At 45.1% G+C, this 57,671-nt stretch carries 51 protein-coding genes and 1 pseudogene (2 of these 52 running past the window's edge); 19 read left to right on the forward strand and 33 right to left on the reverse strand.

All coding sequences use genetic code 11. From position 1 onward, the window contains the following. From ACVFI8_RS12930 to soxR, 8 genes are all read right to left on the reverse strand, one after another. Positions 1-1,391, reverse strand: partial view of a hypothetical protein gene (locus ACVFI8_RS12930; protein ID WP_457871541.1) — the 5' portion only. It extends 181 nt beyond the left edge of the window; 1,391 of the gene's 1,572 nt are visible here — the first part of the coding sequence; its start codon is at positions 1,389-1,391; its stop codon lies off the left edge, out of view. Between the two features lie 61 nt (positions 1,392-1,452). Further along, complete coding sequence (locus tag ACVFI8_RS12935) at positions 1,453-2,682, reverse strand: methyltransferase (RefSeq protein WP_457871542.1); 1,230 nt, start codon at positions 2,680-2,682, stop codon at positions 1,453-1,455. Between the two features lie 3 nt (positions 2,683-2,685). Continuing rightward, positions 2,686-3,282 carry a YitT family protein gene (locus ACVFI8_RS12940; RefSeq protein WP_457871543.1) on the reverse strand — a complete coding sequence of 199 codons (597 nt, stop codon included), beginning with the start codon at positions 3,280-3,282 and terminating at the stop codon, positions 2,686-2,688. 155 nt (positions 3,283-3,437) lie between these two features. Further along, positions 3,438-4,727, reverse strand: coding sequence for a phosphoribosylamine--glycine ligase (gene purD, locus ACVFI8_RS12945; RefSeq protein WP_457871544.1), 1,290 nt, complete (start codon positions 4,725-4,727; stop codon positions 3,438-3,440). A gap of 84 nt (positions 4,728-4,811) precedes the next feature. Continuing rightward, on the reverse strand, positions 4,812-6,404 hold the full coding sequence (gene purH / locus ACVFI8_RS12950) for a bifunctional phosphoribosylaminoimidazolecarboxamide formyltransferase/IMP cyclohydrolase (protein ID WP_457871545.1): 1,593 nt from the start codon (positions 6,402-6,404) through the stop codon (positions 4,812-4,814). A 271-nt stretch (positions 6,405-6,675) separates the two neighbouring features. After that, positions 6,676-8,442, reverse strand: a complete 1,767-nt coding sequence (locus ACVFI8_RS12955) for a sensor domain-containing diguanylate cyclase (protein ID WP_457871546.1) — start codon at positions 8,440-8,442, stop codon at positions 6,676-6,678. A 132-nt stretch (positions 8,443-8,574) separates the two neighbouring features. Beyond that, complete coding sequence (locus ACVFI8_RS12960; protein ID WP_248713073.1) at positions 8,575-8,751, reverse strand: DUF6435 family protein; 177 nt, start codon at positions 8,749-8,751, stop codon at positions 8,575-8,577. Positions 8,752-8,854: 103 nt separating this feature from the next. Beyond that, the gene (gene soxR / locus ACVFI8_RS12965) at positions 8,855-9,307 is read right to left on the reverse strand and encodes a redox-sensitive transcriptional activator SoxR (RefSeq protein ID WP_248713072.1); all 453 of its coding nucleotides are present in this window, start codon (positions 9,305-9,307) and stop codon (positions 8,855-8,857) included. 130 nt (positions 9,308-9,437) lie between these two features. On the opposite strand from soxR, the gene ACVFI8_RS12970 reads away from it, so the two are divergent. The 3 genes from ACVFI8_RS12970 to ACVFI8_RS12980 all read left to right on the forward strand — a co-directional run bounded on the left by ACVFI8_RS12970 (position 9,438) and on the right by ACVFI8_RS12980 (position 11,419). Next, positions 9,438-9,854, forward strand: a complete 417-nt coding sequence (locus ACVFI8_RS12970) for a VOC family protein (RefSeq protein ID WP_457871547.1) — start codon at positions 9,438-9,440, stop codon at positions 9,852-9,854. Between the two features lie 124 nt (positions 9,855-9,978). Beyond that, positions 9,979-10,386 (forward strand): Zn(2+)-responsive transcriptional regulator, encoded by a 408-nt coding sequence (zntR, locus tag ACVFI8_RS12975; protein ID WP_457871548.1) that lies wholly within the window; start codon positions 9,979-9,981, stop codon positions 10,384-10,386. Then, positions 10,370-11,419 carry an SO_0444 family Cu/Zn efflux transporter gene (locus tag ACVFI8_RS12980; RefSeq protein WP_457871549.1) on the forward strand — a complete coding sequence of 350 codons (1,050 nt, stop codon included), beginning with the start codon at positions 10,370-10,372 and terminating at the stop codon, positions 11,417-11,419. Before zntR ends, ACVFI8_RS12980 begins: the two co-directional genes overlap by 17 nt. A gap of 11 nt (positions 11,420-11,430) precedes the next feature. On the opposite strand, the gene ACVFI8_RS12985 is transcribed toward ACVFI8_RS12980, so the two are convergent. After that, positions 11,431-11,838, reverse strand: a complete 408-nt coding sequence (locus ACVFI8_RS12985) for an META domain-containing protein (RefSeq protein ID WP_248713069.1) — start codon at positions 11,836-11,838, stop codon at positions 11,431-11,433. Positions 11,839-12,114: 276 nt separating this feature from the next. Between ACVFI8_RS12985 and udp the strand changes: the two genes are divergently transcribed. Beyond that, a complete protein-coding gene (gene udp / locus ACVFI8_RS12990) occupies positions 12,115-12,882 on the forward strand; it encodes a uridine phosphorylase (protein ID WP_457871550.1) in 768 nt (255 codons plus the stop codon). A gap of 146 nt (positions 12,883-13,028) precedes the next feature. Here udp and ACVFI8_RS12995 read toward each other — a convergent pair whose 3' ends face one another. Then, a complete protein-coding gene (locus ACVFI8_RS12995) occupies positions 13,029-14,192 on the reverse strand; it encodes a GGDEF domain-containing protein (RefSeq protein ID WP_457871551.1) in 1,164 nt (387 codons plus the stop codon). Positions 14,193-14,914: 722 nt separating this feature from the next. Between ACVFI8_RS12995 and ACVFI8_RS13000 the strand changes: the two genes are divergently transcribed. Next, positions 14,915-15,520, forward strand: coding sequence for a hypothetical protein (locus ACVFI8_RS13000; protein WP_457871552.1), 606 nt, complete (start codon positions 14,915-14,917; stop codon positions 15,518-15,520). Between the two features lie 670 nt (positions 15,521-16,190). On the opposite strand, the gene fis is transcribed toward ACVFI8_RS13000, so the two are convergent. From fis to ACVFI8_RS13045, 9 genes are all read right to left on the reverse strand, one after another. Further along, positions 16,191-16,490 carry a DNA-binding transcriptional regulator Fis gene (fis, locus tag ACVFI8_RS13005; protein ID WP_248713065.1) on the reverse strand — a complete coding sequence of 100 codons (300 nt, stop codon included), beginning with the start codon at positions 16,488-16,490 and terminating at the stop codon, positions 16,191-16,193. A gap of 36 nt (positions 16,491-16,526) precedes the next feature. Continuing rightward, the gene (dusB, locus tag ACVFI8_RS13010) at positions 16,527-17,483 is read right to left on the reverse strand and encodes a tRNA dihydrouridine synthase DusB (protein WP_248713064.1); all 957 of its coding nucleotides are present in this window, start codon (positions 17,481-17,483) and stop codon (positions 16,527-16,529) included. A 163-nt stretch (positions 17,484-17,646) separates the two neighbouring features. Then, positions 17,647-18,525, reverse strand: a complete 879-nt coding sequence (gene prmA / locus ACVFI8_RS13015; protein WP_457871553.1) for a 50S ribosomal protein L11 methyltransferase — start codon at positions 18,523-18,525, stop codon at positions 17,647-17,649. Positions 18,526-18,614: 89 nt separating this feature from the next. Continuing rightward, positions 18,615-18,995 carry a hypothetical protein gene (locus tag ACVFI8_RS13020; protein ID WP_248713062.1) on the reverse strand — a complete coding sequence of 127 codons (381 nt, stop codon included), beginning with the start codon at positions 18,993-18,995 and terminating at the stop codon, positions 18,615-18,617. An 85-nt stretch (positions 18,996-19,080) separates the two neighbouring features. Further along, positions 19,081-19,539, reverse strand: coding sequence for a hypothetical protein (locus ACVFI8_RS13025; RefSeq protein WP_457871554.1), 459 nt, complete (start codon positions 19,537-19,539; stop codon positions 19,081-19,083). Positions 19,540-19,814: 275 nt separating this feature from the next. Continuing rightward, entirely contained in the window at positions 19,815-21,155 is a 1,341-nt protein-coding gene (gene accC / locus ACVFI8_RS13030; RefSeq protein WP_248713060.1) for an acetyl-CoA carboxylase biotin carboxylase subunit, read from the reverse strand. 12 nt (positions 21,156-21,167) lie between these two features. Continuing rightward, positions 21,168-21,611, reverse strand: coding sequence for an acetyl-CoA carboxylase biotin carboxyl carrier protein (gene accB / locus ACVFI8_RS13035; RefSeq protein ID WP_248713059.1), 444 nt, complete (start codon positions 21,609-21,611; stop codon positions 21,168-21,170). Between the two features lie 36 nt (positions 21,612-21,647). Then, entirely contained in the window at positions 21,648-22,094 is a 447-nt protein-coding gene (gene aroQ / locus ACVFI8_RS13040; protein ID WP_248713058.1) for a type II 3-dehydroquinate dehydratase, read from the reverse strand. Between the two features lie 143 nt (positions 22,095-22,237). Continuing rightward, positions 22,238-23,623: an MATE family efflux transporter gene (locus ACVFI8_RS13045; protein WP_248713057.1), complete on the reverse strand. Its 1,386-nt coding sequence runs from the start codon at positions 23,621-23,623 to the stop codon at positions 22,238-22,240. Positions 23,624-23,768: 145 nt separating this feature from the next. Between ACVFI8_RS13045 and ACVFI8_RS13050 the strand changes: the two genes are divergently transcribed. Further along, complete coding sequence (locus tag ACVFI8_RS13050; RefSeq protein WP_457871555.1) at positions 23,769-24,626, forward strand: helix-turn-helix domain-containing protein; 858 nt, start codon at positions 23,769-23,771, stop codon at positions 24,624-24,626. Here ACVFI8_RS13050 and ACVFI8_RS13055 read toward each other — a convergent pair. Beyond that, positions 24,623-25,249, reverse strand: a complete 627-nt coding sequence (locus ACVFI8_RS13055) for a TetR/AcrR family transcriptional regulator (protein ID WP_457871556.1) — start codon at positions 25,247-25,249, stop codon at positions 24,623-24,625. The genes ACVFI8_RS13050 and ACVFI8_RS13055 overlap by 4 nt on opposite strands. Positions 25,250-25,430: 181 nt before the next feature. Between ACVFI8_RS13055 and ACVFI8_RS13060 the strand changes: the two genes are divergently transcribed. Together ACVFI8_RS13060 and ACVFI8_RS13065 are read left to right on the forward strand one after the other, a co-directional pair. Further along, entirely contained in the window at positions 25,431-26,669 is a 1,239-nt protein-coding gene (locus tag ACVFI8_RS13060) for an efflux RND transporter periplasmic adaptor subunit (protein WP_457871557.1), read from the forward strand. Between the two features lie 8 nt (positions 26,670-26,677). Continuing rightward, positions 26,678-29,857: an efflux RND transporter permease subunit gene (locus ACVFI8_RS13065; protein ID WP_457871558.1), complete on the forward strand. Its 3,180-nt coding sequence runs from the start codon at positions 26,678-26,680 to the stop codon at positions 29,855-29,857. Positions 29,858-29,980: 123 nt separating this feature from the next. Here the strand turns inward: ACVFI8_RS13065 and ACVFI8_RS13070 are convergent, their stop codons facing one another. The 5 genes from ACVFI8_RS13070 to ACVFI8_RS13090 all read right to left on the reverse strand — a co-directional run bounded on the left by ACVFI8_RS13070 (position 29,981) and on the right by ACVFI8_RS13090 (position 36,270). Further along, complete coding sequence (locus tag ACVFI8_RS13070; RefSeq protein WP_248713052.1) at positions 29,981-30,346, reverse strand: rhodanese-like domain-containing protein; 366 nt, start codon at positions 30,344-30,346, stop codon at positions 29,981-29,983. 154 nt (positions 30,347-30,500) lie between these two features. Further along, complete coding sequence (acs, locus tag ACVFI8_RS13075; protein WP_248713051.1) at positions 30,501-32,453, reverse strand: acetate--CoA ligase; 1,953 nt, start codon at positions 32,451-32,453, stop codon at positions 30,501-30,503. A gap of 369 nt (positions 32,454-32,822) precedes the next feature. Continuing rightward, positions 32,823-33,629, reverse strand: a complete 807-nt coding sequence (locus ACVFI8_RS13080) for a family 16 glycosylhydrolase (RefSeq protein WP_457871559.1) — start codon at positions 33,627-33,629, stop codon at positions 32,823-32,825. Between the two features lie 203 nt (positions 33,630-33,832). Beyond that, positions 33,833-34,462: a 3'-5' exonuclease gene (locus ACVFI8_RS13085; protein WP_457871560.1), complete on the reverse strand. Its 630-nt coding sequence runs from the start codon at positions 34,460-34,462 to the stop codon at positions 33,833-33,835. Between the two features lie 8 nt (positions 34,463-34,470). Then, the gene (locus tag ACVFI8_RS13090) at positions 34,471-36,270 is read right to left on the reverse strand and encodes a DUF294 nucleotidyltransferase-like domain-containing protein (protein ID WP_457871561.1); all 1,800 of its coding nucleotides are present in this window, start codon (positions 36,268-36,270) and stop codon (positions 34,471-34,473) included. A 160-nt stretch (positions 36,271-36,430) separates the two neighbouring features. Here ACVFI8_RS13090 and ACVFI8_RS13095 point away from each other — a divergent pair, with 160 nt between their 5' ends. Beyond that, on the forward strand, positions 36,431-39,964 hold the full coding sequence (locus ACVFI8_RS13095; protein WP_457871562.1) for a PAS domain-containing hybrid sensor histidine kinase/response regulator: 3,534 nt from the start codon (positions 36,431-36,433) through the stop codon (positions 39,962-39,964). A gap of 52 nt (positions 39,965-40,016) precedes the next feature. Here the strand turns inward: ACVFI8_RS13095 and ACVFI8_RS13100 are convergent, their stop codons facing one another. Further along, complete coding sequence (locus ACVFI8_RS13100) at positions 40,017-40,679, reverse strand: response regulator (RefSeq protein ID WP_371923140.1); 663 nt, start codon at positions 40,677-40,679, stop codon at positions 40,017-40,019. Positions 40,680-40,743: 64 nt separating this feature from the next. After that, positions 40,744-41,352: a LysE family translocator gene (locus tag ACVFI8_RS13105; RefSeq protein WP_248713045.1), complete on the reverse strand. Its 609-nt coding sequence runs from the start codon at positions 41,350-41,352 to the stop codon at positions 40,744-40,746. 306 nt (positions 41,353-41,658) lie between these two features. Between ACVFI8_RS13105 and ACVFI8_RS13110 the strand changes: the two genes are divergently transcribed. After that, positions 41,659-42,168: an ABZJ_00895 family protein gene (locus tag ACVFI8_RS13110; RefSeq protein ID WP_457871563.1), complete on the forward strand. Its 510-nt coding sequence runs from the start codon at positions 41,659-41,661 to the stop codon at positions 42,166-42,168. A 20-nt stretch (positions 42,169-42,188) separates the two neighbouring features. On the opposite strand, the gene ACVFI8_RS13115 is transcribed toward ACVFI8_RS13110, so the two are convergent. Both ACVFI8_RS13115 and ACVFI8_RS13120 read right to left on the reverse strand, forming a co-directional pair. Then, positions 42,189-42,578 carry a DUF5522 domain-containing protein gene (locus tag ACVFI8_RS13115; protein ID WP_457871564.1) on the reverse strand — a complete coding sequence of 130 codons (390 nt, stop codon included), beginning with the start codon at positions 42,576-42,578 and terminating at the stop codon, positions 42,189-42,191. Between the two features lie 155 nt (positions 42,579-42,733). Then, positions 42,734-43,630 carry a LysR family transcriptional regulator gene (locus ACVFI8_RS13120; RefSeq protein ID WP_457871565.1) on the reverse strand — a complete coding sequence of 299 codons (897 nt, stop codon included), beginning with the start codon at positions 43,628-43,630 and terminating at the stop codon, positions 42,734-42,736. Positions 43,631-43,950: 320 nt separating this feature from the next. Here ACVFI8_RS13120 and ACVFI8_RS13125 point away from each other — a divergent pair, with 320 nt between their 5' ends. Beyond that, positions 43,951-45,969, forward strand: coding sequence for a methyl-accepting chemotaxis protein (locus tag ACVFI8_RS13125; RefSeq protein ID WP_248713041.1), 2,019 nt, complete (start codon positions 43,951-43,953; stop codon positions 45,967-45,969). A 49-nt stretch (positions 45,970-46,018) separates the two neighbouring features. On the opposite strand, the gene ACVFI8_RS13130 is transcribed toward ACVFI8_RS13125, so the two are convergent. Together ACVFI8_RS13130 and cutA are read right to left on the reverse strand one after the other, a co-directional pair. After that, on the reverse strand, positions 46,019-47,809 hold the full coding sequence (locus tag ACVFI8_RS13130) for a protein-disulfide reductase DsbD (RefSeq protein WP_457871566.1): 1,791 nt from the start codon (positions 47,807-47,809) through the stop codon (positions 46,019-46,021). A gap of 135 nt (positions 47,810-47,944) precedes the next feature. After that, positions 47,945-48,013, reverse strand: a pseudogene (gene cutA / locus ACVFI8_RS13135) (divalent cation tolerance protein CutA); the annotation flags it as partial. Between the two features lie 216 nt (positions 48,014-48,229). On the opposite strand from cutA, the gene ACVFI8_RS13140 reads away from it, so the two are divergent. Then, positions 48,230-48,721, forward strand: coding sequence for an FxsA family protein (locus ACVFI8_RS13140; RefSeq protein WP_248713039.1), 492 nt, complete (start codon positions 48,230-48,232; stop codon positions 48,719-48,721). Positions 48,722-48,772: 51 nt separating this feature from the next. Here the strand turns inward: ACVFI8_RS13140 and ACVFI8_RS13145 are convergent, their stop codons facing one another. Continuing rightward, complete coding sequence (locus ACVFI8_RS13145) at positions 48,773-48,955, reverse strand: hypothetical protein (protein ID WP_248713038.1); 183 nt, start codon at positions 48,953-48,955, stop codon at positions 48,773-48,775. A 330-nt stretch (positions 48,956-49,285) separates the two neighbouring features. On the opposite strand from ACVFI8_RS13145, the gene ACVFI8_RS13150 reads away from it, so the two are divergent. From ACVFI8_RS13150 to ACVFI8_RS13170, 5 genes are all read left to right on the forward strand, one after another. Beyond that, positions 49,286-49,576 (forward strand): co-chaperone GroES, encoded by a 291-nt coding sequence (locus tag ACVFI8_RS13150; RefSeq protein WP_248713037.1) that lies wholly within the window; start codon positions 49,286-49,288, stop codon positions 49,574-49,576. Between the two features lie 51 nt (positions 49,577-49,627). After that, positions 49,628-51,286, forward strand: coding sequence for a chaperonin GroEL (groL, locus tag ACVFI8_RS13155; protein WP_457871567.1), 1,659 nt, complete (start codon positions 49,628-49,630; stop codon positions 51,284-51,286). Positions 51,287-51,512: 226 nt separating this feature from the next. After that, positions 51,513-52,703: a tyrosine-type recombinase/integrase gene (locus ACVFI8_RS13160; RefSeq protein ID WP_457871568.1), complete on the forward strand. Its 1,191-nt coding sequence runs from the start codon at positions 51,513-51,515 to the stop codon at positions 52,701-52,703. A gap of 219 nt (positions 52,704-52,922) precedes the next feature. Continuing rightward, the gene (locus tag ACVFI8_RS13165; RefSeq protein ID WP_457871569.1) at positions 52,923-53,474 is read left to right on the forward strand and encodes a hypothetical protein; all 552 of its coding nucleotides are present in this window, start codon (positions 52,923-52,925) and stop codon (positions 53,472-53,474) included. Positions 53,475-53,538: 64 nt separating this feature from the next. After that, positions 53,539-54,651: a DUF3800 domain-containing protein gene (locus ACVFI8_RS13170; protein WP_457871570.1), complete on the forward strand. Its 1,113-nt coding sequence runs from the start codon at positions 53,539-53,541 to the stop codon at positions 54,649-54,651. A gap of 253 nt (positions 54,652-54,904) precedes the next feature. Here ACVFI8_RS13170 and ACVFI8_RS13175 read toward each other — a convergent pair whose 3' ends face one another. Then, positions 54,905-55,108, reverse strand: coding sequence for a helix-turn-helix transcriptional regulator (locus ACVFI8_RS13175; RefSeq protein WP_457871571.1), 204 nt, complete (start codon positions 55,106-55,108; stop codon positions 54,905-54,907). 750 nt (positions 55,109-55,858) lie between these two features. On the opposite strand from ACVFI8_RS13175, the gene ACVFI8_RS13180 reads away from it, so the two are divergent. Both ACVFI8_RS13180 and ACVFI8_RS13185 read left to right on the forward strand, forming a co-directional pair. Then, positions 55,859-56,575, forward strand: a complete 717-nt coding sequence (locus ACVFI8_RS13180; RefSeq protein WP_457871572.1) for a hypothetical protein — start codon at positions 55,859-55,861, stop codon at positions 56,573-56,575. After that, a protein-coding gene (locus ACVFI8_RS13185) for a hypothetical protein (RefSeq protein ID WP_457871573.1) crosses the window boundary here: on the forward strand, positions 56,520-57,671 show its 5' portion. Its footprint extends 105 nt past the window's final position; only the first 1,152 of its 1,257 coding nucleotides appear in the window; its start codon is at positions 56,520-56,522; its stop codon lies off the right edge, out of view. Before ACVFI8_RS13180 ends, ACVFI8_RS13185 begins: the two co-directional genes overlap by 56 nt.

Here is a 57,671-nt window from a genome sequence, read left to right on the forward strand (position 1 = left end):
GGTAAACCCATTTGTTCGGCATTCTTTTCTGCCACTTTCTTCTTGATTTGTTCACCTTGTTGCTCAAGGTCTTCAATACTTCTGCGTTCGCCTAAATTGAACACCGCATAGCCAGCACTGACAAATTGGTCTTGGGCTCTGCCTAGCACCACGGCATTAAACGGTGAGTACAAGGTTTCCACTTCATCGGTAATAGGGTTACTAATTTCACCTAATAGCTGCCCTTTATTTACTTTTTGTCCAAGGCTAACCTTATTGATTAAGATCCCGCCTTGGCGCGAGCGGATCCACTCCGAAGAATAAAACACGGGCTGTGGTGAAGACCAAAAAAATGAGCGAGGTAACATTTCAATGGCGCTCAAATAACTACGCAGTGCCTTCACTCCCGTTTCGACTAATTTCACATCAACAGTAAACGGTCCGCCAACTTCCATCACCACCGCCGGTATGTTGGCTGCGGTAGCTGCTCCGCGCAAACTACCGGGAGGCGCAATGCTCTGCAGTACAGGAATTGCGCCAAAGTGACTGGCTAATTCAGCGACCGCAGGCAAGGTGATATCGGCGCGTAATTGGCTAATATTCTCTCGGTACATCGAGCCTGAATGAAGATCAATCACACTGTCACAATGGCGAATAACACTGGTGAATAAACTATGCGCCACCCGAGAGGCGGTAGACCCATTAGCATCGCCAGGAAATGCTCGGTTTAGGTCGCGGCGGTCAGACATGTAGCGATCTTTTCGCCATAAGCCATCAATATTTACCACTGGTACTGAAATGATGGTGCCTTTTAGCTCCTCTGGTTTTAAGTTTTGCACTACGCGTCGGGCTATTTCTACACCGTTAACTTCATCACCATGAATAGCGGCGGTTAAACACACCCTTGGACCAGGTTCTTTACCATGGATTACCACCACTGGAGTGGCTAATTCGAAACCGCCGGGTAAGTGACCTGAAAACCAATCGAGGGTGGCGCTGCTATTGGGGCTTAGTTGGGTATTGAGTAAGGTTAAAGGGCCCCAAACTGGCGCATCATCTATTGGTTTAGTTGCTTCAGCTTGGTGTGTATCCGCTGAGCCTGCCGCAACGATCGGTTCGATGGCTTGCGGTTGCTCGGGTAGGCTATTGGCATCATCGATGCTATTGGTGCTGCTAGCCGGTTCAGTGGCTGGTGGCTTTGAGCTGGGTTTAGCGTTAGCTGGTGGGGCTTCACTGTTGGTTGACGGCGCTAGTTCACGCGTGCTGTCTTGTTCAGAGGCTTGTTCTGTAGGCTGCGGTTCATCTACCGCTGTGAGCTTAGGGTTTAAGGCTTCTTCGTACTGCTCATCTTGCTCAGTAGCAAGAGTCGTAAAGCTGAAGCATAACAATACAAACAATACACAACGTGACATGGTGTCTCCAATAAGAACAGGTATGCTGGTATTAAATTAATCTTATCAGCAGTATAGCAATTTAAGTATTAAGTTGGGGGGAGCTTAACTGAGCCTGTATTAATACATTACGTGGACTCGTTTGAAAGGGGAAAAGTTCCGTTAATGCCACACTATATCCCTGTTGCGCTAAAAACAAACAGCGATCGAGTAATAACCAGCGCTCCATTAGCGGACGAAACAAGTGTTGAACAAGTTCTATCTGCCGCACTAAGTGATGGCGCTGTGCACCCAGAGCTAAGTATTGGTGTTGATCAAAGTGCGCAGGCAAGTCCAATTGGTGTTGTTGGCAAGCCCAAAGGGCAAAGTCTTTAAATGGCGCATCTTTACTAAACCAGTGTTTCGCCACCGAGGGAAGCGCTTGATAGTTTGCGTTACCGCTGATGCTTTCTCGCAGGCACTGATAGCTTAATCGCCAGTGGATCTCGCGCTGGCGAAGGGTTTGAACCCGTTGGCCTGAAGTCACCGATTGGGCAACAGCCAAGCGTAAATCTTGTTTGCTTAAGCTGAGTGAGCTTTGTTGGGCACTGGCTGATAAGGCTTGATAGTGGGTATCTTTTATTAGGTGATAACAGCAGGGGCAAAGGCTTAAGCGTTGCGGTTTTTTTATGGCGGCTAGGCGTAGCAGTTGCAGGTGTAATTCACCACAGGCATGCAAGGCAACGACGTGTTGCTGTGAACTTAAAAACTGCTGACTGTGACTGTTTAATACATCACAGTGATGAAATTGTTGCGCTAATTTAAGTTGCTGAGCCAATTGCTCACCCGCTTGGCACAAGCTCTGCTGCCACTCTAAGCTAGTGACCGGTAAGTGATGATGAAAGCTAATTAACCGCCCAAGGTGACCTTTACCGGCGCACCACTCTAAAACAGGCCGTGTCTCGCCTTGCAGCTGTTGACTAAAGGCTTGGATCTGCTCGGCTTTTCGCCCTTTAATACCATTGCTAAGCCAAAATGGCGTAGCCTGTGTATTGTGGCTAGCAGGGTTTAATACCCATTGTTCTAGGCCTGTTTGTAGCCCGGGAAAATGTTCTGAAAAATGCGCTACCGCTAATTGCGGTTGTTGTTCTAGCCGGCCTATTTGTTCCGTATTCAGTGACGCTAATGCTGCAATCAGTGGCGGGTTGGTCCACGGCAATGCTGCTTGCTGAAAGGGGCTAAGCTGCCAATAGGCTTGATAGCGTGTGAGTAGCTGGTCGTGGCTTCTAAATAACGCCTCAAAGTGCTGGAGTGAGTGGCAAGACTGTGACATTTTCTAAGACAAACCTTGGTAGCGCCCGCTTTTATGGTTTAGTGCAATCACAATGTTTAAGGCGACGGCACCCGCAATAGACCATAACAATACATTTAAGGGCACTAAAAAGTAAGACGCCATGACAATCAGCACATCTAAACCCATTTGTACCTGGCCTGCTGGAATGCCAAAGCGTTTTTGCAAATACAAGGCAAGAATATTTACCCCACCCAAGCTGCCTTTGTGGCGAATTAAAATCAACATGCCGGTACCAATCAAAAAACCACCCGAGACGGCCGCGTAAGCGCGGTTGAGTTGGGCGATATCTATCACCCAATGCATGTAGTCGGTGAACAATGAAACCAGTACCACACAGGCCACGGTTCGAAAGGTAAAAGCGGCCCCCATCTTGGTAAAGCCCAACACAAAAAAAGGCAAGTTAATGAGCAAGAAAATTTGCCCAAAAGATAACTGAAAAAACTGGCTGGCAAGCAGGGCTAGCCCTGCAGTACCGCCGGTGAGCAATTGAGTTTCTTTAAAGAAAAATAAGCCTAAAGCTACCATGGTGGTGCCAATTAACAAGGCTAAAAAGTCTTCTAATAGATTGTGCCGTTCCATGATGCTCTCAATATTTCTATAGACAGTGAATAATAGCACCGATGGATACTTTGTGAGATAAAACGCTAAGGTGTTTTGATAAAACAAAAAAAACCACCACAATTATTAGTTATGGTGGTTTTATATGTTTAGTTTAACGCAGGCTAATGGCTGGTTTAGCTGTTTTCACGGGCTACAGCTCGGTAACCAATATCGTTACGGTGGAACATGCCCTCCCACGATACTTTTTTAACAAGCTCATAAGCATTGGCTTGCGCTTCAGTAACCGTGTTACCTAAGGCTGTAGCACACACTACACGGCCGCCGTTGGTGACAATGTTGCCATCTTTTTCACTGGTGCCAGCATGGAACACTTTCGCGCTAGCGGTTTCTTCGCTAAGGCTAGGTAAGGTCATCACATCGCCTTTAGGGTAAGCACCTGGGTAACCGGCTGCCGCCAGTACCACGCCCATTGCAGCGCGCGGGTCAAACTCAGCGGTTTGGTTATCTAGCTTGCGGTCTACCGCAGCTAAACAAAGCTCAACAATATCTGACTGCATACGCATCATAATGGGTTGAGTTTCAGGGTCGCCAAATCGGCAGTTGTATTCAATGATTTTTGGCGAACCGTCAGCCATAATCATTAAACCTGCGTATAAGAAACCGGTGTACTCATTGTCTTCAGCTGCCATGCCTTTAACGGTAGGCATGATCACTTCATCCATAATGCGCTGGTGAATGGCTGGCGTTACTACAGGGGCCGGTGAGTATGCACCCATACCGCCAGTGTTTAAGCCGCTGTCACCGTCGCCTACACGTTTGTGATCTTGGCTAGTTGCCATGGCTAATACGTTGCTGCCATCTACCATCACAATGAAGCTGGCTTCTTCGCCGTCTAAGAACTCTTCAATCACTACCCGCGAACCGGCTTCACCAAAGGCGTTGTCGGCTAGCATATCTTCAATCGCAGCAATGGCTTCGGCTTCGGTCATTGCAACAATCACCCCTTTACCTGCCGCTAAGCCATCGGCTTTAACTACAATTGGCGCACCTTGCTCTTTTACATAAGCAATCGCTGGTGCCACCTCGGTAAAGGTTTGGTAGTAACCAGAAGGAATGTCGTGACGTGCTAAAAAGTCTTTAGTGAAAGACTTAGAGCCTTCCAGTTGTGCTGCCTTTTCAGTTGGGCCAAAGATTTTAAGGCCTGCAGCTCTAAAGGCATCAACCACACCAATTACTAGCGGCGCTTCAGGGCCAACAATGGTCAGTTCAACTTGGTTTTGCTGGGCAAAGCTAAGCAAGCCTGCAATGTCTTCAACACCAATGGCTACGTTCTCAAGCTTTGGCTCAAGCGCAGAACCAGCATTACCTGGTGCTACAAATACTTTTTCAACTAAAGGAGATTGAGCAGCCTTCCATGCTAGAGCATGTTCACGGCCACCGCCGCCAATCACAAGTACATTCATTTTGTCTATCCAATACTGAGTAAACCGAGCTTGGCATGCCAAGCCAAAATACAAAACAGCCAGCACGAGGCTGGCTGTTGGTTTTTAGTGGTAGAAATGGCGCATGCCAGTAAATACCATCGCCATGCCGTGTTCGTCGGCAGCGGCAATGACTTCATCGTCACGCATTGAACCACCAGGCTGAATCACACAGGTGATACCAGCTTCAGCCGCGGCGTCAATACCATCGCGGAACGGGAAGAAGGCATCTGATGCCATTACGCTGCCGGCCACTTCTAAGTTTTCATCAGCGGCTTTAATACCGGCAATTTTGGCACTGTACACACGGCTCATTTGACCTGCGCCTACACCAATGGTCATGTTACCTTTGGCGTAAACAATGGCATTTGATTTAACGTATTTAGCTACCTTCCAGCAGAATAGTGCGTCACGCAACTCTTCTTCGCTAGGTTGGCGCTTACTCACAACACTGAGGTCGCTTTGGCTTACCATGCCTTGGTCGCGGTCTTGAACCAATAAACCGCCGTTTACACGCTTAAGCTGTAAACCTGTGGTTTTGCTTGACCACTCGCCACACTCTAATAAACGAACGTTTTTCTTAGCCGCGACAATTTGCGCTGCAGCGTCAGAAATTTTAGGGGCAATAATCACTTCAACAAATTGACGAGACACAATCGCTTCTGCGGTGTCGGCATCTAATTCACGGTTGAAGGCAATAATGCCGCCAAAGGCAGAAGTTGGGTCGGTTTTGTATGCGCGCTCGTAAGCCTCTTGAATATTGCTACCTAAAGCAACACCACAAGGGTTTGCGTGTTTTACAATTACACAGCAAGGCTCGTCGAATTCTTTCACGCATTCTAGTGCGGCATCAGTATCGGCGATGTTGTTAAACGACAAGGCTTTACCTTGTAGCTGAGTAGCTGTAGATACTGAAGCTTCTTCGATGTTTTTCTCAACATAAAAAGCTGCCGCTTGGTGGCTGTTTTCGCCATAGCGCATGTCTTGCTTTTTAATGAATTGGCTATTGAAGGTACGTGGGAACTTGCTCTCTTCGTCACCTTCTTTATTATCGCCGTAACTGGCGACCATGGTGCCAAAGTAGTTGGCGATCATGCCGTCATAAGCTGCCGTGTGCTCAAAGGCTGCAATGGCTAAATCAAAGCGTGTGGCATGCGTTAACGACTGTTGGTTATTGGTCATTTCTGACAAAACCCGGTCGTAGTCAGAAGCATTTACCACAATGGTGACGTCTTTGTGGTTTTTAGCTGCGCTGCGCACCATTGTTGGGCCGCCAATGTCGATGTTTTCTACGGCATCTTCAAGGCTACAATCTGGGTTAGCAACGGTTGCTGCAAATGGATATAGGTTTACTACTACCATATCGATAGCGTTGATGCCGTGACTATTCATCACTTCATCATCGGTACCGCGTCGACCTAAAATGCCACCGTGTACTTTAGGATGTAGCGTTTTTACACGTCCATCCATCATTTCTGGGAAGCCGGTGTAGTTAGAAACTTCAATGACTTCAATGCCGTTTTCGGCGAGTAATTTAGCGGTGCCACCTGTAGATAAGATCTCTACACCTTGCTGGGCTAAAGATCGTGAAAATTCGATGATGCCTGTTTTATCTGAAACACTGATCAGTGCACGTCGAATCGGTCGAGCGTTTTCCATTAGGGTTTTATCCTCATTAGCAGTTATGTGCGCTAGCGGTACAAGTTGCCCGAAAAATAAACAACTTAGGTTTGAGGCGCGCATTTTACAGTAAAAGTGTGAAGAATGCGCCGTTTTTAGCCAAAAAAAGTGCTCACTTAGACCCAAACAGCCACCTATAAAGGTAAAAAGTACCGCTATCACAAGCCGTTAACTGGGCATCGTTGACCGATTGCTGGCGAAAATGGCTGTCCTAGGCTTTGTGGGTGTTAGCCCTTAGTTTTTTGGCAGTTTAGCTGGGGCGGGTTGATGTAGGAGGGTCTTGAGAATGACTTAAATTTGCTGGCAGTTTGAAATTAAAGGTATTGCGGCCATTTTGCTTGCTGAGGTATAGCGCATTGTCTGCAAGGCTTATGATTTCTTCTAAACGGGTATCGACACTTTCGGCAATCGAAACGCCCACACTAATCGTGATATGTGATTGGCCTTCTACTTGAGTATGCTGATGAGTGATCTTCGCCTGATTAATGGCTTTAATTAAGCGCTTAGCGGAGTACTCAGCGTAGTCGTAATCACTGTTGCTAAGTATGGCAATAAACTCTTCACCGCCGTAGCGGGCAATTAAATCGCCTGGGCGCTTACAGATCCCTGACGCGGTAAGCACCTTAGCGACTTGTTCTAAACATACATCGCCTGCTGGGTGGCCGTAATGATCGTTAAACTGTTTGAAGTGGTCAATATCGATGAGCATGATGGTTATTGGGTAACCACCACGCTGGGCGCGGCGCCACTCTTGATCTAAGAACTCATCAGCACAACGGCGATTGGGTATACCGGTAAGGCTGTCGGTAATCGACTGTTTTTCTAGCTCGCGGTAAGCCACCCTGAGCTCTTGTTGCGACGCTTCTAAATCAGCGGTTCGCTCTTTCACCCGATCTTCCAGTACCAGTTGAGATTGACGCAATACTTGTTTGGCGTTGCGCTGGCTAAAATACAGTAACAAAAACAAACTGACCGCCACCAATAAAGAGCTCACTATACCCAGCACAACAATGTTACGAGTGCGGTTATAGATGGTAGACGTTTCTGCTTTGTCTATCTCGGTGGTTAGACCAAAATTGTAGGTAGGTTGCCATGTCCATGCCCCAACCACGGTTACGCCGCGATAATCTCGATAACCGGTGGTATTAAAGCTGGTTTCACCTTGGGTGGCACTTTGTGCCATCAATGTGAGCGCTTCAAAACGGTTGTCGGCTTTGGCTTGTGGGTCGGTAATGTACAAGTTGTTAATGGCCACTTGACCTGGTTCTAATAACCCTAATCGCAGCAGCTGTTCGTCAAATCGACTCGAGGAGAGCATTAAGCCGTTGCGATCAAAGGCATAGGTTTCACCTGAATTCCATATTCTGCCAAGTTGGGTGATGCGGCTAAAGTGGTCACTTTGGTTAACGCTGACAATTAGCACGCCAGTGACTCGTTGTTGTTTATTGATAACGGGAGCACTGAAATACATATTGTTTAGGCGTTTGGCTTTGGCGTCTTTGATGCCAGTGATGAAGGTGGCGTTACCGTTTATCACCTCGCGCATTTTATCGTGTTCAAACTCAAACAAAGGGTGTTGCTTAGTAAGCTGGTGATTCAGGTTAGAGCTGAGAATAGTGCCTTCAAGGTCACTTAACCAATAAGCGTTGTCTTGGTAAGTGCCCATCATTAGGGCAAAGCTGCGTTCAACATTGGCCTCGGCGCTAGCATGTAGCAAAGAAGGGCTGTTAGGGTTTTTAAGAATGGCTATCGACAGGTTTATACGCTCCGATTGCCCAGTATTACTCAGCTCTAATAGGCGGTGCTGGATCCAGATATGGTGAGCTTCCTGGGTTGCCCTAAGCACGGTACGCAACGATTCTTTAACTTTAAGCTCAACCTCGTTCTCAATGTTTTCTAGAGCAGTAAACACGATCGCCAAAATAGCTAAGCTAAACAGCGTTATCACGACGATAACGTTTCCTAGCTTCACATACTTTGGTTTTGCCTGTTGGTTTGAGCCTAAGTGATCGTTCACTAACAATATGCACACAAAATGGTTGATAATTAAGCAGTATGGGCTAGCTCGGCTTGGGGCTCAACTTTTGACCTAAAATAACTTTTATATCAATATCTTGCGGGCTTATGATTTATTGTATTCTTGTGCCTGTTATTTTGACTGAGCTTCTAGCTGTTCGATTTCTTTCCACAATTGATCGGCATCGGCACTCAGCATTGAATAGGTCATGATGTCTCCACGGCGTTGGGCTAACATTGCCGATTCAAGTAACAAATCATATTTTTGGCGTTTCCGCTTAACTGGATTAGGTTTTAGAAAATTAAACATAAAGGCTCCTTGGTTGCTCATTAACAACGGATCGGAGCATTAAAAAGTTCTTTGCGAGTGAAAATATTTATGAAGAACTAGGGCTTAATAGTTTTAGTTCGCGTTAAGTTGGGCGGTTCAGAATAACTGGCCCAGGCCCCTGTTTGGCGAGTTCATCATCGGGGTTATACAGCGGACAGCTGTTCATCGATAAACAACCGCAGCCAATACAGCCGGTTAACGAATCTCTTAAGCGCGTTAGTGCATTAATCCGTTGATTGAGGATTTGCTGCCATTGCTGTGACAGTGTCTCCCAATCGACTTTAGTGGGGGTGCGTTGGTTGGGTAAACGAGCAAACGCGGCATGGATGTCAGCCAAGCTTATCCCCATTGTTTGCGCCGCTTTAATCACCGACACCCTTCTCAATACATCGGGGGCATAGCGCCGTTGATTACCTTGATTGCGTTCACTGTGAATTAAACCTTTGCTCTCGTAAAAGTGCAGCGTGGATACCTTAATACCACAACGTTTAGCTACTGCTCCTACCGAAAGAGCCTGCCTAGGGGGCTTGTTCATGTTGTTCTCCTGTTTCAACTACTTTAGGTAAAAAACTGCTTTACCTCAACTTAACTTGAGGTTTTATGCTGTTAAGCAGAACGGTGGCAAGGCCACTGGTAATTTAAGCGAACCAAGCAAGGAGCAAGTTATGTATTTAGAGCACTTAAATCTTGTCGTCACAGACATGGATCAAACGTTAAAGTTTTACCGTGCCGCATTTCCGCACTGGTGGGTACGCGGCGAAGGCCAACAAACATGGCATGGGCTAGAGCGTCGTTGGTTGCACTTTGGCGATGACCATCACTACCTCACGTTTAACGACAATGGTTACGGGGAGAACCGCCCATTAAAGGGTAACCAAATTGGCGTAGCGCATTTTGCCTATGTTACAGCAGATCTCGATGGCCTAATCGGCCGTTTACTGCAAGCGGGTTATGAGATCCATCATGAAGGGGCACAAAGCCCGCATCGTCGCAACGTGTACTTTCGCGATCCCAATGGTTTTGAGCTTGAATTTGTAGAGTATTCTTCAGATTTGCCTGAACAGCGTAATCTTTATCATTAACCCTTCAGTTGCTGACGTGTTGCACCTTTAAAGCCTGAGTCTCAGGCTTTTTTTTATTTCTTGATGAAAACTATTGACCCTGTACCAAGCTACAGGGTTTATTATAGAACTGACGGAGGAGCCTATGTATAAAATTGGTGAGTTGGCAACATTAAGTGGTTTGAGTGTAGAGGGCTTACGTTTTTATGAACGCAAAGGCTTATTAACCCCGGCATCACGTGGGGCCAACCAGTACAGAATGTACAGCGAACAAGACCTAGTCCGTTTGCGGTTTATTCAACGAGCCAAGCAGGCGGGCCTATCAATAAAAGATATTCTTGAGCTACTCAATTTACGCGAGCATGCCGCTACCGCTCGTTGTCACGATGTCAGCAGCGTAGTAGGGCATAAACTGGCTAAAGTACAGCAGCAGTTGGCCGAGTTGCGCGCCTTCGAAACCACCTTGCAAACGCTACACAATGCCTGCTGCGGCGGTGAAGAGAGCGCAGCGTCTTGTTCAATACTAAAGGCCTTAGATGATGTTATTGAATAACTTTATTAGTTTGTTTTTAAGCGCCGCGCCTTGGTTGTTTTTAGGCTTTGTGATTGCGGCGAGTTTAAAGCTAGGGCTACCAAGTCGCTGGCTGGCCAAGCACCTTGGCAACAATAAGCCCAGTACCACCATAAAGGCGGCGTTTATTGGGGCGCCATTGCCGCTATGTTCCTGTGGGGTGATACCGGCGGCGATGGGCTTGCGCCGAGCGGGCGCCTCTAAAAGTGCCACCACTTCTTTCTTAATTGCCACGCCCGAAACGGGAGTTGACTCGGTGGCAGTCTCTTATGCCTTATTAGGTCCTGTAATGGCGATTATCAGGCCTATTGCAGCCATTTGCAGTGCCATCATCGCTGGCTTGTTAGTGGGCAATGGTGAAGAGACTAAACCTACAGCCAGCGAAGTTAAAAGCTGTTGCAGTGGTAAAAGTAAGTGCGCTAGCGCCGCATCTGCGCCGCCTGCTAAACCCACTGGAGGGCAAAAGTTGAAAGCGTGGCTTACAAGTTTTGTAGAGCTGGTGGAAGACAGCTACTTGTGGTTATTACTGGGGCTAGCATTTGCCGCGCTGATTCAAAGCTATTTACCCGAAAGCTTTATGACCCGCTGGGGACAAGGTTGGATAACCATGATCGTTATGGTGCTGGTAGGGGTGCCTATGTACATTTGTGCCACTGCTTCAACACCGATTGCCGCAGGCTTAATTATTGCGGGGATCTCACCGGGGGCCGCATTGGTATTTATGCTCGCGGGGCCGGCTACCAATATCGCCACCTTAATGTTGGTACGTCAAGAAATGGGCATGCGTGCCTTGGTGGCGTACTTAACTGGGGTTATTGCTAGCGCAATGCTGTTTGGCTGGGGGTTAGACTGGGCGATTGGTCAGTGGCAATGGCAAGTAAATCCAGTGGCCTGGCAAGAAGAACAACTAGTCAATAGCGGCTGGGTTATCGCAACTAGTGGGCTGATCGCCATGTTAATGCTATTTGCCGCGGTAAAAGATCTGCGGCAACGCTGGTTTGGCGCCGCCGCTTAAATCACTAATACTTAATTAGTAGGAACGCGTTTAAACATCGCGCCGTTGTTTAAACGCAAGTGTTCGCCGTCACTGATGATCGGCAGATCTAATGCTTGAACAAATTCCATTTCTATTTTGTTTGAGGTTTCTTCGCATAACATACGGGTCATGCCAATGGGCTGGTTAACCGTTAATTGCTTGCCATCCCATTCGGCTTGGCCAAAGAAGTTATTACAACCTGTCGTGCCAGATATTTTATAACCCTTTTCATTTTCTTCTAGGGTGAAGGCTGGCAATTTAATATCGGCAATATTATAAAAGTCACCGGTCATATACCAACGGCTGTCGGCTAAATCCATGCTTGGCTCCGATTGATTACTGGCACAGCTGGTTAACCCCAACGCAAGTGTTAAACCGATAATAAGCTGTTTATTCATGGTTGTTACCTCAAGTAAGCACAAAAACTGTTTCAAGATAGTGTAGAACACTCCGCTGACGAAAAGTTCGTTTATTGACAAAATTATTGCTGTTTAAGTCAGGCAGAACCGAAATATTGGCGTAGCGAGTAGAACGTGCTCTCAATCAACATAAGCAGTTATTATCAAGCTTATTTGGGCTAAGTTAAACTCAAATGCGAGACGTTTCACACTTATTGCGCAGTTATCGTCCTATGCTTCTGGCATCAATCATAGGACGAAATCAAGCAGGTAGACATGAATAAGCAAGCGAGTGTATTTCATTTAGGCTTAAACCCTGAGATGTTAAAAGGGGCCACCTTGGCCATTATCCCAGGCGATCCCCAGCGAGTAGAGCGCATCGCCTCATTACTTGAAGAGCCCGAATTTTTGGCTTCGCAGCGCGAGTTTACCTCGTATCTTGGTCAGTTAGGTGGAACCCCAATCGTGGTGTGCTCTACCGGTATTGGCGGGCCGTCTACGTCTATCGCGGTTGAAGAGTTAGCCCAATTAGGAATTACCACCTTTTTACGGGTAGGCACCACCGGCGCTATTCAAACCAACATCAATGTGGGTGATGTTATCGTCACGACTGCCTCGGTGCGCTTAGACGGGGCCAGCAGCCACTTTGCGCCTATGCAGTTTCCCGCTGTGGCCGATTTTTCTTGTATGCAAGCCTTACACAGTGCAGCCATTGAGGCTAAAGCCACTTGCCATGTAGGAGTTACCGCATCGAGTGATACCTTCTACCCGGGTCAAGAGCGCTACGACACCGTATCTGGTCGAGTGACTAAAGCTTTTCAAGGATCAATGGAAGAGTGGCAAGCCATGGGCGTGCTTAACTTTGAAATGGAAAGCGCCACCTTGTTTACCATGTGTGCCTCACAAGGCTTAAAGGCAGGGTGTGTTGCTGGTGTTATTGTTAACCGCACTCAGCAAGAAATTCCAGACGAAAGCTTAATGAAAAATACCGAGCACCAAGCGGTAAATATTGTGGTTGAAGCCGCACGTAAGATGCTTGGCTAAACAAAACGCTAACCCCGCTTGTGCTTGGGTTAGCGGTTTTTTGCACAGTTACGACCCAGTAAATAGCTAACCCTATTAACAGTGTTGACGCTATGAGAGCCACCAACGCTGAGTCTTCGCTAAAAAGTGGTTAGTTATAACCGTGTTTATAGCGCTGCTATTGGGGTATTGGGCAACACCATGTTACTGCTCTTAGCCACTTGGTGTGTGGTACACACTTTATTTCTTCCGGTTTTCTTCGCCTCATATAGCGCTTCATCGGCCATTTCTAATAGCTTTCTTGGTGCTTCTTTCGCCGCTGTTAGTGCTGCTACCCCTAAGCTCATTGTTACCAGCAGTGATCCTTTATTGGTTTCAAAAGGTGCACTTGAAATTTCTGACAGTAAGCGTTCACCAATAACAAGGGCGGTATTGATGTTGGTTCGCGGTAAAAAAACCACAAACTCTTCTCCACCAAATCGTCCAAAAATATCATCCTCGCGTAATAGCTTGCGGCATCGGGTGGCCACTTCAAGTAACACTTGGTCGCCAACGGCATGCCCATAGATATCATTAACACTCTTAAAGTTGTCGACATCAATCATGATGACAGAATACTGATGACCAAAATTATTAGCTTTGCCAATCTCTCCATCACCAAGCTCTAGCACCTTTCTGCGATTATACACTTGGGTCAAGGCATCTATTTCGGCATTCTTCTTTAGTTCTTCAAGCGCACTGTATTCACGCCGGCGAAGGATAGAAAATTGAAGATAAACGTAGGCACCAAAACCATTTACAACCAGCAGGAACAGCAACGAGGTGTATATATAATTGACCGAGGCATACCCTAACAAAGCGCAGGTGAATAAATAGAGGCTACTACCGGTAAGGCAAACAGCCAACACGCTTATAAATCGCGGAGGGAAGCTAAGGTAGAACAATAGAACAAGGATCGACACACCTGGAATACCTACATACTCAAACAATTCCGCCTTGATCGTTAATTCTGCTGATTCACCCAGCAAAACGAAAAATAGAAGCCCACAAATAATCTTGTTTAACAGCGTGGTGTATTCTTTTAAAAAAAAGCCACACACCCCAACAGCCAGCGCAATGAGTAATACCGACGATCTCATAATCAATAAATCTCTCAGCATTGATTCAGAGTTAGTCACCATAACATCACCAATAATAGCGAAAAAATAGGCTAAGCCTCCGGCAAAGCTAGCAAAAATCATTCGTTGTTTGAGTTGCTCCCACTCTTTTTTCCGGAAGGCCATCTCCATCATTGGATTGGTAAATTCGCCCATCCGCCCAACTTTGTCCATACAACAATACCTGTATCAATGATCCCAACATAAAAACTCAATAAACCCGCCCAAGAGCATTGCACTGTCAACAATAGCAAATTAAATCAGTCTGTTAGCGTTTCTTATTGAGAGGGCATCCTACTACATCAATGCTGACGTAACACGCTATTTAGGCGGGGAGCGGTGCTACTTACGCGGGTATTTTGGTTGTCTCCATTAATTTGGTTAATAAATGACTCGTTTAGGCCTAATCTGAGGAAGAGAGACAGCTGCGCACTATTAACCTGGCAAAAAGTCAGTCATTTTTTGATGAGGCTATAACCCTATTGTGTGCTGTAAACGGGTTAATTCAAGACACGCCCCCCTTGGATAAGAAGCTATACTCGTTGGAGTCATCGCCCTGATAATACTGTAAACGGTTGTTGGCGCGGCGTTTATGAAGGTCAGCCTATTAGGCTTGTTGAGCTGTTTAGGTTTAGACAAATACATTCTGGTCGTAGATATAAGCGTTGGGAACGCTTCTCTCCCTATCTGCAGCTAACGATATAAAAGGTCGTGTGAACCAAGCAGGAATAAAGCATCAGATTATTGTCGACTTGAAAAGCGCGGTGTCTTTATCATGAGTAAACGGCTAACAAGGAGGGGGCAAGTCGGGTAAAACACCGTTGGCTTTGTTTCTGCCTTACATTATTTAAGTCGCTTAGTGTGGGCCGCATCTACCCACCAAGGAGAATAACTTTATGCCCAGCAATGATTACGAGTCAGCTAACGAGGCTGAGATAAGTTCATCTAAGTTACTCGCTTACCGCAGCGCGCGAGGCGCAGCGATCACGGCTATCTCTTTACTCATCCCCTTTGGAACAGTCGCCTTCTTTATTTTTTATTGTATAAACAATGAAGGTTACGCGCTAAGCGCATCTGTAGAGATCGGCAATATTCAGTTTATTGCACTTATTGTGCACGGGCTTTATTTTCTTATGCTTCCCTTCGGTTTTGAATTGATGATCGATAAGCTTCCATTCCCTGGAAGCCCAGAGAAATATCGTTTTGGTAAAATACCAAAGCGACCAGATAATCTTTACTGGATGATGACACATTTAAGTGGAGAGTTATTCTTTTTGGGGGCTGTTATGTTGCTGCTAATGGCTTCGCAACCGAGTGTACCGCGTTGGGTGCTTATATTGCCCATTGCTCAATGTGCTTACAATATGAAAAACGATTTGCTTTGGGTTGGTTTTGGCAAATATCTTTCCCCTATTCGAAAACCTATGTCAGTAATGGCGCTCGATTGGTTCGTCATCGGTATTTGTTTGGTCATTTATATCGTCCACTTTTTTACAGCCTAACCGGTCGCAGCATGGCAAAGCTAACTGGCTTACGCTGGTTGTTTTCCAGTGTGCAAGGTGTTCTACGAAATGGGGGTCTTGAAGACGATTCTATTTTTATGCAATCATAATAAATTACGCCCCCAACTGGAGGGGCTATATTTGGCGACGGCGAAGGCATAGCAGTAAGATGTGCAGGTCTCAATAATGATGCTGAAACCCCTCTTAGAAGAGATACCGCAATTTATTAAACGTAGAACAAGGGGAGGTACACAAGTGATAATTGAGAGGGTAAAAGTAGTATTTCTTTCTCAATTTTTTCAATGGGTGTTGACCTACTTTATTGGCATATCTACGGCGGCTTATATATGGCCAGTCGAGTTTGTTCCGCCATGGATAGTAGTTGTGCTTTTCTTATTCGGTCCTTTAGGAATATTCTTCGGTAATTATTATCTTGCAGCTTTCTTTTTCTCCTTCTTTTTATTTTGCGGGGGTATTTTTTATCATCGCTATATGTTTTGAGTCAGCAATAGCATGTAACAACACAATGATGTGCGTGCAGCGCACTGGCCAGCATTAGGATTAAGTCTGTGAAGACAAACTTTATCGTGTGCGCGGCGCATTACACACAAAAAAGCCGAAGTGATGAAAATCACTTCGGCTTTTTAATCAATAGCTTATGAACAGGTGTTTAGTTCATGCCGTATTTTTTTAACTTCTTGCGTAAAGTACCACGGTTGATACCTAACATGATTGAAGCACGTGTTTGGTTACCACGAGTGTATTGCATAACTACGTCAAGCAACGGAGCTTCAACTTCAGATAGTACTAATTCGTACAGTTCTGTCACATCTTCGCCATTTAACTGGGCGAAGTAGTTGCGCAATGCTTGCTCAACAGAATCGCGTAATGGACGTTCTTTCACTTCAGTACTAGTAGCACTGCTAGTCATAGTAGAAAGTGTGTTTGTGGTGGTATTTGAATCAAACATACTTGACGCTCTTTTTATTTAATTAATGATCAACAACTATTCGAAAAACTGCTCTATCGCGGACGTTTGTACCAGGGCTGATTCAAGCTGGTTAAACTGGCTACGAAACTCGTCCGTGTCCGCTAATTGCTTCAAGTACCACCCCACATGTTTGCGAGCGATACGTACCCCTTGGTACTCCCCATAGTGTGAATATAGGTTGTCTAAGTGGTGAAGCATTACTTCCTTCACTTCTGCTGCCGCTGGTGCATCTAAATGCTCACCACTGGCTAAGAAGTGATTAATTTCTCTGAAAAGCCAAGGGTTACCTTGAGCTCCACGACCTATCATGATGGCGTCCGCCCCGGTGTAATCCAACACATGTTTGGCTTGCTCCGGTGTGGTGATATCACCATTTGCCACAATAGGTATTGAGACTTCTTTCTTTACTGCTTTTATGGTGTCGTACTCAGCCAAGCCCTTATACATGCATGCTCGCGTCCGACCATGTATGGCTAAGGCTTGAATGCCAGCTGCTTCTGCAAGTTTGGCAATAACCAATGCATTGCGATGTTCTGGTGACCATCCGGTTCGGATTTTTAAGGTCACCGGCACATCAACAGCCTGTACCACAGCATCAAGAATCTTTGCGACTAATTCAGGTTGTTGTAACAACGCAGAACCCGCCAACTTTTTGTTTACCTTTTTCGCAGGACAACCCATATTGATATCAATGATTTGCGCACCGTTCGCTACATTATGTTGAGCGGCTTGTGCCATCAATTGTGGATCTGCTCCGGCTATTTGAACACTGCGTATACCGCATTCATCTAGGTGAACCATACGGTTCAGCGATTTTTGGCTATTCCACACCCTAGGGTTACTGGACACCATCTCTGAAACCGTAAGCCCCGCACCAAGTCGCCAACACAAACGGCGAAAAGGTTGATCAGTAATGCCAGCCATAGGAGCTAATATCACCGGATTGTCCAGTTTATAACTGCCTATATTCATAACTCGCGTTCTTCTCAATCTCAGGGCGGCGTAGTTTACGACTTTTTTGGCACGCTGAAAAGGCTATATTTTGAACATTTTTCAAAAAAAAAGCTGGATTTTTAGTCGAGGAATATGGCAGGAAGCCTTATCAGATAAGAAACCTGCCACAAAAAAGGATAACTTAGCGTTTTATGCCGCTTAATCGACACCATTCTTGATCAAGAACAACCGCGTCCATATCGCACTGTGTTTGATAAGCGGCTAATACTGACTCACTTTGTTCATCTAATATGCCCGATAATGCGATTGAACCTTGTGGTTTTAGGTAAGCAAGTATCACTTCTGACAATTCTTTGAGTGGGCCAGCTAAAATATTGGCGACCACAATGTCGGCTTGGAAGTCGTTAGGCTGGTCTTTAGGCAGGTAAAGCTCTAGCTTGTCGGCAACTTGGTTGCGCTCTGCATTGTCGCGGCTAGCCAATAAGGCTTGAGGGTCGATGTCAATGCCTACTACGCGCTCAGCGCCTAGTTTGATGGCTGCAATGGCCAATATACCGCTGCCGCAACCAAAATCCACCACGGTTTTGCCACTGAGGTCTAGCTGGTCTAGCCATTTTAAACATAAGGCGGTAGTGGGGTGGGTGCCAGTGCCAAAGGCTAAGCCCGGATCTAGCATTACATTGACGGCTGTTGGGTCAGGCACATCTGTCCAGCTAGGGCAGATCCATAAACGTTCGCCAAACTGCATGGGGTGAAAATCTTTCATCCACTCGCGTTCCCAGTCTTTGTCTTCTAGCTGGTCAAGTTTGTGGTTGTTGTCATCTACGATGTTAGCTTCACGCAAAAAAGCTAAGATGGGGGCCATGTCGGTGCTTGCGTCATATAAACCCTGTACGTCGGTATCACCCCATAGAGGGGTTTCCCCTAACAAGGGCTCAAATACAGGGGTGTCGTGACGGTCTAAAAAGGTAACGGCTTGGCAACCGGTTTCCATTAATATGTCACCAATGGTGTCGGCAGTATCTTTTGTGGCGTTAATTTTTAGCTGGATCCAAGGCATTGTCCGCTCCTCTACTAGATTAGGCGGCAAGTTTACTGTGTTAGTTTGCGCTTAGCATCTAAAAATTTTAGTCGCTTGATGGTTAACTATCAATTTGCTGGGCTAAGGCCACGGTTGCGATAGTGTGAGCGTTTTTGAAGAAGCTGTAAGCCACGGAAGCAAGCAGCGCAAGCAATAATCACGGTAGGTAGAGTCATTATTATGCTGAGCAGTAACACCGCACTGGCTAGATACGCAAAAGGAATAAACTCGTAGATCGCTTCAGGTAGTACTTTGTGTTTGGTGACAAAAGACTTCTTGTGTTTGTCGTAGCGGCGATAGTTAGAGCGAAGTACCCAGATTAAAGCGCCTATAGCAAAAAGCAATGCACCGCCTACATGAGCAAGCCAAGGCTCTAACAACAGCATTGAGCCTGTTCCTGCGGTTAAATAGCCGCTAGGTAGAAGTTCATATATTGCTCTTGGTAGCATAAGCGTCTTCCTTTAATCTGTATGCACTGCTTTACCATAGAGGTAAATCATAGTCTGGTCAATTTTATAACAACTAATTAACTTTTCACATGCGTGCTTTTCGTTTGACAGCGCTTGCTGTTTTTACGTGTTGCCAAGCTTGCTGGCGATATCGATGACGTAGGTACAAGAGCGAGGCGCCGCGATAAAGACATATTAACGCCACCGCAAAACCCAATATATTCTGTTGGTTAGAGAGTAAGGTTATTGCCACCGCGATAAAAAAGAATGGAATAAACTCGTATAAGGATTCAGGGATAGTAAAGCGTTTGGCTGGCGCGTGGGCTTGATCTTGGCGCCTAAAGTTAGAGCGCATCACCCAAACAATGGCGCCTAAGCAAAACAGCAAACCACCCCCTGCAATACCCAAGGTTGAGTTTGTCCATAAAACCGAGCTTGAACCCGCCGCAATATACATGCTGGGTAATAACTCATATATAGGCTTAACTATCATATTATCTAGGTAATCCAACTCTTCAATATTAACTAAATTATCGTTTCCCAAAGCATAACTTTGCTCTAACTAAAGTCTTATAAGTGTAATTCAAATGCTCAAAAATGCATCAGTAAAGTTATGCCGAAGCAAGGCCTACTGTAACGTAGTTGTTACATTTTTGGTGCAAAGAGAGTGTCTAAACGTACAAACAGGAGCGGCTTTAGCCGTTTTTGAGGCGTTAAAGGTGATGGTGATTAAAGCCGTTAATGTCAGGTAAGTGAGTGACTTTAAAGCCAAAAAAAAGCCTTAGTATCACGACTAAGGCTTTATATTTTTCAGACTAACTACAGACCTAATTTCTTCTCTAAATAGTGGATGTTAGCGCCACCAAATTGGAAGTTTTCGTCTTGCATAATTTTTTGCTGTAAAGGCACGTTGGTTTTAATGCCATCGATAACCAGTTCAGACAGGGCATTTTTCATGCGAGCGATAGCAATATCACGATTCTCACCATAGGTAATCAGCTTACCAATCATTGAGTCGTAGTATGGCGGTACTGAGTAGCCAGCATAGACGTGCGAATCCCAGCGAATCCCCATGCCACCTGGTGGGTGGAAGCGATTTATCCGGCCTGGCGATGGAATGAAGGTGTCTGGGTCTTCGGCGTTGATTCTACATTCAATAGCATGACCAGTTAGCTTCACCTGATCTTGGCTAAATGATAGCGGTTGACCAGCAGCAATACGCAGTTGCTCTTTGATTAAGTCGATGCCTGTTACCATTTCGGTTACCGGGTGCTCAACTTGAATACGGGTGTTCATTTCAATGAAGTAGAACTCGCCGTTTTCATATAAAAATTCAAAGGTACCGGCACCGCGATAATTAATTTCGATACAGGCACGAGTACAACGCTCACCAATATTACGGCGCATGTCTTCGGTAATACCCGGTGCTGGTGCTTCTTCAACCACTTTTTGGTGGCGACGCTGCATAGAACAGTCACGTTCACCTAAGTGAATCGCGCCACCTTGGCCGTCGGATAATACTTGAACCTCAACATGGCGAGGGTTTTCTAAGTATTTCTCCATGTAGACCATGTCGTTACCAAAGAATGAACCGGCTTCAGAGCGGGTTAAGTCGATAGAGGTTTCTAGCTCGTCTTCGTTGTAAACGACGCGCATACCACGACCACCACCGCCGCCAGCAGCTTTGATGATTATCGGGTAACCGATACGTTTGGCTACCGCTGCATTTTGTTTCTTGTCGTTGCCTAGAGGCCCATCTGAACCTGGTACACAAGGTACGCCGGCTTTCTTCATGGCCTTAATGGCTTGAACTTTATCACCCATCATGCGAATGGTTTCAGCTTTAGGGCCAATAAAAATAAAGCCGCTTTTCTCTACAATTTCAGAGAACTCTGCGTTTTCAGATAAGAAACCATAACCCGGGTGAATTGCCACAGCATCGGTCACTTCAGCAGCAGCAATAATACGCGGAATATCTAAATAGCTTTCCGAGGCTGCAGGCTTACCAATACAAATGGATTCATCGGCTAACAATACGTGTTTTAAGTCTCGGTCGGCAGTAGAGTGCACTGCCACCGTTTTAATGCCTAATTCTTTACAGGCGCGCAATATCCGTAGGGCAATTTCACCACGGTTTGCAATAACTACTTTATCTAGCATAAAAATGCCTCTTTATTCGATGATGAATAGCGGTTCATCAAACTCAACGGCGTCACCGTCGTCAACCAATATGGCTTTTACTACGCCAGCTTTGTCGGCATCGATTTGGTTCATCATCTTCATGGCTTCAATAATACAAAGCGTATCACCTACATTAACTTGCTGGCCTTCTTTAACAAAAGGTTGCGCTTCAGGCGATGAAGAACGGTAGAAGGTGCCTACCATTGGTGATAATAGTTGGTGGCCAGTTGCTGCTGGAGCGGCTTCAACGGCTGCTGGAGCGCCGGCTACTGGCGCAGCTGCTGGTGCGGCAACAGGCGCAGGAGAATAAACCGTGGCAGCGCCAGTAAAGTTGCGGCTAATGCGGACTGACTCTTCACCTTCGGTGATTTCTAATTCAGCAACACCTGATTCTTCTACTAATTCGATTAATTTTTTAATCTTGCGAATATCCATAAGGGCTCTCTTTATCGTATTAGGTTAATTAAATAACTATTGCTGCAGCTTGGTAAGCGCCGCAGTTAAAGCAAATTGATATCCTTGACTTCCTAAACCACAAATAACCCCTTCGGCTTTATCAGCGAGAAACGAGTGGTGGCGGAAGGATTCACGTGCATGCACGTTAGATAGGTGAATTTCTATAAATGGAATGCTCACACCGAGCAGGGCATCACGAAGCGCCACACTGGTATGAGTAAAAGCCGCAGGATTGATAAGAATAAAATCAATCTCTCCCATGGCTTGGTGAATTCGATTAATCAGCTCGCCTTCTACATTTGATTGGAAGTCGTAGAGGGTGGCTCCCATCTCGGAGGCTTGGCCGCGCAGCTGTTCAATAATATCGTCTAAGCTTTGCTTACCATAAACTTCTGGCTCACGTTTGCCCAGTAAGTTTAGGTTTGGACCATTGAGTAACAAAATTGAGAATTTATTAGTCATCTTCGTTGAAAAACCAGCTTAAATTATAGAACTTGTTATCTTGAGAAGATTAGCACATTAATTCAGCATTAGTGTGCTAACTACTCGACATTTTCGATAATTATAGTGTTTTCGCAGAAAATGGCAGCATTTTTCTGGTCTAATCAGTTAGTTTCGGCAAGTGGCTCTATTGTTAGGTTACGTAGCCACTTTTTCTGATTCATCCGCCAAAAACACAATATAGCCTTAAATACTTCTTCGCTAAGCGCAATGCAAAAAGCGGTAATTAAACTTACATCAAACACAAAAATAGCGATAGACGTTAGCATTAAGCCTACGCCCCACTGGCAGAAAGTATCCGACATTAAACAGAAGCTATTATCACCACCACTGCGCAAGATGCCGTTGATCAGTACCATGTTAAAAATACGCAACCACGTTGATGCTGCCAATATCAACACCAGTTGTTGGGCTAATGCTAAGGTCTCGGCCTGCAATGCACCAAATAAATTGAGTAAGGGGTAGCTCAGTAACCAAAGTGCCACACCTATCGCAATGGCGGCTATTGGGCTTACCAATAGTGCTAAACGCGCATCAACCCATGCTTGTTTAAACTGATTGGCGCCCAGTTTATTGCCTACCATGATAGAGCAAGCACTGGAGAAGCCCATAAAACACGAGATAGCGATCCCTTCAATAGGGCTAATTAGGCTCATTGCGGCTAAGGCGTTTGTCCCTAGCTGACCATACAAGGTAGCAAATACAAATACGCCACTCGACCAAATGCTAAAGTTAATCACTAAAGGCACTGCAAGTTTAGCGTATTTAACTATCTCTGCTCGGCTAAACTGCCAAAAACCGATGAAACATACTCTGAGTAGTGGATGTGATTGCCACTTTAAGCAAGCCCATAAAATCACTAACTGCAATAAACGCGCAATCACGGTGGCAACCCCTGCGCCCACAATGCCCATTGCCGGAATCGGCCCCATACCAAAAATCAGTATTTGGTTGAGTACGATGTTAGCCACCACCGCAAACACACTAATGTATAAAGGTAGTTTGGTATTGCCCGAGGCACGTAAGGCCGATTCAAATAAGATCACGGGCAAAGTGAACAGCACCATCAACGCGGTGGCGCGAATATATTCGCTACCAATGGCGATAAGGTGGGCGTCATTACTGCCCCATTGCATAATGGTGGTTGGGCTAAACACCATAAAAGCCAAGGTGGCGAGGGTAAACAATAAGCCGGCATAGAACGATATCGCCACGGTGCGGCCAATGGCGGTCCAGTTTTTAGTACCCCAGTGTTGGGCACTTAAAATAGCGCAGGCGGTTGAAAAGCCATTGAGGATCACTATCGCTACAAAAAAGGCTCTGCCGGCATAACCCACAGCGGCTACTTCTGCATCACCTATGGTAGCCACCATCAGCACGTCCACTAAACCTAATAGGCTTAGCAGTACTGCTTGCAATGATATTGGCCAAGCCAGTTTCCAGAACTGCTCTAGCCATGAGCGATTCAATGAAATAGGTAATGTGTGCATAACAACCTCAGAAAAATGTGACTTACATCTAGTTGTGACTATCCAAGTAAACTGGTTAGTCGGTATATATTGGAGCGATCCTATCTTATAGCTTGGTTATGGCACATAATTGAAGCTATCTAAAACATGTTCAAAACTATCATTTATGAGCGAGCGTTACTGGCAAGACAAGTTTGATATCGGCCCCGGCTGTGTAGAGCGCTTTTTAACCACCGAGCGATTCTCTGAATTAACTAAGTTACAAATCAGCTTGGCTGGCGTCTCTTATTTGCGTGGCGAGTATTTAGTGAGCCGGCGTGCCCCTGAGGAGCATCTATTAGTTATCTCAATGGCCGGCTTAGGAAACTTACATACACCGCAGGGACAGCAGCGTATCGGCCCTAATGAGTTACTGATTTTGCCTGGCGGAAGCCATTACGCGATTAGTTTGGCGAGCCACTTTTGGCGGCATAATTGGTTTTTGTTTTCGGCTGATATCAGCTGGTACCGTTTCCCAAAACAAGCGCAAGTGCTAAAAATTAACTCAAGCCATCATATCGATCAGTGCTTAAAGCTGCTGCTTGATGAAGAGGGGAAGCATAAAGCGGATCCGCTAATTGAATCGGCCTTAACACAGTTGTTAAAGCGTTATTTGTTACAAGTGCTAAGCCCGTTAAAGCATCTTGAGCCCAGCCCGCTACAAAATTTAGAGCAGCAGTTGCGGGCTTCGTTACATTACCCTTGGTCGGTGGCCGAAATGGCGCAGCGTTTGTCGGTATCGGAAGCGCATTGCTATCGCTTATTTCAGCAAGAGTTTAAAGCCAGCCCCAAACAGTATTTAACTCGCTTGCGCTTAGAACACGCAAGTTATTTATTGAGAGAGAGCCGTTGGTCGATAGAGGTGATTGCCAGCCAGTTGGGTTATCAAGATGGTTTTGCTTTTGCTCACCGATTTAAGAAGAGTTTTGGGGTGTCTCCGGGGCGTTATCGACGCCAAAACCAAAGCAATTTATTATCACCCTAAGTGCTCGGTGGCAGACACTCGCGGGTAAAGGTGGCGATGGCGAGTTCTGCGACTTGCTCTAGTTGTTGGCGGGTGGCCCCATTGGTGGAATGTACGTTTAAACCTTGTAAAATAGTGGCAAGGTAGTGAGCCAGGGCTTCGGGATTAGCCGTAGCTGACAAATCATTTTCTTGCTGCGCACGTTCAAAGCGCTGTTGCAAAGCAAGGCTCGCTTGAGCGCGGCGTTCTTGTAACGCGTGTTTAATGGTGCTGGCGTTTTCACTACACGACAAAGCCCCTTGTACAATGACACAGCCCTGCGGTTGCTTAGGATCACACAGGTTTTCTATTACCCCATTGAGCATGTATTTTACCACTTGATAGATAGTTGGCTGCTCTAGGGCCGGAAAAAAAAATGCCTGAGGGCGTTTTTCGTAGAGCTCAATCGCTTGTAAAAAAAGCTGCTCTTTATTACCAAACGCTGAGTACATACTCGGTTTATTGATACCCATTGCTTGGGTTAAATCGCTAAGCGACGCCCCCTCATAGCCTTTTTGCCAAAATACCTCTAGGGCCATCTCTAGTGCTTTATCAGCATCAAAACTACGTGGGCGACCGATAGGTGAACAGCATTTTGGAGACATAGGTAAACCTCATGGATGTATCTAGCGATCATAACTAAGTGGCCCTAAAGTGTCTACAACATTAAATACCGATAGGTACAAAAATAACTTGATCTTGATCATAGTTCCGCACTAACATACCACCCAGTACAAAAAGAAACATCATATCACTATCAATTATTCATCACTTGAGGGATCAGAGATGACTTCAGTTTATGGCTTAGCAAAACTCATCGTAATTAGTGCTTTTAGTCTTTCATTAATCGCTTGTGGAAAGCCCGAAGCCGCCACGACTCAAGTGCCTCCACCACCTAGTGTCGATGTCGCCGAAGTCATCGTTGAGCGGATTACCGAAACCGATCTTTACACCGGGCGCTTACGAGCACCGCAAACCGTGATGGTGGTACCGCGTGTATCCGGTTATATCGACCAAGTTCTATTTGATGAAGGCAGCTTGGTGGAAAAAGGCCAAGTGTTATTTAAGATAGATAATCGAATTTTTGCCGCAGAAGTGGCGCGCTTAGAGGCAGAGCTTGTCAGTGCTAAAAGCAGTTTAGAACTGGCCAAAAAGGGCTATAAACGGGCTCAGTCTTTGAATCAACAAAATGCCATTTCAGATGAGATTTTAGATAATCGCTTATCGGCGAGAGAGCAAGGTGTCGCCGCGGTGGCGTCAATTAGTGCCGCTTTATCGCGAGCCAGTCTTGATCTTGAGTTTAGCGAAGTGCGCGCCCCGATTAGTGGTCGAGTATCAAATGCCCTGATCACCGAAGGTAACTACGTAAACTTAGGCGCTAGCCAATTAACGCGTATTGTTTCTACTGACCACATGCATGCCTATTTCGATGTCGATGAGCAAAGCTTTTTAAAGTATCAAGAGCTTAGCAATGTATTACCCATGTCTGGTGATCAAGAAATGATCGCCGCCGTACAAATGGCCTTGGCCGACGAGTCTCAGTTTAAGCATTTAGGGCAAATTGATTTCATTGACAATGTAGTGGCTGGCGATACCGGCACTATTCGATTGCGGGCCAGTTTTAGTAATCAAACCGGTGAGCTATTACCGGGTATGTTTGCGCGTTTAAAAATCGCTGGCAGCAGCACTTATCAAGCGATACTGATTGACGATAAGGCAGTGGGAACTGACCTCAACAATAAGTTTGTTTTGGTATTGGATGACAACAATCAAGTGCAGTATCGACCGGTTGTGCTGGGCGAACAAATTAATGGTCTACGCATTGTATTGCAGGGCTTATCTGGCGAAGAACGAATTGTGGTTAATGGTATTCAGCGAGTGCGCCCACAAATGCAGGTGACTCCGATAGCGACCAATATGGCGAGTGAGCAAGTGCTTGGCCGTTTGCGTCAATCCCAACAGTTGCTAGACCAACAGAATCAGCAGTTAAGCTTAAAGGCTAATGCGCCCGTTCAACAAGGATAAGTTTGCTTATGTTTTCTCAGTTTTTTATTAAGCGGCCAATTTTTGCTGCGGTCATATCGTTGTTGATGTTTATTGGCGGTGCGATAGCTGTATGGCAATTGCCCATTACAGAATACCCAGAAGTGGTGCCGCCTACGGTGGTAGTTACTGCTAACTATCCTGGTGCCAACCCTAAGGTGATTGCTGAAACAGTGGCTTCACCCTTAGAGCAAGAGATTAATGGTGTTGAAGATATGTTGTATATGTCTTCGCAAGCGACCTCTGATGGCCGCATGACTCTCACCGTTACCTTTGCCATTGGTACCGACGTAGACCAAGCGCAAACTCAAGTGCAAAGTCGAGTTGATCGCGCTACGCCCCGTTTGCCTTTGGCGGTGCAGCGTTTAGGCATTGTCACCGAGAAGTCGTCGCCTGATTTAACCATGGTGGTGCATTTAAGCTCTCCTGAAGATCGCTACGACTTACTCTATCTGTCGAACTACGCTGCGCTAAATGTGAAAGATGAATTGGCGCGCATCGAAGGGGTTGGTGCGGTGCGTTTATTTGGGGCGGGTGAATATAGCCTGCGGATATGGCTAGACCCAAACAAAGTGGCGTCTTTAGGGCTTAACCCCAACCAAATTATTAACTCAATTCGTCAGCAAAATCAGCAGGCGGCAGCCGGTAGCTTAGGCGCGCAACCTAGCGGTGAGTCTGACTTTCAGATTTTGATTAACGTTAAAGGCCGTCTAAGTACCATTAGCGAGTTTGAAGACATCATTATTAAAGTTGGCGAGCAAGGCGAAGTGAGTCGCTTAAAAGATGTTGGGCGAGTTGAATTAGGGGCGAATAGCTATGCCTTACGCTCGTTACTGGATAATAAAGACGCGATTGCGATTGGTGTATTTCAAGCGTCTGGCTCTAATGCGATTCAGATCTCTGAAGATGTTCGAGCGCGTATGGCTGAACTTGCAAAAAGCTTCCCTGAAGGTTTGAGCTACGACACAGTCTACGATCCTACGGTGTTTGTACGCGGCTCAATTGAAGCGGTGGTTAAAACTTTATTTGAAGCGGTACTGCTGGTGGTATTGGTGGTGGTGCTGTTTTTACAAACGTGGCGCGCGTCGATTATTCCATTAGTGGCGGTGCCGGTGTCGCTGGTAGGCACCTTTGCTTTCATGCATTTATTAGGTTTTTCACTGAATGCCTTATCGTTATTTGGCTTGGTATTGGCAATTGGTATCGTCGTAGACGACGCCATTGTAGTGGTTGAAAATGTTGAGCGGAACATTGCCGAGGGCTTAAGCCCAGTCGCCGCAACCCAGCGGGCGATGAAAGAAGTGACCGGCCCGATTGTGGCCACCACCTTAGTATTGGCGGCGGTGTTTATTCCTACTGCCTTTATGTCGGGCTTAACTGGGCAGTTTTATAAGCAGTTTGCCTTAACCATCACCATTTCTACCTTTATCTCGGCGATTAACTCTTTAACCTTGAGTCCGGCTTTGGCGGCTCTGTTGCTGAAAGGGCATGACGAACCTAAAGACCGTTTAACCCGCATTATGGACAGCCTTTTTGGTAAGTTTATCTTTGCGCCGTTTAACCGTGTGTTTAATAAAGGCGCCAATGCCTATGGCCGCGTTATTAAGAAAACCATTCGCTTAGCGGCGGTTGTTGGGATTATTTATGTGGGTTTACTGGGCTTAACGGCTTATCAGTTTGAGACCACTCCGACGGGTTATGTACCGGGACAAGACAAGCAATACTTAGTCGCTTTTGCTCAATTACCTGATGCTGCATCGCTGGAGCGCACCGAAGCTGTTGTTAAGAAAATGTCAGAGATTGCGCTGGCTCAACCTGGGGTTGAGCATGCGGTCGCTTTCCCGGGCTTAAGCATTAACGGCTTCACTAACAGCCCTAACAGCGCCATTTTGTTTACGCCTTTAGCTGATTTTGACCAGCGACAAGATCCCAGTTTGTCAGCGAACGCCATTGCTGGGGCGCTAAATCAACAATTTGCCGGTATTCAAGAGGCCTTTATTGCTATCTTTCCGCCACCGCCGGTACAGGGCTTAGGGACGATTGGTGGCTTTAGATTGCAGATCCAAGATAGAGCCAACTTGGGATACGAAGAGCTGGCTAAGGTCACCATGCAGGTAATGCAAAAATCTTGGGCTACGCCAGCGTTAGCTGGAGTGTTTTCTAGTTATCAGGTCAAGGTTCCGCAGTTGGAGTTAGATTTAGATAGAACCAAAGCCATGCAGCAGGGGGTATCGGTTGATGAAGTGTTTGCTACCTTGCAGGCTTATATGGGGTCTACCTATGTGAATGATTTCAATAAATTTGGCCGAACTTATCAAGTGAAGGTGCAAGCCGATGAGTCATTTAGGCAGTCGCCAGAGCAAATCAGTCAGCTTAAAGTACGTAATAATCGTGGCGCTATGATCCCGCTAGGTTCGTTTGTTGATGTCAGCAATACCGCTGGCCCCGATCGCGTGATGCATTACAACGGCTATACCACTGCAGAAATTAATGGTGGGCCAGCTCCAGGCTATAGCTCGGGTGAGGCACAAGCAGCCATAGAGAAAATTTTGGCAGAGACCCTGCCAATAGGGATGACTTACGAGTGGACCGAGTTAACCTATCAACAAAAACTATCGGGTGATACGGCCATGCTGGTTTACCCCTTGGTTATCATTTTGGTGTTTATGGTGTTGGCGGCGCAATATGAAAGCCTACGGTTGCCAATGGCGATAATCTTGATTATTCCTATGACCTTGTTATCGGCGATTAGTGGCGTACTGTTATGGGGAGGTGACAACAACATCTTTACCCAAATTGGCCTGATTGTTTTGGTCGGGTTGGCAACCAAAAATGCCATTCTAATTGTTGAATTTGCCAAAGAGCTACAAGACCAAGGTCGCAGTGTATTAGACGCCGTGCTAGAAGCGTCTCGCTTACGTTTACGGCCTATCTTGATGACCTCTATCGCCTTTATTATGGGGGTGGTACCGATGGTGTTTTCTACCGGAGAGGGGGCTGAAATGCGCCAAGCAATGGGGGTTGCGGTATTTGCTGGAATGATCGGCGTCACCGTGTTTGGTTTGTTGCTGACGCCCTTGTTTTACTACTTACTGGCGAAACGTACCCCCAAACTGAGTGAACAACAGCAAGCTCTTGCGGTGGCCGACCCAGCATTAATGGCTAAGTAAGCCTAGTTGGGTGCCAGTTAAGCTGGCTGCTTAAAAAATAAAACTCCGCAGTTCGTTATATGAGCTGCGGAGTTTTTTAGATCTGGGCGTTTGATAACGAATAGTCTGCGCTAATGGGCTTCGCTATTTAGGTTGTGAGGCCATCATTTCGTTAAGCCCGCCGCCGTTCACTACATGCTGGTAACCCATTGCTTGTAATACCTGTAAAGCATAACCAGAGCGATTTCCAGAGCGGCAATACACCACTATTGCTTGGTTTTTGTCTTTGGTGATTGCCGCAATTTGATCGGCAATCACCGTATGGGGAATGTTATAGGCTTTATCGATATGCCCTTGGGAAAACTCTCCCTCGGACCGCACGTCAATGAGCAGTGCATCTTGTTGCTGTACATTCCGCCAAGCGGTATCCGCGCGTTCAGAGGCATGGCTGGCAGTGATAGTTAAGACACTACATAGCCAAAAACAGCTTAGTAATTTAGTTATCTTCATAGTGTTCCCTTTAATGAAGTTAAATACAGCATTGGTCTAGTTCACCGTAGTCTATCGGCAGATGCAAATAATTATTTTGATCTAAGTAGACTGTTACCACATGTTTAAAACAAAAAAGCCGCTAACAATAGCGGCTTTTCTTACTGATGCTTAATTAAGCGGCATTGGATTTTTCTTGAATTAACCTATCTACTACCGAGGGGTCGGCAAGGGTTGAAGTGTCGCCCAACGAGTCGGTTTCATTGGTGGCAATTTTACGCAGAATACGGCGCATAATTTTACCCGAGCGAGTTTTAGGTAAGGCTTCAGCCCAATGCAAGATATCGGGGGTGGCAATAGGCCCAATCTCTTTACGTACCCAAGCTTTTACTTCTTTATGTAGCTCGGCACTGGCTTCTTCGCCTGCCATTAGGGTGATGTATGCATAGATACCTTGGCCTTTAATCTCATGCGGCACACCTACCACAGCGGCTTCAGAAATCTTAGGGTGAGCCACTAATGCGCTTTCAATTTCAGCGGTTCCCATGCGGTGACCACTGACGTTTAATACGTCATCGACTCGGCCGGTGATCCAGAAATAACCATCTTCATCACGGCGGGCACCATCCCCCGTCACGTAAGTGCCCGGGAAGGTAGAAAAGTAAGTTTGCTCAAAGCGTTCATGGTCACCGTAAACGGTGCGCATTTGGCCTGGCCAACTGTCTTTAATAATTAAATTGCCTTCAGTGGCGCCTTCAAGCTCATTGCCTTCGTTATCCACTAAGGCGGGTTGCACGCCAAAGAAGGGTCGAGTTGCTGAACCCGGTTTAAGGGCGGTTGCCCCAGGCAGAGGCGTAATTAATATGCCGCCGGTTTCGGTTTGCCACCACGTGTCTACAATTGGGCAGCGTTCATCGCCAATAGTACGGTAATACCATTCCCACGCTTCGGGGTTAATCGGTTCGCCTACCGAGCCCATAATGCGCAGGCTGCTACGTTTAGTGCCCTCAATGGCAGCATCACCTTGTGCCATCAATGCACGTATTGCCGTTGGTGCAGTATATAAAATAGTGACTTGGTGTTTGTCGCACACTTCACTCATGCGGGCAGATGTGGGGTAGTTAGGTACACCTTCAAACAAAATAGTGGTTGCGCCGTTGGCTAAGGGGCCATATACCAAGTAGCTGTGACCAGTGATCCAGCCTACATCTGCCGTACACCAGTAGATATCACCAGGATGGTAATCAAACACGTATTTAAAGGTCATGGTGGCATACAGTAAATACCCACCAGTGGTATGCAATACGCCTTTGGGTTTGCCGGTTGAGCCTGAGGTGTACAAGATAAACAGTGGGTCTTCAGCATTCATTGCTTCTGGTGGACAGTCTGCCGGCTGATCGGCGGTAATGTCGTGCCACCACACATCGCGACCTTGGGTCCAGTTAACTTCGCCCCCAGTGCGTTTTAGCACCACTACACTTTTAACAAACTCACACTCAGGGTGTTCTAAAGCTTGGTCTACGTTGGCTTTTAGCGGCACTCCGCGGCCACCTCGTAGGCCTTCATCAGCGGTAATGACATACTTAGAATTAGAATCAATGATGCGCCCAGCTAGGGCCTCTGGCGAGAAACCACCAAATACAATTGAATGCACAGCCCCAATGCGGGTACAAGCCAACATGGCTACTGCTGCTTCAGGCACCATTGGCATGTATAAACACACCACTTCGCCTTTTTTAACCCCTTGGGCTTTCAGTGCGTTTGAAAACTTACACACTTGCTCATACAACTCGTTATAGGTGAGTTTACTGTCTTCTGTTGGGCTGTCGCCTTCCCAGATAATGGCGACTTCGTCACCCCGTTCTTTTAAGTGGCGGTCGATGCAGTTGGCGCTCACATTGAGCAAGCCATCTTCAAACCATTTAATACTAACGTGGCCCGGATCGAAGGACGTATTTTTTACTGTTTCAAACGGCTTAATCCAGTCGAGTAACTCACTACCATGTTTACCCCAAAATTGATCAGGTTGCTCAACCGACTGCTGATACATTTCTAAGTACGTTGGGTCGTCTATTAAGCAGTTTTCTGCAATATTAGGTTTCACCGGGTACAGCTTGTGTTCACTCATGTTCCACTCCTTGCTTCCTCGTTAGAGGCGGGATATCGTCAATGACGTCTCGGATTTTGATATAAGACTCGCACTGACACAGGTTGTCGACAATTAGACTTTTGGTTAATTATTTGTGAATAATAGTAAAATGCTTTATTAATCAAAGTGGTGTTTGTTGTTGCACAACAAAACTGAGAGGCGGCTCACGGCCATTTAACGAATAAACGCGGAAGCGGCTCACTGGTCAGATCAGCAAGCCGATAAAACTAACTACTTAGGTACGACGCTTTGCAGATTAATTGGCGCTAAAAAAGGTCACCGTGTCAGCGGAAAATTGCTCTGAAGGAAGAGTGAAAGGCGCTCAATTGCGCCTTTAGCTTGGCGAGGCTATTTCGCCGAGTAATCGATATTCATGCCTTTGGCTGATAAGCTGAGCACTAAGTGTCCATCAACAATTGCCGCGTTATCTGGAGAAAAGGTCACCAGATTAGACTCAAAGCCCCAATCACCTTTACCCCAACGTTTGTCGTTAAATGTATTGAAATCGTCGCGCCAAGCGAGAGAAAAGTCGCCATTATCTTGGTACTCGTAATACTCCATCCAGTCGACCACTTGGTGAAGGGGGAGGCTGGCAGCGTCAAAACGTCCCACCCAGCCTACCGCTTCAGAAATCCAAATATTCATGCGGTAGCTTTGTGGAATATCGCGCATTGCCACCACTTGTTTCGAACGTTCTGCGGTGTCGTGGCGAATGGTTTCACCGTCTACTTGCCAAATGATTTCATCGGGAGTCCAAGTGATGGCGTATTCAACAAATTCTTCAAGCTGAGGGACGTTGTGATTTTTTTCGCTGTGCTTACGTTTGTTAAGTTTTCCGGTGATTAAGTTGGTTTGTAATTGCTGAGGCGTTTTACCAATGGCTTCAAAATCAATTTCGCTCCAAGGAATGCCGTTGCCTTGCCACGATTCATTGTCGTAGGTAAAAAATGACGATACGACGCCTGGCTCCGAGACGAGTTTCATTCTTACCACAAATTTGCCATAAAGCACTTTGTCGTTACTGTAGACTTCTGCGCCAAATAGCGGTGTTTTGCTGCTATTTAGGGCTCCGCTCTTGGCTAAGGTGTCTTGATTTTCTTGGTTGGCTGATAGCGAGGAACAGCAAAGGAGTAATAGTAACGCGGCTTTTTTCATTGGTATTTCCATTTATTCAATCCGATGGCCTAAAGCTATCTAATTACGGGCACTGCTACTAGCGCAGAATGGAGGCAGTTTCTAAACTTGTGATTGAAGGGGATGTTGTGGAATTTACTATGAAACTCATGCTTGTTGATCAGCAATCAATAGATTGAAAGAGGCGGTTATCGGCCATATTGATGGGCCCGGTTAAGGCTCGCTTAACTGCGGTGTTTTGGCGTGGCGCTAGTGGGGCGCGGGCCAAGGTTTAGCCGTAAGTAAATCATAGCGGCGGTAATCGCATCATCGATGGCTTGATGACGTCCTAAAAGGGGAATGTTTAAGCTGCTACAAATGTGTTCAAGGTCGAGATTGGGGCTAATACCCACATGTTCCACATGCACTTTATCTGCAAACATGCGCCCTACATCAATCAGTGGATTGACTAATTTGAAACCATACAAGCTTTGACAGTGGCGGTTAAGAATGCGCTGGTCGTAAGCAATGTTGTAGCCCACGAGAGGTCGAGCGCCGATAAACTTGAGTAACGCCGGCAAGGCTTCTTCAATACTGCAGCCTTGCATCAGATCACTATGCCTTAAACGGTGAATTTTTATCGAGTCGCCCGCCAGTTTGTCGGTGGCGCGAACTTTGGCATCAAAAGATTGGCTGGCTAATATAGTATTTTTGCTAATGATGACTGCGCCAATTGACACTATATCTGCAAGTTTGGTGTCTAGGCTGGTGGTTTCTAGATCTAGAGCGACACATTCATTACCTTGATACCTTTGGAACAAGTCGGCATAGGGGCTGTGTTTAAATTTTCGTTTATATAGGTAGCGTCGCAGCATGCTTAAGCCTAGTAATCACGAATATTAAAATGTAGCGCTAGCTGCTGTTTAAATTTTTTCACTACATGCAGCCCATGCCTCAGTAAGTCTCGCTGACTATGGTTTAGCTGGTCGACTCTTAGCACATGGTAATCTTGCTGCTCGTCGGCGGGAAATAGTTGCTGAATCCTTAATTTAAAGAAGAGTAGCAAGGCTTCGGTAAGATTGGCGGCTACATCGGCATCAAGTACCTTGAGTTGCGCTAATTGCTCAATTCTCTCAAGGGTATTGGTTGGGCTAATCGATTTTTCTAATGCGAGTGCTCGCACCCCATGAACGATCGGAAAAATACCGCCTTTTTTGATGTCTAAACCGGCTTGTTTTGACTTGATGTTGCCAAATAAGGTGAGCGGAGTATGAAACTTCAGTGCCGGTTGAGCGAAGAATGCCAAAGTGACACTGCGATTGGCCATTTGACTCATTAGGTCTTTGCGCAAGCGGCGGATTAAGCTTTTATTGCCCGCAATAGCATGCGCGTCGAGCACAATGGCTAAATTCATCATGGCCTCGCCGTGCCCGGTTTCTATCCAATCGGCAATGGTGGCACTCCATTGGCTTTGTGTTTGTACCCATTGTGGATTGTTGACCATGATGTTGCCTGGGCATTGCGGGTAACCTAGCTTAAGCAAGTACTCACTAAACTGCGCGAGTTGCTGTTGTTTTTCTGGCCAATCGTAGCCATCTTCGATGACTAAGCCGTTATCTTGGTCTGTTTTTACGATTTGCTCGCCACGCCCTTCACTGCCCATCACCATTAAACAAACGTGGCTATGGTGCTGGCTGTCGACGGACAAATCGAACACCCGGTTAATGATTTGCTCGTTCATGGTGGCAAGCAGTTTCATGATGAATAAAGTACGAATACCGTTGTTACAGAGGTTCTCTACCAGTTTATTGAGAGTAAGGGCGGCTTCTTCTAAATCTTCTATGCTGGATGCGCGGGCTATTCTTAGGGCCAATACATGTGAGTGGGTTGAGAATAAACTGAGAAGGTGAGCCATCTCTAAGATACCAATGATTTTTTGGCTATCTTTCACGACCACACGCTCAATGCTATTGCGGGTCATCAGCAGCATGGCGTTAAACAGAAAATCCCCTTTGTTTACGCTAATCAAATTGAAGTTTGCTAACTGGCTGACCGGTGTATCTAAAGACTGGTGAACCAGTACCGCAGCGTGTAATAAATCGGTACCCGTTAACATGCCAAAACAGCCGTCGTGATTCACCAGTAATGATTCTAGCTTTTGTTCGCGCATGATCATGGTGGCTTGCTGCAGTGACGTTTCCCCTTCGATGACTACGGCGGGTTGTACATTGCGCTCATCAATGGTGGTAAGAATAAACTCGGCCAGATTTTTATTACCCTCACGTGATTCAATTAGTTGATGATGAGAGGCTAAATCGCGTTGAAAGTAGTCGCCAAAGTCACTGTTTTCACTGACCAGTTGGCGAAATATCTGACTGGGCAGGGCATAACAAAGGGTTTCTTCTAGGGCCACGTAGTCGTGTTTAGCATAGCCACCAAACTGCGAGCGAACGTCAAACCAATCTTCTACCGTGTAGTGAGCAAATACCTCGTCGTTATTGTCTGCTCGTTCTTCTACTTGGCCTTTAATGACGATAAATAATGAAGATGCTTGCGCGCCAGCGGTCACTATTTTTTGTTGGCTTTGAAAATAGTGTATATCTAGACTGGTTGATACCAGTTGTCGCTGGCTGGGTTCTAGTTGATCAAAAGGTGGGTGTTGGAAGTTAAAATCGGTACTCATGTTCCCGCCTTTAAGGTTGCTAAGTCTACGTATTTATCACAGATAAGCATGTCGTTTTTTGCTAACTTAACCTAGACGACTTTAGTCTAAACGAGAGTTGTAAGCCCTGTACACGCTGTACATTAGGCCCTACTGTGAATCAAAAGGAAGCTGATTCAATATGCAAATGGTGAGTGAAGGTTGGTTGGTGATTCCCCTTTCTTTGGCGTATTTAGGGGTGTTGTTTTTCATTGCCTATTATACCGATAAAATTTCTAGCGCTAGGTTGAGGTGGCAGCCGGCTTTTTATAGCTTTTCAATCGCGGTTTATTGTACCTCGTGGACTTTTTACGGCACGGTAGGCCAAGCCAATCAAAATCTACTGTCTTTTATTCCGGTTTACCTTGGCCCTTTATTGCTGTTTTTGTTTGGCTGGAAGTTACTGGCGCGGATAATTTTAATTGCCAAGCGCGAGCATATCACCACCATTGCAGACTTTATTGCCGCTCGGTACGGCAAGTCGCAAACCCTTGCCGTGGTTATTTCTCTGATCTGTATTGTTGGTGTTTTACCCTATATTGCATTGCAGCTTCGAGCCATTGTGATGGGGTTAGATCTGTTTGGCGGAGATGCCATGCGAGAAGCGGTGGGTAAGGGCAGTAGCTCACAAATCGCCTTGTTTGTGAGTATCGCGTTGGCGATTTTCACCATGCTGTTTGGTACTCGACATATAGATGCAACTGAACACCACCGAGGGGTGATTGTAGCCATTGCATTTGAATCCTTGGTCAAGTTGGTGGCTTTTGTGTGTGTTGGCTTGTTGGCGGTATCAATCTTGTGGGATTTACCCTTAGCCGCGCAGCAAAACGTGAGCCAGTCTTTAGCGCTTAAATGGCAGCAAATCAGTATCGCCGATGTGAGTGATTTGCTGGTGGCCAGCTTATTGGCGATTGCCGCCGTGATATGTTTGCCTAGGCAGTTTCATGTGACCGTGGTTGAGAACAATCAACTGAGTGATTTACATACCGCCCGTTGGCTATTTCCTAGCTACTTATTGTTGTTGGCTATTTTTGTTTTACCGATTGCCTTTGCGGGCGATTATTTGTTACCCGCAGGCACGCCAGCCGATAACTTTGTGATTAGTTTACCCTTGCAAGCGGGGCATGATTTTCTGGGCATGGTAGCCTTTTTGGGGGGAACCTCAGCCGCTAGTGGCATGGTTGTGGTTTCTACCATTGCCTTGGCAATTATGGTGAGTAACGATTTGGTGTTGCCGCTATTGTTAAAAAAAGGAGGGTTGAATCGACGCAACTTTGCCCAGTTTAGTGAGCTATTGCTGAACGTTCGCCGCACCACTATTTTGGTTATTCTGTTGCTCGCTTGGGGCACCTTTTTAATGCTCGGCGAGATAGCTAATCTGGCCGACATTGGATTTTTGTCTTTTGGCGCGATAGCGCAATTAGCTATTCCGCTGTTATTTGGCTTGTACTGGCGAGAGGGTAATCGCACGGGTGTGTATGCAGGCCTTATTGTTGGCATGACCCTTTGGCTACTTAATCTACTGAATATTACGGGCAGTTTACCCTTGTTGTGGCCTAACGTTGCGTTGACGCCTAATGTGGTTGAATGGCTCACCGCACCACAATGGCAAAATGCCCCGCTTATCTCTAATGACAACTGGGGCATAGTGCTCAGTTTATTGGGTAACTTATCGGCTTATATTCTGGTGTCGAAACTTTCTAGTCCAGCGGTGTCTGAGTGGTTACAAGCCAGTAATTTTGTTGGGCAAAATGGTAAAAGTGATGATGCCGGCGCGCTATACCAATCTAAGGTGAGTGTGGAAGAGTTGCACATGTTGGCATCGCGTTTTTTAGGCACGCAACGGATTAGCGAAAGTTTTCAGAAGTACGCGGCGTCGCGCAGTGTGCAGCTCAGTCCTAACCAACAAGCGCCAGTAGAGCTGATTGCTGAAACCGAACGTATGTTAGGCGGGGTATTTGGCTCATCGTCTGCGCGTTTGGTGTTGGGCTCTGCCTTGCAGGGCAAGCAGGTGCAGCTGGAAGAGTTTGCCTCCATCGCCGAAGAAGCCTCAGAGCTATTACAGTTTAATAAGCACTTGTTGCAAGGAGCCATTGAGCATATTGATCAAGGTATTGCGATTGTTGACCGTGAATTAAAATTGGTATCGTGGAATCGACGCTATACTGAACTATTTGAGTTTCCTAACGGTATGATTGTGGTGGGGCGACCGATAGAAGAGGTGATTCGGCATAACGCCGTGAATGGCTTATGTGGTCCCGGCGACATTGAAGAACATGTTGAGCGTAGGGTTGAGCATTTACGCCGTGGTAACAGCCATACGTCTTCAAGGATCCGCCGTGATGGGCGAGTGATCCAAGTGCAGGGTAATCCGATGCCCAACGGCGGGTATGTGATGACGTTTAGTGACATTACTACCTTTCGCCAAGCCGAAGACATGTTGAAACAAGCCAATGAAATTTTAGAAGCGAGGGTTGCCCAGCGCACTCAACAGCTGTCTTCAATCAACCAGCAGCTAATGCAAGCTACTGATTCCGCCGAGCAAGCCAACCAATCTAAATCGCGCTTTTTGGCGGCGGTAAGTCATGATCTAATGCAACCCCTTAATGCGGCAAAGCTGTTTGTAGGCTCTTTGCTTGAGTCTAGCTTAGCGACAGATGCTAAGTTTTTAGCCGCCAGTATTGATAAATCCTTGTACTCTGCAGAAGAAATTATTAGCGATTTGTTGGATATTTCTCGCTTAGAGTCAGGCCGCGTGGAAGTGAGCAATGAGCAATTTGAGATAGGCCATTTGCTCGATCATATTCATGCTGAATTCATACCGTTAGCTCAGCAGCAAGGCGTTGAACTAAAATTGTATGCCAGTAAGCTGACGGTAAGTAGCGATAGCAAACTGCTGCGGCGTATATTGCAAAACTTCTTAACTAACGCCTTGCGCTATAACCCTGACGGCAAGGTGCTGCTGGGTGCTAGACGGAAAGGTAACTATTTACGTTTAGAAGTATGGGACAACGGTCCGGGCATTGATAAGAGTAAGCAACAACAAATTTTTGAAGAGTTTCAACAGCTTAATAAGTCGGGTAAAGCGCGTGAAGAAGGCTTGGGTTTAGGGTTGGCGATTGCACAGGGGTTTGCTGAATTATTAGAAATTCCCATTGGGGTTGAGTCTACTCCAGGCAAAGGTTCGGTTTTCTACATATCGGTACCGATTGTTGAGGCGCTAAATATCCATAAAGAACGGCCGCAAGAACACGACAATATTAACACCACCCAAGGCGCAAAAGTGTTATGCATTGACAATGAACCGGCCATCCTAGCCGGTATGGAAAGCTTGTTGGGGCGTTGGGGTTATGAAGTGGTGTGCTGTGAAGATGCAGAGCTGGCTGAAGAGTTAATCGACGGGGGCTGGACACCAGAGCTAATTTTAAGTGACTATCATTTAGACCACGATAAAACCGGTTTAGAAGCGTTACAGCGATTAATTCACCAGCGCAAACTCTCTTGCCATGGGATAGTGGTTAGTGCTGACCGGCATACCGATCTTATTGACCGTGTGCGCGCTCAAGGTTTCGCTTATTTAAGTAAACCTCTAAGACCGCTGCGGCTAAAGAAATTGTGTCAGCAGTTATTAAACAGTAAAACGGCGGCTAATTATTGGTTAAAACCTAATGGCTAATGGCGAGAAAGTAAGGCAATAAATAGCCCAGCGCTTGGCTGGGCTATTCTTACTAAAAAGAATTGTCGTCGGGGCTCGGCTCTAACTCTAATTGCTGCAAGGCGATGACTGCTTGAGTACGATTTTTCACGTTTAGTTTGCGGAAGATGGCGGTAACATGCGCCTTAATGGTGGCTTCTGAAACATTTAGCTCATAGGCTATTTGCTTGTTTAATAAGCCTTCATTAAGCATCACTAATACTTTATATTGCTGCGGCGTTAGGCTGGCTAAGCGTTCTGCCAGTGGGTCTTCTTCTACATGGTTAGCAAACGATATTCCTTCGGGGAACCAATCATCCCCTTCAATAATATGTTGAATAGCTGCAACCAACTGCTGCAAAGGTGTTGATTTAGGGATAAAGCCAGTAGCGCCAAGTTGTTTGGCTTTTTGCACGACACTGGTTTCTTCGCTGGCTGAGATCACCACAATAGGTAGATCTGGATATTGGCCATGCAAGTGGGTAAACGCTGAAAAACCATTGGCTCCTGGCATTTTCAAGTCAAGCAACAGTAAGTCAGGTTCGCGCTGCAAATCAAGAAGCTTGAGTAAATCATTTACGTTTTCGGCTTCGAGTAATTGAGCATCGGGAACGGCAGTTTGTACTGCCTGCTGAAGAGCACTACGAAACAAAGGGTGGTCATCAGCAATAATGATCTTGTAGGTATCTTCCATAATGAGGGTCATCTGCCTTTTTTTTGAACATAGCACCAAGCAGACACGGTTTCAATTTGCTTACCGCTTAACTGTGAAGGCCGAGCAAAGTTCCCATGCCAAGCAGCGTTGTACCGCTAAATCGGTTCACCCATTGCTGATAGCGTTGTAGCTTAATTTGAACCTTATGGTGCGACAATATTCGTACTAAAACATACCAAAGAACGGCCGTTTCTAATAACAGCGCGGCGCCTAAAATCAGCTTATGACTGAGCAGGGTTTCGCTACCAATAAATTGGCTGAATACACTCACCACAAATACCAAGATTTTGGGATTAAGTAAGTTGCAGGCAATGCCACTTAAGAGTACTTTTTTGTTGCCTTTAGGGTGCGGGTTGGCGGCTAAATCGAGTAGCTCTGAACGAGTAAATAGGGTTTTTAAGCCAAGAAATACCAGGAAACCAGCGCCGCTCCAACGAAGTATTTCAAACAGCATTGGTGATTGCTTAATAAGGATAGACAGCCCTGCAATGGCTAAACCAATATGAATACTGAATCCCAGTAACACCCCTAGAACACACCAAGCGGCTTGGCGTTTACCACTACTGGCATGACGTAATACCATCACCATATCGGGGCCTGGGCTTAGCATGCCTAATAGGTTAATCAGTAGTAATGCACTTAAGGCTTCTAACACGGGAGGTCCTTGAAAAATGAGAACAATCGAAAACTGGCGCTAGTCTAATCACTAAAGCTAACTATATATATGGAATTTTAGTGCTTACTAGTATTCCATTTTGGAATTTAATAAGGGCGAGGAAAAGTACGACGCTGGATTCATTAGTTATTGGATTTGTGATCAGGGTAAATAAATCACAAGGCTACATTGATATGGGTTAAAAATAGCCTAAAAGGTGAGTGTTAGGCTTTTAGGCAGTGACTCACTTGGTCACTGGTGCTTTTTAAAGCGACATCTAGTGGTACTCAGCGATAAGGATAAAACATGCAAGCAGCCTCGGTATCGATGAACAAATATATATTGTGGTTTTCGGTGGTGTACCTGTGTAGCTCTGTGCTGTTTGGTTTGGTCGTGTGGCACATGGAATTAGCGTCAAATAGCTGCTTGGGGATATTAAGTTTGATGCTAGCCGCCCTCGTCGCAGTTCAAGTTTTTGTTAAAGACCAAGGGCGCACCTTAAGCCGCGCTGAAATATGGCTGCTGAGTATCTACTCGTGGTTGGTGTCGGTGGTTATTTCTTTGGTCACTGTTGCGGCGGTATTTATTCACTCATTTTATCAAATATACGGCTTACTTTATTGGCTAGATATACGCGCAGAAGCATTGGCATGGTTAACCGAGTTGTCAATTGATTTACACGCGCTATACGCCATTATTACCCTGGTTTTGCTGCTGTTTTTTGGCGTCACGCGTTTAGCCTATGGCTTGGCGAATCTAGCCTTTAACAAACACAACCCGTTATTGGGCGCGAACAGAGTGGCTGATAATAAATAGCGTGTAATAATGGTTAAGGCCTATTGAGGGTAGGGGCAATGCTTGCAGCCGTTGCCGCAACAGCTGCCACGCTTTAAGTGGTACCAAGCACTAAACACCATTAAGCCATCAACCATAGTGTAATCAATGTGCGCTTGTAAGGCTGCCTCGGCTTGATGATAACGGGCTGCTTGTTCAAGCATTTGTCGGTGCGGCGTGTTTGCTATTAGCTCCTGCAGCTTTTCACCCAGTTTTTTAGATAAACAGCTCGAACAATAACAGGCGCGTTGCTGCATATCAGCGCTTACCGGTAATAGTGCCGGCATGCTCATGCACCAGCAATCGATGTCGGCGCTGCAGGCTAGCTCTGTGCCACAGCTGGGGCAGTTTGAGGATAGTTGTTGGTTTTCTCTATTCCTGGTTTTACTCATACATTGCCCCTCGTTTGATTTACTGTTTATTAAAAACTGTTTTGCTGGCTGGCTTAAGCTAGGCATTACCATTCACCCGTTCTAAAAAGCCAGCGAAACCCGCAACCAGGAAGGATTAAACAAAGCATTATCGTAGTCTCTTAGCCATTAATCACTTAAGCCATTGCTTTATGGATCTGTTGTCTAAACCAACTATGAGCAGGATCATGATGATTGCGATGGTGCCAAATTAATGAATACTCAAAATCGTTGGCATCAAAAGGCAAGGCAACCATGGCCAATGGTCTTTGCTTCACCAGTTGCTGAGCAATCTTGGCTGGCAGGGTCAATATAAAGCGGGTCTCGCATAAAATTTGAACGGTCGCAGGATAAGAAGAAGCACTAAATTGAATTTGTCTCTGTAGGCCTTGTTTGGCCAAGTAGCGGTCAATATGTGAGTTTTTGTCAGCGCCAGTAGTAATAATAGCGTGGGGATAACGGCAGTAATCACTCACAGTAGCTTGCGGTAACGCTAAATAAGGGTGTTGCTTATGCATTAAACACACGAGGTGATCGGTGCCTAAGGTAGTGGCATGTAATTCGGTGCTATCTTGTGGTGGCAAGGTCATGCCTAAGTCTACTTCACCACTGTGCAGCAAGCGGTTGGTAGTATGGTCCCAGTTGCAAAGTTCAATGTTTAGTTGGGGGGCTTGCTGATAAATTCCGCCTAATACTCTTGGTAGTAAGTGCTCGCTAACGTAGTCTGAGGTGGCAATACAAAAAGTACGTTGGCACAGGCTGGGCTCAAAAGCTTGTTGGTGCAACAAGTTTTCTACGGCGTCGAGTAAAGGGGCGACTTGCGCCTTAAGCTCTAAGCCTTTTGGCGTGGCTTGCAGTTGACCCTTTACTCTTACCAAGAGTGGGTCGCCAAACACTTCACGCAACTTGGCTAGGTGTTTACTCATCGCCGATTGGCTCAAGTGCATTTTTTCGGCTGCGCGAGTCACACTTTGTTCTTGTAAGAGGTAATAAAGGGCACTAAGCAGATTTAAATTAATTTTACCGAGCTGCATTTAGCGTTCCATTGGCGATTTTTAGCCTAGCTTACTTGGCCTTAGCTACACTGTATAGCGCGCAGTGAAGATCTGTTATATCACTCATCGTTATGTTTTTTTCTAATTGAGTTTTTTCACGTTAATTTTGCTTTGGTGAGCGCAATCACTGTTTTGTTTGTTAACAAGATTTTAACCTTCACTATTTTATAGCTTGGCTCCCGAAAGTGAATTTTCATAACCTCTGATCTGGAAAACATAATGATTATTAACTAGCCACATCGTTATGATGTAAGCGCTTACATATGGAAGTGATAAACAAATTTAGAAGTGAGAAATAGATGTTATTACTGAAAAAATTATCAATAACCCAATTGATTTTGGCAACCTTTTCACTGTTATGTATTGTTGTTCTCGCGCTAGGTTTAGTGGCATGGAAGCAAATGCAGCAGGCCGAGACAACGATGGGGGAAGTTATCACACAGGCTTTTCCATTGATGGAGCAAACCAACAAGCTCGACCGCAGTTTAGCGGCGGTTGACCAGGTTCTTAACCAAGCTATTCAAGAGCGTGACGGGCAACGAGTTAATCAGCTTATTCAAGATTATCAGCTGCGGGTGGCAGACTACCATGAGGCCGAAGCAGGCTTAGTGAATTGGTTAACAGAACACGGCGTTGAAAGTGAAAGCTTTAGCCAGGTTCAAGAGCAAAACCAAGCCCTCTTTGAAGATGCCGAAAGCTTATTGGAACTTCACCAAGATGTCATTTCTAGTAGCGCCTCATTAGCTGAGCGTACCGCCACTTTCCAAGGAATATCACTGCGAATCAACTTGTTATTAGGTCAGCAGTTTGATGAAAATGACACCGGTGTATTAAAGCTGATGTTAGAGGCGGTAACTAACGATTTATCGGCTATGCAATTGGCTACGATCAACGTCCTTAATTCATCTGATCCCAGAGAAGTGTCGAAACTGATATCGGAAAACCGCGAGACCAAAGTATACGTTGAAGAAGACTTTGGCGAGTTTGCTATTGCTAAAGAGTTAAAAACCGCCAGCGGCGAACATGAGTTAGTAACCCAAGTTCCGTGGTTATTGGATGAGTTAACAGCCTTTGGCGGCTTACTAGGCCAATACCAACAGTATTTGATTAAGCAGTTTAAACTGATGAAGTTGAAAGATTCTATTTCTCAGCAACTTGATGCGGTACAGGCTAACTTAAATCTGCTCAACGCAGAAAGCCAGCAAGCTACCGAGCAACAGATTGAAGATGCTTCAGCGAGTATCTCAACGTTAATTAGTAGCGGCGCGATCGTGATTCCTCTCACGGTATTGTTTTGCCTCGTTATGGGACTGGTTATTCAACAGTTAATTAAAGCGCCACTTAAACAAATTATCCTTACCTTAAAACATCTAGCCGAAGGGGATTTAAGCCAGCGTTGTGCCTACGAGAGTGGTAATGAATTTGGTTTACTGAGCAGCCAACTTAATCAGGTAATCAATCAGCAACGTGATACGGTAACGATGATTAGAGATAAAAGTGAAGCGCTAGGGCAGGCTTCTACAGTTAACCGCGAGCATGGTAACGAAATGCTCAAACAACTTGATGAGCAGCGCAGCCAATGTATTACCGTGTCGGCGGCTATGACAGAGATGGAGCAAGCCATTCAAGATGTGGCTCGCCGTGCTGAATCTGCAGCCCAAGGTATGCGAGAAATTGGCGATAGTACTCAGCAAGGGGTTACCTTAACTGAAAATGCTTTGGAGAATAATCAAACATTAGCCAGTAACATTGCTAGCTCAACAGATCGGGTGAAGCATGTTGTAGAGAGTAGTAATGCTATATTTGGCATCTTAGAAGTGATTGAAGGTATTACTCAGCAAACTAACTTATTAGCGCTAAATGCTGCCATTGAAGCGGCGCGTGCCGGTGAGCAAGGCCGAGGTTTTGCGGTAGTGGCCGATGAAGTAAGACAGTTAGCTCAGCGTACCGCTTCTTCTACCACTGAGATTCAAACTATGATCGGTGGTTTACAAGAAGATACTGAACTGGCCGTTAAAGAGATTGAATTATGTAACAAGAGTATGGAGTTAAATGCCAGTAATGTGACGGCGATTAATAGCCAAATTCTTGAGATAAATACCCATATAGAACGCTTGTCACTGTTAAACGAAGAGATTAGCGTGGCTACCAGTCAACAGCAAACGACAGCAGTAGATGTGTCTTGCAGTATGGAAACAATTTCTAGTGCGGCGCAGCAAAACTTAACCGTGGTAACTGAACTTAATCGCTCGAGTGATGATTTGGAAGCGGTTGCCAAAGAGCAAGTGGGCTTGGTGCAAGGTTTCAAATTTAGCTAGTGAGATGGGTTAATAATAAAACCACCGAGAGGTGGTTTTTTTATGTCTGTTATAAGCCGTTTAGTATGAGGTGAGCATTAAAAGCTTCTGCATTCATAAAGCCAGTGACCCTAGCTTGGTGCAACTCCTCGCCTGCGGTGTTAAACAGTAACAAAGTCGGTAAGCCTAGCACTTGGTAATGGCTAAGCAGTTTGATGGCGGTAGCGTTGGTTTTAGTGACATCGGCTTGCAACAACACCATTTCAGCTAATTGTGCCGCTACCACGGGATCATGAAAGGTTTCTTTTTCAAAGGCCTTACAAGCGGTGCACCAGTCTGCGTAGAAATCAACTAATACAGGTTTGCCTTGAGCGGCTGCGGCATCGAGCTGCTGTTGCATTTCTGCAAGGTTAGCGACTTGAATAAACTCACCCTGTTTTAGGTTTGCAGGGGGGCTAATTAGCGGCTGAACGACCCAAAACAAGGTCAGCGCCATGATGGCGAGCAAGCAGAGTTGACGAACGGTTTGCCAAGCACTTAAGAGCGTTAGTCGGTTTTGGTGATAGTAGTAAGCACTTGCACCTATTATTAGGAGAGCCCAAAGTGCGCGAACCAACAGCTCTGAGATAAAGCGCTCAAGCAATATAATGGCGACGGCTAATAACATCACCCCAAAGAAGCTTTTTACATGTTCCATCCACACGCCAGCTTTAGGTAATAAGCGGCCACTGCTCGCCCCAAGCATCAATAAGGGTAAGCCCATGCCCAAACTCAAGCTGTATAAGGTGATTGCGCCTAGTGCGATGTTACCGCTTTGGGCTACATAAATGAGTACGCCCGATAAGGGCGCTGCCGTACATGGTGAGGCTACCAAGCCTGAAATCATGCCCATAATGGCCGCTCCAGACATCGAACCAGTTTGTTGCTGGTTACTGATCCCGTTAAGTTTTTGTTGAATAGAGCTCGGCAGCTGCAGCGTAAATACCCCAAACATTGATAAGGCTAACACAACAAACAGGAGTGCTAGGCTGGCCAAAATGACCGGATGTTGTAAGGCCGCTTGAAACTGCAAACCGGCGCTAGCAACGACTAGGCCCAGTGCGGTAAAAGTGAGAGCCATACCTTGAACGTAGGCCATCGACAAACTAAATGCGCGCTTGCTGCTGAGCTGTTTACCCGAGCCGGCGATGATGCCCGTGAGTATCGGGTACATAGGAAATACACAAGGGGTGAACGCTAAACCAATACCTAGCGCAAAAAACAACAATGTATTTAACCACATGTTGTTATTGGTAAGGCGATCAGCCAGCACCCATTGCTGGCTGATAGGCACTGAGTCGACATTTTTTTGTTGATTAGTGGTGGGGGCTTCGGCCGTATCTACAAGCTTATTGGTGTCGTCAGAGACCGTTAGGAATACTTGTTTGGTTTCGGGTGGGTAGCACAGGCCTGCTTTAGCGCATCCTTGGTAGCTGACTTCGATTTTGTTGGCGTTATCAAGCAGCGATAAGGGAATAGCGAACGTGATGTCCTCAGGGTAAATCGTCACTTCGCCAAAGTAGGGGTCATTATAAGGCTGCCCTGGCGGTAAGTAAGTGCTTAGCTCAATTGCTTGTTGATTGACCGTGATGATGAACTGCTGTTGGTATAAGTAATATTGGTCAGCGACTTGCCAGCTTAAATGTAGTTGCTGGTCTTGTTCTAGATAGTTAAAAACAAATGCGCTATCTACCGGCAAAAAATCAGCCACGTTGCTGCTAGGAGAAGTGTTTAAACCGGGCAGTTGATCTAATAGGTTTTCCGCCTGAGCGCTTAGGCTTAAGCTTAAGGCAAATAGTAATGTAAAAATTGGTTTAGCCATGTGAGGTTTTCACTCGCTCCTTGTTTCAATTGACAGCGCAATAGCGTCAAGACATCTCTAGGGATATTACTGCTGCAAATAACACTGTAATGGATTTAACCACCGAAAAAGAGTGTTAATCTGCAATTACCGCTCTTATCTGGTGTCTATTTTTTCTTGCCAGCGATAGATAGACCCGAGTTGTGGCAAAATGTTAACACAAGCTGCGCGTTTTTTTTAAGCGGCGGAGCAGCAAAGCGCTGAGCTGAGTCCATACTAAAGACGTTAGGTATTACACACTAGGGTTTGAAGAGATATAGAGGCTGATTATTTGTGCAGCAATTGGATTTAGACCTTTAAATTTGCTAGCAAAGCCCTCATATTTTAGTCTTAGTTGATGAAGCCTTTATTACGCTTCGCCATTACCAGAGGATTTACGCCTTGTTTTTATATGTATTTTTATTATTTGCGGGCCTGTCATACGCTGAAATTTATGTGTTAATTCAGGTGGGTAGCCAAATGGGAGCGCTAAGCGCAATTGCTCTCACTATCTTAACCGCCTTGGTCGGAGCATCGTTAGTTCGTAGCCAAGGGTTACAAACAGCATTTCAAGCTCGTACCGCCATGGAGCGAGGCGAAACGCCAGCTCAGCAAATGATTGAAGGCTTAATGCTAATTGTTGCTGGTGCAATGTTAGTGATGCCAGGTTTTATCACCGACTTTTTTGGTTTAATGATCCTATTACCGCCACTACGCGCTTTGCTCGCCTCCCGCGTTTTAAAGTCACAAATGTTGAAAATGCAATCGGTGAAATTTCAAACGCCACCAGGTGCTGGAGCTGATGTTAAAGATGCTAACCCTCTTAAAGGAGGAAACGTAGAAGATAAGCCCGGTAACACCATTGAAGGTGAGTTTGAAAGAAAGGACGACTAAAACGAAAAAAGAAGGGCATGCGCCCTTCTTTTTTAGAAAGTTTTCTTTCTTTTAGTGTTTGGTGGTAACCACTCGAGGGTTTAAGCCCTTACTCGTAGACAGAAAAGAATCAAACTCGTCGGAGCGAAGATGTTCTTCAGCTTCTTTAAAACTACCTTGAAATGGTAAGTAAACCGTTTTTTCTTTAGTAAGAAATCCGCTTAAACGCTCAAATGCAATATAGATCTGCTGCATGCTAAGATGCTCCCGCTGTTACGCTAAATAGAACCAATCTTCTGTTATCAGCTTGTTGCCAATTTGTTGGTATATTTATCTTGTTAGACCAGTAAGTGTGATCCTGCTCAAATCTTTATTTGGTTTCAAGTCTTTTTTGTAAAATTTGCTACTGAAAATGTTTTCATTTTGATATTGGGTAAGTTTTTGAGATAAAAAACTGAAAATTTTTTGCTCTGCCCCCTTGTATGCGCCTGTAATGACCCCCATCTTATTTGCAAGATTAAGTTTGTAACCGTCGGTTACAGACCTATAAATGAAACTAGATTGTTTTTTTAAGGAGAGATGGCAATGAATATCCGTCCGTTGCATGACCGCGTTATCATCAAACGTAAAGATCAAGAAAGTAAATCAGCTGGTGGCATCGTGCTTACAGGCTCTGCAGCAGAAAAATCAACCCGTGGCGAAGTTCTCGCTGTAGGTAAAGGTCGTATGCTTGAAAACGGTACGCTACAAGCGCTAGACGTTAAAGTTGGCGATACCGTTGTATTCAATGAAGGATACGGCACCAAAACTGAAAAAGTTGACGGTGAAGAAGTACTGATCATGTCTGAATCAGACATTCTGGCAATTGTAGAATAATCTCCCTTTTTCTTTATTAAGAAAAAGCTGAACACATTTTAGGAAAAAATCATGGCAGCTAAAGACGTATTATTTGGTAATGATTCTCGCGGCAAAATGTTAGCCGGCGTAAATGTTCTAGCAGACGCAGTAAAAGTAACGCTGGGCCCTAAAGGCCGCAATGTAGTGCTAGACAAATCTTTCGGCGCACCGACTATCACTAAAGATGGTGTATCTGTGGCGAAAGAAATTGAACTTGAAGACAAGTTTGAAAACATGGGCGCGCAAATGGTGAAAGAAGTTGCTTCTCAAGCCAACGAAGCCGCCGGTGACGGAACAACTACCGCAACTGTATTGGCTCAAGCCATTGTAAGCGAAGGCCTTAAGGCAGTAGCTGCAGGCATGAACCCAATGGATCTTAAGCGCGGTATCGACAAAGCGGTAATCGCAGCAGTAGAAGAACTTAAAGGTTTGTCTGCACCGTGTGCTGACACTACAGCCATTGCTCAAGTAGGTACTATTTCTGCTAACTCTGATGCCACCGTGGGTAACATCATTGCAGAAGCAATGGAAAAAGTAGGCAAAGAAGGCGTAATTACTGTTGAAGAAGGCCAAGCGCTAACTGATGAGTTAGACGTAGTTGAAGGTATGCAGTTTGATCGCGGTTACCTATCTCCTTACTTCATCAACAACCAAGAGAATGGCACGGTTGAATTAGACAACCCATTCATTTTATTGGCGGACAAAAAAATCTCTAACATCCGTGAACTACTTCCTTTGCTAGAAGCGCTAGCTAAAGCAGGTAAGCCTTTGCTAATTGTTGCTGAAGATGTTGAAGGCGAAGCCTTAGCAACATTGGTAGTAAACAACATGCGCGGTATTGTTAAAGTATCTGCAGTTAAAGCGCCTGGTTTTGGCGACCGTCGTAAAGCCATGTTACAAGACATTGCTATTCTAACGAACGGCACTGTTATCTCTGAAGAAGTTGGCCTAGAGCTAGAAAAAGCGACTTTAGAAGATTTGGGTACTGCTAAGCGTGTTGTTATTTCTAAAGACAACACCACCATCATTGATGGCGTGGGTGAAGAAGCTGCGATTCAAGGTCGCGTAACGCAAATTCGTCAACAAATCGAAGATACCTCTTCTGATTATGACAAAGAAAAACTTCAAGAGCGCGTAGCTAAACTAGCTGGCGGTGTAGCGGTGATTAAAGTTGGCGCTGCAACTGAAGTTGAAATGAAAGAGAAGAAAGACCGCGTAGAAGATGCCCTAAACGCAACTCGCGCCGCGGTTGAAGAAGGCGTAGTGGCCGGTGGTGGTGTTGCACTAGTACGTGCAGCCGCTAAAGTGACTGAGCTACAAGGTGATAACGAAGACCAAAACGTAGGTATTCGCGTAGCCCTTCGCGCTATGGAATCTCCGCTTCGCCAAATCGTAACTAACGCAGGCGAAGAAGCCTCTGTGGTTGCTAACAAGGTGAAAGAAGGTACTGGTAGCTTTGGTTACAATGCTGGCACTGGTGTATACGGTGACATGCTAGAGATGGGTATTCTTGACCCAACTAAAGTAACCCGTTCAGCGCTTCAGTTTGCTGGCTCGGTAGCTGGTTTGATGATCACCACTGAATGTATGATCACTGATAAGCCTGAAGATAAAGCTGCTGGTGGCGCCCCTGATATGGGCGGTATGGGCGGTATGGGTGGCATGGGTGGCATGGGCGGCATGATGTAAGCCTCCCCTAACCATTTCATAGAAACCCATAAGGTTTCAGAAGGTCCGTAAGGTATTGCTTTACGGACCTTTTTTTATGATCGTATTTTTCAGGATGTGTCATGTGATGTCATAAAGCGTCAAAATTGGTGGGGTATAACGTGGGGTACGGCCTGTAGCGAGCTTTACTTTTTTTTGATATATTTGAAGTTGTACCCCATTTTATACCCCAGGAGGACCATGGATTATGGCGCTTACAGCATTAGAGGTTAAGTCGATATCTTGCCCAGCGGGTAGAGATAGCATAAAGAAACATGACGCTAATGGATTGTTTCTATTAACTAAATCTAGTGGTTCTAAGCTTTGGAGATTACGCTACAAATACGCCAACAAGCATCAAGAAATGGCGTTAGGGAAATACCCCATTGTTTCTTTATCTGAAGCAAGGGATTTAGTTAAGAGGGCTCATTTATTGTTAGCCCAAGGCGTCAATCCGATGGATGAACGACGTGAAGCTAAAAAGAAGGCGAACTCACCAGAAAAAGCGTTTGAATGGGTTGCTATGCAGTGGTGGGAAAATCAAAAAGCAGGGTGGTCAGAAGATCATGCGAAAAGAATTAAGCGCTGGCTAACGAAAGATGCTAAAGAAATTGGTCATTTAGCTCTTGATGATATTGATGCTGCTCATATAACAAATTTAATGCTCTCTATTGAAGCTGCGGGATCCCCAAAGAAAGCTCCGATGATTTTATCTATAATAAAGAGAGTCTTCGCTTATGGTTTATCTCATCGATTAACTAGCAATAATCCTACACAAGGTATATCGCTAAGGGACATTATCGCACCTTTACCAAAAGTTCAGCACCGCGCTGCTATCACCGGCAAAAAAGAGCTGGCCGCGTTAATAAGAGATATTGATCAAGACCGTTCTAGCGGGTACTGCACAATAGAGGCTCTCCGACTCATTCCAAGGTTGTTCTTAAGACCAAAAGAGATCCGATTTCTAAGATGGGAGAATGTTGATTTAGAAAATAGAATCATTCGAATTCCTGCCCAAGATATGAAGTGTGACAGAGAACATTTAGTTCCCCTTGCAAAGCAGGTGGTGAAACACTTTGAGAGTATAAAATCAGTCACTGGTTACTCAAAGTTTGTGTTCCCAAGCGAGTTGGATAGTAATAAACCTATTAGCAAAAATGTATTGGGAAATCGGCTTAGAACACTAGGTTACTCCCCTGATATTATGTCTGCTCATGGCTTTAGGAGCACAGCATCAACATTACTGCACGAGCAGGGGTGGAAACATGACGTTGTTGAAGTGCAACTTGCTCATCTAATCGGCTCGGCTACTGCCAGAGCGTATAACCGTGCATTGTATTTGAAGAAGAGAAAAAAAATGATGCAGAAATGGGCGGATTACTTAGATTCACTCAAATAACCCGATGTCTGGTAAATCCTAAGAACTCTCGGCACTTTCCGGGTTCTAAGAAACGGTTAACCGTAACTCGAAATTGCCCCTTTTCCTTTTAGAGCAACTAATCACGCTACACCTAGTTATCTATATTTGACCAAATTTTCCTAATGCATCAATATGATTATCCATATGACATGCTTCTATCACAGTAGCTATTCAAAGTGTTAAACGATAGGAGGTAGCTTGTTGGACTTAAACCGTGTGGAAATGTACTTTTATGCTGTCTTTGCTTTAATTTTAGCAATGAAGGTGGGTATTACATTTGAATCTCTATCACTTAACTTCGGCGTAGTAACTGTTAATAATGTCACGGTGCCTAAAGTAGAGCTGATTACTCAATTAGTAGCGATTATCCTTGGCTTTGCGTGTTGTATTTTTAACTGGAAAGTACTTAAAAATGAACAGAAAAAGATATCGCAGTCACACTCTAGACTAATTGATTATGTTAACCAAAAACTTCAAGAGACAACTGGTAACAAAAGAGATCGTATATCAAAAGCGATTTTACTAGGCTGGTCACAGCCTACAGTTAATACAGGTGCTTGGACATCATATCGTTCAGCAAGAAAAGAGGTGGTAGTTCAAATTCCTTTGGAATTACTAATCGCAGTAAAACTTGAGTCTTCATTTTTAGCTTTAGTCAAAACGATATTTTGTTGGCTAGTTCCTTGTTTTACTACGATTTCACTGATTGTTGTCATTTACCAAAACGTTATACGAATGCAGGTAGTCTAGAAATAAAAATAAACAGATAAATATCTAAATTGACCTTCTTTGTGAATTGAATAAGGGGAATGAAATGGATATCAATGAGCTTAGAGAGATGCTCATCCAGCATAATGCTCTTAAAAATACTGATGAAGTCTATACGTTTTATTATGATGAAACGAATAACATCCGAAAACTATATTTAAAAGATTCTGGTTTTAATGTTAACAAGACGGATAATTTCATCCTTGCAGGCATACTGCACAAAGGGTTAAGCACTGGCAGTGATTATTCAACTCTATTTAAAATGCTTAATCTTCAAAAAAGCGCCCAAGAGCTAAAGCTCAAGCATATTGCAAAGGGTGATTTTTTGGATATGCTTAAATCTGATAAGCTTTTAATTATTCTAAACTGGCTCATCGAAAACAAATTCTACATTCATTATTTTAATCTTAATATCATATACTGGTCTATTACTGACATTATTGATTCTATTATTGGCGAGTTACATAATCCTTTTTATATCATGCATCACATGTCACTTAAGGGCGACTTTTATGAGCTTGCCAATTGCAATTCTGATGTTTTTATTAATGCTCTACATGAATTTAACTATCCAGATATTCCAGAAGAAAAAGCTCATAAGTTTTGCCTATGGCTTATCGATTTTACATGCATGCACAGTTGTATGCTGTCAGATTTTCGAGCGAATGTACTCGAGAATTTGGTTAAAGAATCTCTGAGAATCGAAGATCTACCGTTCATATCGGGATTTCATGGTCGAGTACTGATCGATAGCTTTATGGTATTTTATTTAAGAAATCTGTATCTATTTAAAAATTCCATTCACATATTTGATGAAGAAAAAAGTATTCAGGATGATGTTAAAGATTTCCCGTTAACTGATAATGGCATGCCAATTCAGAATCATGAATTCGTTACATCCCACAACTCAGAGGGTGTTCAACTATCTGATGTTATCGCAGGCTTTTTAGGTAAGTATTTTTCTTACTTAAAAGATGTAAGTGACGAGCAATTAGTGCTTGATAAGGCAAGCTTAACTAGCAAGCAATTTAAGACGCTTTTTGCGTTAAAACACATTATTGATGTTTCAGACGATGTTAGCAGAGGATTTTTTAATGTAGTTAGCAGCGAGGGAGAGCAACGAAGAAATAACCATTTTCTACATGGTGTAAATTTGTAAGGGTTAAAGTCTGCTTTTGGAACAAAACAGAGTGTCAGGTTTTGTTTAGCTTTAAAATGAAAGTGTCAGATAGAGTTGTGATCTGCACCTTTGAACCTAGACATAAAGCTAACGACTTTCCATACCTGTCGTTATTTATTATTTTCTAAATTAGCAAAGTTGCTAACAAGGTTTTGTCCAAAAGAAAGTTAACAACCAATCCTATGTGCTGTTAACTTTCTATGGAACGTTTTTGTAGTGATGAAAGTAACGGCTAGACGCGTCCTAGATCTTTCCGCCACTGCTCAACTTCCTCCTTTTTCCAGGCAATTCGTCGTGCGGATAAACGTACTGGTTTCGGAAACTTGTTTGCACGGTATAGACGGTAGATTGTTGAATAACTCAAACCTGTTTCTTCAACTACCTGTATTTTGTTTAGCAATGAACCATAGGGAGTTATAGTCATGTAGCTCTCCATTTTTTGTGTACTCCCTACTTATCAGTTTAATGTTTTTAGCAAATCTGCAATTATTTATATACCGTTTAGGAATATAAAACCTATTTTTTATATCTATTCGTGCGGTGATTTTCGCGCTTGTCTCTAACTTTGTTTGTCGGTTTATTTGATCCGCTACATGTGTCTTCCTAGGCTTGCATCACCAATATCAGCAGGTGTGTATTTTAGGTATACCCATGTGACCACATTTGTCACATGTCGACTTTCGTATTCAATAGGGTCTAGTTCACTGAAATGATTACAGCGTCTCGTGAAATCTAGAATCAAATGAATATGGAGCACTGTTATGGAAAGCCAAAATGTGGGGGTATCCGAGTTAGTACAGTAGAGCAAACGAGTTACCGGCAGCTGCATGGTATTTCACTGGATACCGATTGCGAATCGTTAACCCAGATATTGCTGACAGTCAGTGATATGTCGGCTAAAACTTTAAAACACAAAGTGCGCCGAGAATAAACCAGTCGGCCCTGCGCCGGCTAACAAACCAACATCCCTGCTGATGTTTCGTTGTTTATATGTCTTTCAATGAATCCATAAATAAACTAAAAACAGCATGAAATCCCACAGGTGGTTTAATAGGGCGTGCGCGATCAGAATAAATGTCTGCGAGTGAGGGGTGGGTAGAATTTTATTGTTTTTTTGTTTTTTTTAGAGAAATCGCCTTTAAAAGTTAAGCATTAACTAAGAGTTCAAAAGAAAAGGTAATTGATAATGAGCGAAAATGTAACTTCTACAGCCAGTTCTGAGCGCACAGCAGAGCTTGATAACGTTTCTAATTGTACAGAGCTGAATAAACCGATGGAAAAATATCTTTTCCATTATGCGCAAAAGATTGATTTCGGGGGGACAGTTGTAGAATCGATAACGCCTACTGTCATTGAATACGTAAAAGCAACAGAGGGAACGGCAAAACACACGGATTTTGTCGGTCATTTTGCGGCAGCATATGCTATGCAAAATACGGGTGGTGTTATCGCTAGAATCCCAAAAACCGTCACATTTTCACTCACCAAAGAAGACCGAATTTATTTAGAGTTCAAGTCGCTACTTCATTGCTCTGAATATAATACGATTTTGACATCTTTCGCCGCTTGGGTGCACATGCATCCTGAATTTATCTCTGGTATGAGTTCAGCCTCAGAGGCTGCTGCTCAGTTGAAATTGGCTATTGTCGGTATTCCTCGTCGCTCTATTTTAGTTATCTGTAAGAAATTAAAGAATGGCGAAACTAGTGCTTCATTGCGTAGTCATTTTGAGCGCATAGAAGAGCTGATGGTGAAGCTAAAATACCGGCCAACGCATGGGTTTGAGAAGGAGCAAAAAAACAAAATTGATAAACAAAAGGCGCTAGTAAAAAAAGAGGAGGGGGGCAATGAAGCTGCACAAGGAGCTAGCGACAAGAGCGCTACAGATAGCAGTGAAATCTAGCAAACCTGGAGCAGGTTTTTTAGCTGCAACGTTGCTTACCGGTTTAACAGGTAAGCTCTATTTCACACTATCGAATAACAGTAAAGCTATCGCTAATCATGAAGTGTGCAGTGGCTTGCACTTTATCTGCATTAATTGCAGAGCGATTGATTTGAAGCTGGATGCCGCACAAGAAAGCTCTCCGTTCGCAGGTGTTCAGCGAAAGGTTCGCCTTCGAATTCCACACTGTATTGGTGAAAAGCTACTGAAAGATATAGCGCAATTTAATTCATATGAAGATGCCAATAGGGCTGTGAGGGAACTGTTGAAAACTCATCAGTTCGCTCCGCATGTCACATGGCACCGCTTAGCTTTGAGAGCAAGTAAAACGCTACAAAAAGAGGGACTGGTCAGTGCGCAGCTCTACGGTTCGCAAACCGATACTAGTTATAGCGCAGACAATATGGCTGTAATTAAAGAAAAGCATCAAGCTATTATTTCTCGCTGGATTGATGCGCCAGAGCTGACAGTTTTGCATGAAGAGCCAATTGAAAATCACAGTGAATATTGGGGAACGCAAGGGGTTCTTAAACACGCTGAATTGAAACAGGTTTTGAAATATAGCCAATCCATGCTCAATAATGCACAGTTTGATTATGCCAAGGCTCCGTCTTTGCATGCTCGCATTGCACTTCATAATGCCCTTGCTTTAAGGTCCAACCTAATTTGGTATTTAGCTACAGCATCGAGACCGCTTGAAGATAAAGCCTTGAGGGCTTGTGATATTGATTGGGATTATCAGTGTGCATCATTACCAAACAAAAGCCGCTCAGGCATGCGAGTGATACCGCTTTGTCGTACAGCTATAAGTGTGTTATCTGAGTATGTGCGTTGGTGCGAGTCACTAACTGGAACCATGGCAAACCTTGTTGCTGATTCATTGAACTCTAAAGTGCCACTTTTTGGCCTTTTTAATTTCAAAGGACTATCTGTCACCTACATCCCGCTTGTACCTAGGGTGAGTGCTTCTAGATATTTTCAGGGAGTCAAGGCTCCTTCTAACTGGTCAAGAAAAACCACTATTGATTATCTCTGGCCCCGCTTTCATGGTTCACCG

Source organism: Agarivorans sp. MS3-6 (assembly GCF_054112545.1).

Bases quoted from the DNA above. Each gene is read 5' to 3' on its own strand.
- groL (WP_457871567.1), top strand. From the start codon at position 49,628: ATGGCAGCTAAAGACGTATTATTTGGTAATGATTCTCGCGGCAAAATG.
- ACVFI8_RS13020 (WP_248713062.1), bottom strand. From the start codon at position 18,995: ATGCTACCAAGAGCAATATATGAACTTCTACCTAGCGGCTATTTAACC.
- fis (WP_248713065.1), bottom strand. From the start codon at position 16,490: ATGTTTGATTCAAATACCACCACAAACACACTTTCTACTATGACTAGC.
- ACVFI8_RS13055 (WP_457871556.1), bottom strand. From the start codon at position 25,249: ATGTCTCCAAAATGCTGTTCACCTATCGGTCGCCCACGTAGTTTTGAT.
- ACVFI8_RS13085 (WP_457871560.1), bottom strand. From the start codon at position 34,462: ATGCTGCGACGCTACCTATATAAACGAAAATTTAAACACAGCCCCTAT.
- ACVFI8_RS12940 (WP_457871543.1), bottom strand. From the start codon at position 3,282: ATGGAACGGCACAATCTATTAGAAGACTTTTTAGCCTTGTTAATTGGC.
- purD (WP_457871544.1), bottom strand. From the start codon at position 4,727: ATGAATGTACTTGTGATTGGCGGCGGTGGCCGTGAACATGCTCTAGCA.
- ACVFI8_RS12995 (WP_457871551.1), bottom strand. From the start codon at position 14,192: ATGGACAAAGTTGGGCGGATGGGCGAATTTACCAATCCAATGATGGAG.
- ACVFI8_RS13070 (WP_248713052.1), bottom strand. From the start codon at position 30,346: ATGAAGATAACTAAATTACTAAGCTGTTTTTGGCTATGTAGTGTCTTA.
- ACVFI8_RS13180 (WP_457871572.1), top strand. From the start codon at position 55,859: ATGAGCGAAAATGTAACTTCTACAGCCAGTTCTGAGCGCACAGCAGAG.
- zntR (WP_457871548.1), top strand. From the start codon at position 9,979: ATGTATAAAATTGGTGAGTTGGCAACATTAAGTGGTTTGAGTGTAGAG.
- ACVFI8_RS13175 (WP_457871571.1), bottom strand. From the start codon at position 55,108: ATGGAGAGCTACATGACTATAACTCCCTATGGTTCATTGCTAAACAAA.
- ACVFI8_RS13050 (WP_457871555.1), top strand. From the start codon at position 23,769: ATGAGCGAGCGTTACTGGCAAGACAAGTTTGATATCGGCCCCGGCTGT.
- ACVFI8_RS13120 (WP_457871565.1), bottom strand. From the start codon at position 43,630: ATGCAGCTCGGTAAAATTAATTTAAATCTGCTTAGTGCCCTTTATTAC.
- ACVFI8_RS13170 (WP_457871570.1), top strand. From the start codon at position 53,539: ATGGATATCAATGAGCTTAGAGAGATGCTCATCCAGCATAATGCTCTT.
- ACVFI8_RS13095 (WP_457871562.1), top strand. From the start codon at position 36,431: ATGCAAATGGTGAGTGAAGGTTGGTTGGTGATTCCCCTTTCTTTGGCG.
- ACVFI8_RS13150 (WP_248713037.1), top strand. From the start codon at position 49,286: ATGAATATCCGTCCGTTGCATGACCGCGTTATCATCAAACGTAAAGAT.
- soxR (WP_248713072.1), bottom strand. From the start codon at position 9,307: ATGAACAAGCCCCCTAGGCAGGCTCTTTCGGTAGGAGCAGTAGCTAAA.
- ACVFI8_RS12980 (WP_457871549.1), top strand. From the start codon at position 10,370: ATGATGTTATTGAATAACTTTATTAGTTTGTTTTTAAGCGCCGCGCCT.
- ACVFI8_RS12970 (WP_457871547.1), top strand. From the start codon at position 9,438: ATGTATTTAGAGCACTTAAATCTTGTCGTCACAGACATGGATCAAACG.
- ACVFI8_RS13065 (WP_457871558.1), top strand. From the start codon at position 26,678: ATGTTTTCTCAGTTTTTTATTAAGCGGCCAATTTTTGCTGCGGTCATA.
- aroQ (WP_248713058.1), bottom strand. From the start codon at position 22,094: ATGACTAATAAATTCTCAATTTTGTTACTCAATGGTCCAAACCTAAAC.
- ACVFI8_RS12935 (WP_457871542.1), bottom strand. From the start codon at position 2,682: ATGTCACAGTCTTGCCACTCACTCCAGCACTTTGAGGCGTTATTTAGA.
- prmA (WP_457871553.1), bottom strand. From the start codon at position 18,525: ATGCCTTGGATCCAGCTAAAAATTAACGCCACAAAAGATACTGCCGAC.
- purH (WP_457871545.1), bottom strand. From the start codon at position 6,404: ATGGAAAACGCTCGACCGATTCGACGTGCACTGATCAGTGTTTCAGAT.
- ACVFI8_RS12985 (WP_248713069.1), bottom strand. From the start codon at position 11,838: ATGAATAAACAGCTTATTATCGGTTTAACACTTGCGTTGGGGTTAACC.
- ACVFI8_RS13045 (WP_248713057.1), bottom strand. From the start codon at position 23,623: ATGCACACATTACCTATTTCATTGAATCGCTCATGGCTAGAGCAGTTC.
- ACVFI8_RS13060 (WP_457871557.1), top strand. From the start codon at position 25,431: ATGACTTCAGTTTATGGCTTAGCAAAACTCATCGTAATTAGTGCTTTT.
- ACVFI8_RS13110 (WP_457871563.1), top strand. From the start codon at position 41,659: ATGCAAGCAGCCTCGGTATCGATGAACAAATATATATTGTGGTTTTCG.
- ACVFI8_RS13000 (WP_457871552.1), top strand. From the start codon at position 14,915: ATGCCCAGCAATGATTACGAGTCAGCTAACGAGGCTGAGATAAGTTCA.
- acs (WP_248713051.1), bottom strand. From the start codon at position 32,453: ATGAGTGAACACAAGCTGTACCCGGTGAAACCTAATATTGCAGAAAAC.
- ACVFI8_RS13160 (WP_457871568.1), top strand. From the start codon at position 51,513: ATGGCGCTTACAGCATTAGAGGTTAAGTCGATATCTTGCCCAGCGGGT.
- accB (WP_248713059.1), bottom strand. From the start codon at position 21,611: ATGGATATTCGCAAGATTAAAAAATTAATCGAATTAGTAGAAGAATCA.
- ACVFI8_RS13115 (WP_457871564.1), bottom strand. From the start codon at position 42,578: ATGAGTAAAACCAGGAATAGAGAAAACCAACAACTATCCTCAAACTGC.
- ACVFI8_RS13130 (WP_457871566.1), bottom strand. From the start codon at position 47,809: ATGGCTAAACCAATTTTTACATTACTATTTGCCTTAAGCTTAAGCCTA.
- dusB (WP_248713064.1), bottom strand. From the start codon at position 17,483: ATGAATATAGGCAGTTATAAACTGGACAATCCGGTGATATTAGCTCCT.
- ACVFI8_RS12960 (WP_248713073.1), bottom strand. From the start codon at position 8,751: ATGTTTAATTTTCTAAAACCTAATCCAGTTAAGCGGAAACGCCAAAAA.
- udp (WP_457871550.1), top strand. From the start codon at position 12,115: ATGAATAAGCAAGCGAGTGTATTTCATTTAGGCTTAAACCCTGAGATG.
- ACVFI8_RS13145 (WP_248713038.1), bottom strand. From the start codon at position 48,955: ATGCAGCAGATCTATATTGCATTTGAGCGTTTAAGCGGATTTCTTACT.
- ACVFI8_RS13125 (WP_248713041.1), top strand. From the start codon at position 43,951: ATGTTATTACTGAAAAAATTATCAATAACCCAATTGATTTTGGCAACC.
- accC (WP_248713060.1), bottom strand. From the start codon at position 21,155: ATGCTAGATAAAGTAGTTATTGCAAACCGTGGTGAAATTGCCCTACGG.
- ACVFI8_RS13090 (WP_457871561.1), bottom strand. From the start codon at position 36,270: ATGAGTACCGATTTTAACTTCCAACACCCACCTTTTGATCAACTAGAA.
- ACVFI8_RS13080 (WP_457871559.1), bottom strand. From the start codon at position 33,629: ATGAAAAAAGCCGCGTTACTATTACTCCTTTGCTGTTCCTCGCTATCA.